The sequence below is a fragment of the Phocaeicola vulgatus ATCC 8482 genome, assembly GCF_000012825.1.
Lineage (GTDB): Bacteria > Bacteroidota > Bacteroidia > Bacteroidales > Bacteroidaceae > Phocaeicola > Phocaeicola vulgatus.
The window spans coordinates 1211098-1268768 of sequence record NC_009614.1; the positions used below are offsets into that span (position 1 = coordinate 1211098).

General features: G+C 46.4%; 52 protein-coding genes and 2 pseudogenes (2 of these 54 only partly in view). 45 read left to right on the top strand and 9 right to left on the bottom strand.

Translation table 11 applies throughout. The annotated features are described in order from the left end of the window. A protein-coding gene (locus BVU_RS04580; RefSeq protein ID WP_011964728.1) for an IS66-like element ISBvu4 family transposase crosses the window boundary here: on the top strand, positions 1-618 show its 3' end. Its footprint begins 996 nt before the window's first position; 618 of the gene's 1614 nt are visible here — the last part of the coding sequence; its start codon lies off the left edge, out of view; the stop codon is at positions 616-618. 58 nt (positions 619-676) lie between these two features. On the opposite strand, the gene BVU_RS04585 is transcribed toward BVU_RS04580, so the two are convergent. The 3 genes from BVU_RS04585 to BVU_RS04600 form a co-directional block, all read right to left on the bottom strand. Continuing rightward, positions 677-1747 carry an Mfa1 family fimbria major subunit gene (locus tag BVU_RS04585; protein WP_011964932.1) on the bottom strand — a complete coding sequence of 357 codons (1071 nt, stop codon included), beginning with the start codon at positions 1745-1747 and terminating at the stop codon, positions 677-679. Between the two features lie 824 nt (positions 1748-2571). After that, a complete protein-coding gene (locus BVU_RS04595) occupies positions 2572-4032 on the bottom strand; it encodes a DUF3868 domain-containing protein (RefSeq protein ID WP_005844424.1) in 1461 nt (486 codons plus the stop codon). A 12-nt stretch (positions 4033-4044) separates the two neighbouring features. Further along, positions 4045-4614, bottom strand: a complete 570-nt coding sequence (locus BVU_RS04600) for a DUF3575 domain-containing protein (RefSeq protein ID WP_005844422.1) — start codon at positions 4612-4614, stop codon at positions 4045-4047. A gap of 439 nt (positions 4615-5053) precedes the next feature. Here BVU_RS04600 and BVU_RS04605 point away from each other — a divergent pair, with 439 nt between their 5' ends. After that, on the top strand, positions 5054-5659 hold the full coding sequence (locus tag BVU_RS04605) for a DUF5033 domain-containing protein (RefSeq protein WP_008666681.1): 606 nt from the start codon (positions 5054-5056) through the stop codon (positions 5657-5659). 471 nt (positions 5660-6130) lie between these two features. Beyond that, a pseudogene (locus BVU_RS23085) lies at positions 6131-6250 on the top strand (hypothetical protein); the annotation flags it as partial. 15 nt (positions 6251-6265) lie between these two features. On the opposite strand, the gene BVU_RS22665 reads toward BVU_RS23085, so the two are convergent. Further along, on the bottom strand, positions 6266-6400 hold the full coding sequence (locus BVU_RS22665; RefSeq protein WP_256156147.1) for a hypothetical protein: 135 nt from the start codon (positions 6398-6400) through the stop codon (positions 6266-6268). Positions 6401-6574: 174 nt separating this feature from the next. Between BVU_RS22665 and BVU_RS04615 the strand changes: the two genes are divergently transcribed. The 31 genes from BVU_RS04615 to BVU_RS04790 all read left to right on the top strand — a co-directional run bounded on the left by BVU_RS04615 (position 6575) and on the right by BVU_RS04790 (position 31648). Further along, positions 6575-7027, top strand: a complete 453-nt coding sequence (locus BVU_RS04615; protein WP_008670158.1) for a DUF4373 domain-containing protein — start codon at positions 6575-6577, stop codon at positions 7025-7027. 28 nt (positions 7028-7055) lie between these two features. Continuing rightward, positions 7056-8150: a DUF4373 domain-containing protein gene (locus BVU_RS04620; protein ID WP_011964935.1), complete on the top strand. Its 1095-nt coding sequence runs from the start codon at positions 7056-7058 to the stop codon at positions 8148-8150. Positions 8151-8306: 156 nt separating this feature from the next. Beyond that, entirely contained in the window at positions 8307-9224 is a 918-nt protein-coding gene (locus BVU_RS04625; protein WP_011964936.1) for a toprim domain-containing protein, read from the top strand. Positions 9225-9243: 19 nt separating this feature from the next. Then, positions 9244-9681 (top strand): hypothetical protein, encoded by a 438-nt coding sequence (locus BVU_RS04630; RefSeq protein ID WP_011964937.1) that lies wholly within the window; start codon positions 9244-9246, stop codon positions 9679-9681. Between the two features lie 10 nt (positions 9682-9691). Continuing rightward, positions 9692-9967, top strand: a complete 276-nt coding sequence (locus BVU_RS04635) for a DUF2786 domain-containing protein (protein ID WP_011964938.1) — start codon at positions 9692-9694, stop codon at positions 9965-9967. Between the two features lie 133 nt (positions 9968-10100). Beyond that, positions 10101-10445 carry a hypothetical protein gene (locus tag BVU_RS04640; RefSeq protein WP_011964939.1) on the top strand — a complete coding sequence of 115 codons (345 nt, stop codon included), beginning with the start codon at positions 10101-10103 and terminating at the stop codon, positions 10443-10445. 79 nt (positions 10446-10524) lie between these two features. Then, the gene (locus BVU_RS04645; RefSeq protein ID WP_158303733.1) at positions 10525-10797 is read left to right on the top strand and encodes a hypothetical protein; all 273 of its coding nucleotides are present in this window, start codon (positions 10525-10527) and stop codon (positions 10795-10797) included. A 5-nt stretch (positions 10798-10802) separates the two neighbouring features. Then, positions 10803-11246 carry a hypothetical protein gene (locus BVU_RS04650; RefSeq protein WP_011964941.1) on the top strand — a complete coding sequence of 148 codons (444 nt, stop codon included), beginning with the start codon at positions 10803-10805 and terminating at the stop codon, positions 11244-11246. A 38-nt stretch (positions 11247-11284) separates the two neighbouring features. Continuing rightward, entirely contained in the window at positions 11285-11503 is a 219-nt protein-coding gene (locus tag BVU_RS04655; protein WP_011964942.1) for a hypothetical protein, read from the top strand. 13 nt (positions 11504-11516) lie between these two features. Next, positions 11517-11762 (top strand): hypothetical protein, encoded by a 246-nt coding sequence (locus BVU_RS04660; protein ID WP_041174515.1) that lies wholly within the window; start codon positions 11517-11519, stop codon positions 11760-11762. Between the two features lie 2 nt (positions 11763-11764). After that, the gene (locus BVU_RS04665) at positions 11765-12049 is read left to right on the top strand and encodes a DUF3127 domain-containing protein (RefSeq protein ID WP_008670593.1); all 285 of its coding nucleotides are present in this window, start codon (positions 11765-11767) and stop codon (positions 12047-12049) included. Continuing rightward, positions 12046-12600, top strand: a complete 555-nt coding sequence (locus tag BVU_RS04670) for a DUF3575 domain-containing protein (RefSeq protein ID WP_008670592.1) — start codon at positions 12046-12048, stop codon at positions 12598-12600. The genes BVU_RS04665 and BVU_RS04670 overlap by 4 nt, the downstream gene beginning before the upstream one ends. A gap of 9 nt (positions 12601-12609) precedes the next feature. Then, positions 12610-14673, top strand: a complete 2064-nt coding sequence (locus BVU_RS04675; RefSeq protein ID WP_011964944.1) for a tetratricopeptide repeat protein — start codon at positions 12610-12612, stop codon at positions 14671-14673. After that, the gene (locus BVU_RS04680) at positions 14663-15529 is read left to right on the top strand and encodes a hypothetical protein (RefSeq protein WP_011964945.1); all 867 of its coding nucleotides are present in this window, start codon (positions 14663-14665) and stop codon (positions 15527-15529) included. The genes BVU_RS04675 and BVU_RS04680 overlap by 11 nt, the downstream gene beginning before the upstream one ends. Before the next feature lie 36 nt (positions 15530-15565). Beyond that, positions 15566-16513 carry a fimbrillin family protein gene (locus tag BVU_RS04685; RefSeq protein WP_011964946.1) on the top strand — a complete coding sequence of 316 codons (948 nt, stop codon included), beginning with the start codon at positions 15566-15568 and terminating at the stop codon, positions 16511-16513. A gap of 47 nt (positions 16514-16560) precedes the next feature. After that, positions 16561-18150 (top strand): fimbrillin family protein, encoded by a 1590-nt coding sequence (locus tag BVU_RS04690; RefSeq protein ID WP_011964947.1) that lies wholly within the window; start codon positions 16561-16563, stop codon positions 18148-18150. 23 nt (positions 18151-18173) lie between these two features. Beyond that, positions 18174-18971, top strand: coding sequence for a fimbrillin family protein (locus BVU_RS04695; protein ID WP_011964948.1), 798 nt, complete (start codon positions 18174-18176; stop codon positions 18969-18971). Between the two features lie 7 nt (positions 18972-18978). Then, the gene (locus BVU_RS22500) at positions 18979-19299 is read left to right on the top strand and encodes a hypothetical protein (protein ID WP_041174407.1); all 321 of its coding nucleotides are present in this window, start codon (positions 18979-18981) and stop codon (positions 19297-19299) included. After that, positions 19296-19637 carry a hypothetical protein gene (locus BVU_RS04705; protein WP_032949216.1) on the top strand — a complete coding sequence of 114 codons (342 nt, stop codon included), beginning with the start codon at positions 19296-19298 and terminating at the stop codon, positions 19635-19637. The genes BVU_RS22500 and BVU_RS04705 overlap by 4 nt, the downstream gene beginning before the upstream one ends. Next, the gene (locus BVU_RS04710) at positions 19606-22026 is read left to right on the top strand and encodes a conjugal transfer protein (RefSeq protein ID WP_011964950.1); all 2421 of its coding nucleotides are present in this window, start codon (positions 19606-19608) and stop codon (positions 22024-22026) included. Before BVU_RS04705 ends, BVU_RS04710 begins: the two co-directional genes overlap by 32 nt. 29 nt (positions 22027-22055) lie before the next feature. Next, positions 22056-22577 (top strand): conjugal transfer protein TraI, encoded by a 522-nt coding sequence (locus tag BVU_RS04715; RefSeq protein WP_011964951.1) that lies wholly within the window; start codon positions 22056-22058, stop codon positions 22575-22577. Position 22578: 1 nt separating this feature from the next. Then, entirely contained in the window at positions 22579-23352 is a 774-nt protein-coding gene (locus BVU_RS04720) for a hypothetical protein (protein ID WP_011964952.1), read from the top strand. Next, on the top strand, positions 23343-23981 hold the full coding sequence (locus BVU_RS04725) for a hypothetical protein (protein ID WP_228680734.1): 639 nt from the start codon (positions 23343-23345) through the stop codon (positions 23979-23981). Before BVU_RS04720 ends, BVU_RS04725 begins: the two co-directional genes overlap by 10 nt. Then, entirely contained in the window at positions 23978-24949 is a 972-nt protein-coding gene (gene traM / locus BVU_RS04730; RefSeq protein ID WP_011964953.1) for a conjugative transposon protein TraM, read from the top strand. Before BVU_RS04725 ends, traM begins: the two co-directional genes overlap by 4 nt. A gap of 32 nt (positions 24950-24981) precedes the next feature. Continuing rightward, positions 24982-25437 carry a hypothetical protein gene (locus BVU_RS04735; RefSeq protein WP_011964954.1) on the top strand — a complete coding sequence of 152 codons (456 nt, stop codon included), beginning with the start codon at positions 24982-24984 and terminating at the stop codon, positions 25435-25437. A 1983-nt stretch (positions 25438-27420) separates the two neighbouring features. Beyond that, positions 27421-27654 carry a hypothetical protein gene (locus BVU_RS04760; RefSeq protein ID WP_008670649.1) on the top strand — a complete coding sequence of 78 codons (234 nt, stop codon included), beginning with the start codon at positions 27421-27423 and terminating at the stop codon, positions 27652-27654. 593 nt (positions 27655-28247) lie between these two features. After that, positions 28248-29402 (top strand): conjugative transposon protein TraN, encoded by a 1155-nt coding sequence (traN, locus tag BVU_RS04770; RefSeq protein WP_011964960.1) that lies wholly within the window; start codon positions 28248-28250, stop codon positions 29400-29402. After that, positions 29399-29959 (top strand): M23 family metallopeptidase, encoded by a 561-nt coding sequence (locus BVU_RS04775; protein ID WP_011964961.1) that lies wholly within the window; start codon positions 29399-29401, stop codon positions 29957-29959. Before traN ends, BVU_RS04775 begins: the two co-directional genes overlap by 4 nt. Continuing rightward, complete coding sequence (locus BVU_RS04780) at positions 29931-30272, top strand: hypothetical protein (RefSeq protein ID WP_008670646.1); 342 nt, start codon at positions 29931-29933, stop codon at positions 30270-30272. Before BVU_RS04775 ends, BVU_RS04780 begins: the two co-directional genes overlap by 29 nt. Beyond that, positions 30269-30547 carry an HTH domain-containing protein gene (locus tag BVU_RS21025; protein WP_224205299.1) on the top strand — a complete coding sequence of 93 codons (279 nt, stop codon included), beginning with the start codon at positions 30269-30271 and terminating at the stop codon, positions 30545-30547. Before BVU_RS04780 ends, BVU_RS21025 begins: the two co-directional genes overlap by 4 nt. Positions 30548-30586: 39 nt before the next feature. Beyond that, positions 30587-31648: an InlB B-repeat-containing protein gene (locus tag BVU_RS04790; RefSeq protein ID WP_011964963.1), complete on the top strand. Its 1062-nt coding sequence runs from the start codon at positions 30587-30589 to the stop codon at positions 31646-31648. A gap of 873 nt (positions 31649-32521) precedes the next feature. Here BVU_RS04790 and BVU_RS04795 read toward each other — a convergent pair. Beyond that, positions 32522-33070 (bottom strand): RNA polymerase sigma-70 factor, encoded by a 549-nt coding sequence (locus tag BVU_RS04795; RefSeq protein WP_011964964.1) that lies wholly within the window; start codon positions 33068-33070, stop codon positions 32522-32524. A 284-nt stretch (positions 33071-33354) separates the two neighbouring features. Between BVU_RS04795 and BVU_RS21030 the strand changes: the two genes are divergently transcribed. From BVU_RS21030 to BVU_RS04825, 6 genes are all read left to right on the top strand, one after another. After that, entirely contained in the window at positions 33355-34308 is a 954-nt protein-coding gene (locus BVU_RS21030) for a FecR family protein (protein ID WP_011964965.1), read from the top strand. A 38-nt stretch (positions 34309-34346) separates the two neighbouring features. Next, a complete protein-coding gene (locus BVU_RS04805; RefSeq protein ID WP_011964966.1) occupies positions 34347-37748 on the top strand; it encodes a SusC/RagA family TonB-linked outer membrane protein in 3402 nt (1133 codons plus the stop codon). A 12-nt stretch (positions 37749-37760) separates the two neighbouring features. Next, complete coding sequence (locus tag BVU_RS04810; RefSeq protein ID WP_011964967.1) at positions 37761-39674, top strand: RagB/SusD family nutrient uptake outer membrane protein; 1914 nt, start codon at positions 37761-37763, stop codon at positions 39672-39674. A gap of 36 nt (positions 39675-39710) precedes the next feature. Next, positions 39711-41063 (top strand): BT_3987 domain-containing protein, encoded by a 1353-nt coding sequence (locus tag BVU_RS04815; RefSeq protein WP_011964968.1) that lies wholly within the window; start codon positions 39711-39713, stop codon positions 41061-41063. 99 nt (positions 41064-41162) lie between these two features. Further along, the gene (locus tag BVU_RS04820) at positions 41163-44072 is read left to right on the top strand and encodes a M60 family metallopeptidase (RefSeq protein ID WP_011964969.1); all 2910 of its coding nucleotides are present in this window, start codon (positions 41163-41165) and stop codon (positions 44070-44072) included. A 131-nt stretch (positions 44073-44203) separates the two neighbouring features. Beyond that, entirely contained in the window at positions 44204-45850 is a 1647-nt protein-coding gene (locus tag BVU_RS04825; RefSeq protein WP_011964970.1) for a Gfo/Idh/MocA family protein, read from the top strand. A 286-nt stretch (positions 45851-46136) separates the two neighbouring features. Here the strand turns inward: BVU_RS04825 and BVU_RS04830 are convergent, their stop codons facing one another. The 3 genes from BVU_RS04830 to BVU_RS04840 all read right to left on the bottom strand — a co-directional run bounded on the left by BVU_RS04830 (position 46137) and on the right by BVU_RS04840 (position 49050). Next, positions 46137-47951 carry a fimbrillin family protein gene (locus BVU_RS04830; protein WP_011964971.1) on the bottom strand — a complete coding sequence of 605 codons (1815 nt, stop codon included), beginning with the start codon at positions 47949-47951 and terminating at the stop codon, positions 46137-46139. A gap of 70 nt (positions 47952-48021) precedes the next feature. Further along, positions 48022-48300, bottom strand: coding sequence for a hypothetical protein (locus BVU_RS04835; protein WP_011964972.1), 279 nt, complete (start codon positions 48298-48300; stop codon positions 48022-48024). 15 nt (positions 48301-48315) lie between these two features. Next, on the bottom strand, positions 48316-49050 hold the full coding sequence (locus BVU_RS04840) for a ParA family protein (RefSeq protein ID WP_011964973.1): 735 nt from the start codon (positions 49048-49050) through the stop codon (positions 48316-48318). A 495-nt stretch (positions 49051-49545) separates the two neighbouring features. Between BVU_RS04840 and BVU_RS04845 the strand changes: the two genes are divergently transcribed. Next, entirely contained in the window at positions 49546-49788 is a 243-nt protein-coding gene (locus tag BVU_RS04845) for a hypothetical protein (RefSeq protein WP_008671547.1), read from the top strand. Continuing rightward, positions 49778-50717, top strand: a pseudogene (locus BVU_RS04850) (DNA adenine methylase). Before BVU_RS04845 ends, BVU_RS04850 begins: the two are co-directional and overlap by 11 nt. An 893-nt stretch (positions 50718-51610) precedes the next feature. Here BVU_RS04850 and BVU_RS04860 read toward each other — a convergent pair. Further along, positions 51611-51922 carry a hypothetical protein gene (locus BVU_RS04860; RefSeq protein WP_041174410.1) on the bottom strand — a complete coding sequence of 104 codons (312 nt, stop codon included), beginning with the start codon at positions 51920-51922 and terminating at the stop codon, positions 51611-51613. Between the two features lie 892 nt (positions 51923-52814). Here BVU_RS04860 and BVU_RS04865 point away from each other — a divergent pair. From BVU_RS04865 to BVU_RS04875, 3 genes are all read left to right on the top strand, one after another. After that, entirely contained in the window at positions 52815-53006 is a 192-nt protein-coding gene (locus BVU_RS04865; protein WP_011964977.1) for a hypothetical protein, read from the top strand. 232 nt (positions 53007-53238) lie between these two features. Then, positions 53239-56334 (top strand): SusC/RagA family TonB-linked outer membrane protein, encoded by a 3096-nt coding sequence (locus BVU_RS04870; protein ID WP_011964978.1) that lies wholly within the window; start codon positions 53239-53241, stop codon positions 56332-56334. Positions 56335-56362: 28 nt separating this feature from the next. After that, positions 56363-57671, top strand: the 5' portion of a protein-coding gene (locus BVU_RS04875; protein WP_011964979.1) for a RagB/SusD family nutrient uptake outer membrane protein. The gene runs 329 nt beyond the window's last position; only the first 1309 of its 1638 coding nucleotides appear in the window; the start codon lies at positions 56363-56365; its stop codon lies beyond the right edge, outside the window.

Consider the following 57671-nt stretch of genomic DNA (forward strand, 5'->3'; position numbering starts at 1 on the left):
CAGAGTGACGGCTTTGCAGTATATGACAAGTTCGACACGCTACCCGGAAAGTTGCATCTGTGCTGCTGGGCGCACGTCAGGCGCAACTTTGTGGAAGCGGAAGGAAATGACCCTCCCAGAGCAAGGCATGCACTTGGAAAAATAGGCGGACTGTATGCCGTGGAGGAGAAAATCAGAATGGAACATCTGGAAGGGGAGGCGGTGGTAAAGCTTCGCCGGGAAAAATCGTACCCTATTATCAAAGAACTGGAAAAATGGTGCAAGGAGGAATATGGACATACGGTCGATAAATCGCCTATTGCCAAGGCCATGTTCTATATGTACACACGCTTTGAACAACTGTCCGGATATGTCAATGACGCACAGTTCTGCATTGACAATAATCCGGTGGAGCGTTCTATAAGGCCGTTGACTTTAAACAGAAAAAATACGCTCTTCTCCGGATCACATGAGGCAGCACATGCAGCGGCAATTTTCTTTTCACTGATGGGATGCTGTAGGGAAAATAAGGTGAACCCAAAACTATGGATGCAGGACGTGCTGATTAGGGTACAGGAGAAAGAAAGAGAAGAGAAAAACGATTACACCGATTTACTGCCATTTAATTGGAAAGGATAAACAGGAAAGCTATAATAAAGTCAAAAGCCAGACATGCTTCGTCTGGCTTTTGACTTTATTATAACTTGGAGAGAAACACGCACGAGGCCGAATGCTTACAGTTTTCCCAGCTCGCATCCGTCAAATGTCTTGCCGTATACACAGAATTTGAAAGATTCACCAACGCGTATTTATCCAGTTTCACTGTCCAGTCAAGCTCACCATCAGTAGATGTAGTATAATATTCAAATTTGGGGAACGGCTCAAGAAGAGTAAAAATATGTTCACCTGTCTGACCATAAGTTTTTTCTGTCTTTATAAAAGCTCTTCTATCAGTTCCATCTGTTCCCTCATGTATCCAAACATCAGAATTATCATTATCCAAATTCTTTGCCTTATGCAAACCTGTCAAACGAACGGCTTTATTATCGGGATATATATAGTAACCACTTGTAGTTTCCGCAATGGCATAATCAGTAGTTTGTACTGTAAGAGGATATAAGTTATTTGGTTTAGCAATTACATAATTTATCTTTGAAACAACACGTTCCACCTCTACCTCTTTTATTGTTGGATCTTCATAGTTGTTGGATAAAACGTCTACCTTTATCTCTTTTTTGTTCACCATCATAAATTGACCGGCAGCAGCTATTGTTATATCACCAGTTGTTGTATAAGAACTTTCTGCAATTTGTTCATACTTAGACTTATCAGTCGATTGTTGGCTGTTGGCAATAGCTTCTATTGACTCAGTCGGATTTAACACAACAAGCACTTTATACCATCCAGAATTTGCCAATGTAAAGAAAGGATTATAAATGGTCTCTCCACTAGCCGTAGTTTCATTCAATTGTGCCTTTGTTAAATAACCACCGAATTCTTCTTTAGTAAGATTTCCATTTTCATCTAGTCTATTTAAAATTATAACGGCATCTGTTACAGTTGATTCACCTTCGATACCTGGATCCGTTACACCGCTTTCTTCATTATCAGCTGCGCGTGATGAGTTTGATGTAGAACTTATCACTAATGAAAGGTTACCCTTCACTTTCTCTGGTTGATTCACATTGTTTTTCACAATGTCCTCATTCGTACATGCTACCATGGCAGCATATGCCAACATTCCTAATAATAATCCCTTAATCTTCATAATCCTAAGTTTTTAAATTATAAACTATTTTTGTAATTTCCATTCTTGTTTGTCAACACAGCAAAGGTAAGTGGTTAATCGTATAAACCTTAATCGGTATTTTCGACAAAATAGATTGGTATCTTTGACAAAATGACTTTATATCGTCTTTTACAGGGCATTTCCATCATACGTGAATAAAATACCCTACACGTTGAAAGAATCACCTCTTACATTTTTCCATTAAAAAAGAAGAGAAAAAAAACAAGGATAACATGTACTTTTTTTTCACTACATCAAACAGATCGGACAGTGTGGCATTTCAGCAAAATATCCCTCCATAAAAGCCGCCCTCATCAACATATGCGGAAGCCAAATCTAAAGTGGGAATCACCCGTAAAAACATAAAAATGTAGTGAGCAAGTGTTTCTCTCATCAAGAAGTACACATTCCTTCACATACGTACATATCCATAGACCTATACAATTATATAGGCTTATGCGTACGTATATAAATACTACATGTTCAAAGACAAGGGTATTTCTTAAAAAGATCAAGTCGTTTTCAAAAAAGACGGCGAGCTTTTTTAAAAAGATGGCGAGCTTTTTAAAAAACGTCTTGATCTTTTTTGCCACTGCCGGAACTTCGACTTCCGACATATTCCATAAAGCCCCCAACCGACAGATTATGTAAAATTCAACTTAAAAACACTGTGAGGACACTAATGCGCTGAACTTTAATTCAAAATCCGGGAATAGACTCCACTACCCCGGATTTTACCTTGCGCTTTTCGCAAAGAACAAGTTTCTTCTAACATCTTTTATTGTACTGTTTGTCTATATGTCTTATTTTACAAAGATTGCTTCATCCTTACGTTTATTGGTCACTTCTTCCAAATTGGCTCCGGCTTCGACGGAATCCTTGGCCTGTGCCTGTTTGAAATAATTCTCAGCAGAGTCGAGGTCCCCTTGCAACAGTTTCAGTACGCCTCTGTTGTTCAGCGTCGCACTCGCCTGTGCATCGGCCTTGTCCAAATAACGTACCGCCTGTTGCAAGTCACCCCGTTGGAGTTCGATAGCGGCAGCGTTTATATTCGCTGTTGGGTCATCAGGAAACATGCGCACTGCCACATCGAACACTTCGTTAAACTCGTCACTCCCCTTTTCGTATGTTTGGGCAACCAGAAACATTTCCTGCAAGCTCAACTGCTGGGGACGGAGCTTTATAATCTGTTTTGCCTCTTCCACATCAAATCCGCGAACTACATAACGTACAGTGTAATCAGAGTGACGCAAAGCCGGATAACAATCCTGTAGTAATGCGGCATATACCTTTCCACCATCCAAGGCCTTAATGCGTTCCTCCTTCACGTCAAAATCGCTCTCATTCTTATCTATTATGGACAAAATCTCTTCTTTCAGCGGTAAATCATTCTTAGCCACATACGCACGCAGTCCGGCCCAGTCCTCGGGTACAGAATTCACCTTGAACAAATCCGCTTTAAAGCCATACTCATTCATTACATAACTCTTCAATGCCTCAGCACGCCCCTGAGCCAAACGCGCATTGGCCGCATATCTGCCCTCAGGAGAAGCATAACCCACAATAGCTATTTCAGTAATGGTAGTATTGACATCATTTTTCACTACATCCACCGTATGTTTGATAGCAGCCAGTTCGGATGGATTACGACGATAATCAGGATAAATATTCATCTGATTTACCGGAAAATCCAAATAAGCACGTCCTTCCTCGGCACGATTCTTCACAGCCTCGACAGCAGGAGAAACGAATGCCACGACAGGTTTTACCACATAGCGTTCCAAATTGGCACGAGTTATAAAGGCACTGTTTTCTTCTTTCTGACAATCGGCACAGCCACGTATAGCAGCCTGCAGTTCCAGTTCTGCACCATTCATCCATTTCTCGTATGGAATACGGGCTGAATAATTTACAGTCTGTTCCGTTCCATTCTTACGACGAAGAATGGTATATGCATCCGACGGAATACTGCGTTCACGCTGTTGCACGATGGAACGGATACGCCCATATACCCAAATAGCAGGCAAAATCCTGTTATAACTGTTATCCTGTGTCTTCAAAACCGGAGTCAGAGTTGCCACACAGTTGGAAGAAAGCTCCATTGCAGCCGGCAACGTGATATCCATTCCTATCATCACCTGTCCATTATCACTAATCAGGATTGACTGATTGCTGACTTGTACCTGACCACCTGATAATGTCTGTGCACCTACCGGAATAGCCGGTATCAATAATATAAGAAGTATATAACATATAAGTTTCATAATCCGTAATTTTTAGAATATATAAATAAGATTCAGAGCAGCCTTAGTAGGACCCCAATAATTCTTGTTGGATTTCTCCAACATATCTCCACATTCTTCACACTCATATTTCTTATAACGCACATAAGCATAACCCAAACCGATGGTGGCGCCCAGATTCCAATGGCGTCCCAGCACAAACTGATAACCGTAACTGACACCGCCGCCATAAAAATGTCCCTTATAACGGAAGTCTTTCAAATCATCGAAAGGAGAAAACGGCAAATCAATACCGGTAGTATTGTATGCTCCTCCCATTAAATGGAAACCGAAAAAATGACCATTGAACTTATCACAAAGCCAATAACGCAACTCGGGCTGTACCATCACCAGTTTCAACATTTTATTATCGCTGTATTTCCAAGGATTATAATAAAACGGAATATCCACTGTAAGCTTCTTGCTCAACCCTACTTCCACTCCTAAGTTTGGTATGGCGACGGCATCTATCGCCACATTAGTCTTAACAGCCACCTGTCCATACATAAATAAGGAAGAAGCCAGCAGACACACCCATGAAAATAAAAATCTTCGTATTACCATATTCAATTCTCTCTAGCTAAGTTATTTTTTACATCACAAAGGTAGAGGCTATTCTTTTAACAGGATATTGGCAAATTAATCTTTATTAAGAGGTGGTTTCGGCAAAATACAGAATGAACAAAAAACAATCTTAGTTCCTATTTCCGTCAAAAACAGAACATCCATTCAATGAGAAACATTTCAACTATCAAATGGAACACCAACGGAGTTTTCTCCATCCATAAATGAAAATCCTTTCATCATGATAAAAACGCCCCCTTATATAGCCAAACAACTCCTTCTTTCCAACATAGCAGGTATTTTCATCAAAAAGAGGGTGTTTTCATCAAAAAAGCTTGAAAATAATTTGGATACATGAAAAGAATACCTACTTTTGTATCGGATGATAATGGGTCAATCATTCACATAATCAAAAAAAACAATAAAAAATTATAGTTCTATGAAGGCAATGCATTTAATAATTGCCATGCTCGTCATGATGAGTTTGGCATCCTGCTCTGCAGATGGTAATGACCCCGTTGAAAACTCAGTTTCAACGTATCTCCTGGAAAAAACGTATGGAGCCAGAAGCGTTACATACGAGGAAAACAATTCTGACAAGTTAAAATTAAGTGAGTTACCGGCTATCAGCCTTTCTGAAGCCGACCATATTCTATCTGTCCTACGAAAACATACTGATGCTCAAGAAGAACTTGATATTCAAACTGCCACCAAAGGAGAACAAACATGGCTTAGAATTGTAATGAAGCAAACAATAGATCATAAATATGCTTTCACTATCCAGTTAAATATGAACTGTTACAATGACGGAAGCCTCTACTATGGCGGATATCAGGCGGAATGTTCTTCTTCTTTGATTAAATGGTATCTTAAAGGTTTCAGCCTGGCTACCGATAATGCCACAAAAAATTATAAATTCGAATCCCAAAGCTATATTTATATGAAAGTAATAGATAATGGAATCAAATATATGCAGATTCCTGTCACTATAAATGGCAACTATAATCCCCAAAACCATGATGCTGCATTTTCCTACAATTTATGATATATAATACAATAATCACTTTATAATATATACCATCATTCCCCCCTTGTTTCTAGCTTGGTATACATACCTTAATAAAATAGCAAGAGACAAGGGGTGTATTTCATTCAAATACAATCGTCTAATAATCAAGACAAGACAAAACTGTGTGAACGGAATACCTACTATCCTTTCTTTTCACCGAACCTGTTGATACTAAAAACAGAATATATTCCTATGACTTTTAGTTGGTTATGAAAATATAGTTTGCTATATTTGTAGGAATTCCTAAAATAGATTAAGGAATAATATCAAGCAGATTGTACGTGACCAATCTGATTACAGGGGAATAAAAGTGAAACAATTTATTATGATGAAATCTTTAATAATCACCTTATTATGTAGTTTTTGTCTATCATGAGGGCGGTAATTTAGCTGCATCAAAGATTCGTAATCTGGAATGTCCCAGTTACGAAATCTGTCTAATAGATTATGGATGCGGCAAATTTAACAGAAAAATACATATTATGGAGCAATATCCTTGATCTTCGTTCACGGGGAATCAACATTGCGCGGACAGCCCGTCGTCTTGGTGTGTCCCGTAATACGGTACGACATCTTCAATCCCTAAGCTTGGAGGAAGTCCTCCAGCACAAAGAACGGCATTACAAACTCCATGCCTACGAGCAGGCCGTCGCATCCCTCCTTACCAGTTTTCCCTCCATTTCCAGCAGCCGCATTGGCGACTACTTGCGGGAACATTATCCGGACTTTCCGCACGTCTGCGAGAAGACCGTCCACAATTATGTCCAGTTCGTCCGGAAGAAGCACCATATTCCTCCGGCCAGATAATCACCGGTCCCATTCTCCCAAGGAGTGGGAGCCCGGTCCGTCATATACATAATTCTTAACAGTAAACATTATACATTATCATATATGAATACCCAAAGCTTTACAAACGGAACAAGCCGCCGCCTGTCACGGGCTGTACGGCGCCAGGAATGCGGAACACATCCTTGCTATGAGCTCAGCACTTCCCAATTTTCTGACATGAAAGTCAGAAGACTCACCCGCCAATACGGTTTTTCCGGTTACAGCATTTACCGGTATCTCGTAAACGAGACACTCCACAACGGGAGCTACCTCCTGCTGTGGTGCGAGGAAACGGCGCAGGCGGTGGCCTCTTACTGGAATGCCTCTTTGGAAGATGTCACAAGAATTGTCAACGGCTGCATACAAGTCGGACTTTTCAACGGTGAGCTATACGAAAAACACCGCATCCTGACTTCCGCTGACATACAGCGGAACTATATGGATCATGTCAGATCCTGCGGTCTGCTCTCCCGATATCCCGACATTCCCAAGGAGTTCGAGCTTTCGGCCAGCTGATGTATTATCCACTTTAAATATAAAGCTTATGCCAAAAACAGCTAAAAAGGGTTTCACCTATTTCAGGTTCGAAACCGATCATTTCTATGATCCGAAAGTAAAGAGACTAAAAAATAAATTTGGAATGGAAGGCTGGGGTGTGTTCCATTTCATTGTAAACGAGATCTACCGTGTCGAGGGATGCTATATGGTTATGGATGCCGACGGTCTGTTCGACATCTCGGACTATTCCCGTATGGATGAGAAAAAGGTTTCGGACATCATCGACTACTGCGCCGAACTGGGCCTTTTCAACAAAGAACTGTGGCAGGACAAACAGATTCTGACCAGTGAGGAGATACAGGAACTGTATGTAGGCATCTGCAAGGCCATCCACCGCAAGCCCGGCATTCCGGAAAGCATCCTTCTGCTGGAAACGGAACCGTCACCGGAGTCCGCCACCATACCGCATGCCACTTGTGAACAGCAGGACACCCCGGCACATGAATGCGGATCTCCGGCTTCCCTTCCGGAGGATGGGAAGGAAATCCGGCAGGCTGTGACTCGCATACGCACATTGTTCGCCGCTGAAAAGGAACTTCGCGAAGAAGCGGACAAAACTCGCGAAAATAAACCGTATAAAATAAAAGAAAATAAAATATCCTCCCCAACCCCTCCGGCACAAGCCTCCGGTGAAGGGGAGAAGGATGAGGACAGGGATTCTCTTCCGGGAAAGCTCAAGTATCTGGGAGTGGACGAGTATTATACCGGCTGGATATACCGGCTTTCGGCCTGTTATCCCGAATTCCCGGTCGGAAAGGCGATCGAGGATATCCTGCAGAGTGATTTCCACCTGACCAAGGGGAACTACCTGTATCCTCTCGTTGAAAACTATATCGCCAAATACAACGCCGAGTACGGAGAGGCCGACCGGCAGAGGAGGCAGGAGGAAACCATGCGCAACCGCCGCAAGACGCTCGAGCTTCTGGGGGTCGCGGTGAGGGACCAGCAGGAGATCCTGCAGCTCGCCTCCGTGGCGCCCATGGTGCTGGACACCGCCCTGAAGGAAACCTGGGGGAACAAGAGGATCAAGAGCCCCACCAGGTTTATCCTGAGCCGTATGAGGCAGGCAGTTTCCGCATAGAAGCCGGAAACGCCGTGTTGACAATATGATGGAATTACCCTGAAAAGCTGTCCGCGAGGATGGCGGGAATAAATTTATAAATTTAAAGAACTCATCCTGCCCATCCGTGAGGACCGGCAGGAATCAAACGGAAAATACCATTAAAGCGACATAACCATGACATCACAGGAAGCCAATTCAATCCCGTTGGGAGACATCCTCTCCCATTACGGTTACGAGCCGTCCAGACGGTATGGCGGCTATGACATGTACCGTTCCCCCTTCCGTTCCGATACTTCCCCGAGCTTCAAGGTTTTCAGGGAGGAGAACCGCTGGTATGATTTTGGGGACGGTACGTATGGCAGGGCGGTGGATCTGGTCATGCGTGTGGAAAACTGCTCCTTTCCGCAGGCCATGAAGGAACTCGGAAGGATGAGGACCTCCCCGCAGCTTTCCATGCCTTCGATACGGAAACCGGAAACGGTGTCAGGAAGGCTTCCGGCAGCCGCCCCGATGACCGTCCTGAAGGTCATTCCCGTTCAGAACAGGCATCTGCTTGACTACGCCGCCTCACGTGGCATTGACGGGGAGATTGTCCGTAAATACTGTGTAGAGGTCCACTACTGTTTCGAGAGGAATCCGCGTGAGAAATACGCGCTCGGATTCGCCAACGACCACCGGGGTTTCGAATTGCGGAACAGCATGTTCAAGGGGTGCGCCTACGCCAAGGATATTACCTGCATCAGTGAAGGCAACAGGTCCTGCGCCGTTTTCGAGGGCTTTTTTGACCTTCTCAGTTTCAAGCAGTACGCAAGGGAGCATCCGGAGATGCCCGCACTTGGAAAGCTGGACGTGTGCGTATTGAACTCCACGGCCATTGTGGACCGTTCAAAGGATTTCCTTTCAAAGTATGAGAAGGTGCACGCCTTTCTCGACAACGACGCCCCGGGACGCGGGGCACTGGGAAAGATACGGAGCTTCCTTCCTGAAGACGTGATACTGGTGAACGAGTCGGAACGCCTGTACCCCAGGTGCAATGATTTTAACGAATTCCTGCAGAAGACCGGGTGTCCGGCAGCGGGACATGAAATATGAAGAGCAAAAAAACAGAACGATGAAAACATTTGAGGAAATATACCGGGATGCGGCAGTCCGGAACGGCTGCAATGCCGGGAAAACGTTTGCGAGGGTCATGTTCGAGGAGGGCATGAGCCAGAACCTTGAGCGTTGCATGGACAGGGCCGCCGGTTCCCATACGGACCTCATGGCCTTTGCCGGATGGTTCGGAAAGCGTCTGGCCAGGGAATCTGTCAGGTGCAATGCCGCCCGCGTGAACTTCTCCCAGGACATAACTATAGAAGGCAGGAAATACGCCACCCGGTTCGGTACGGTCACTTTCTGCACGGAGGAAAAGAAAAGCCTTGAGGAACGTGCGGAAGAGATTGCCGGAAGACTGCTGTCATCCGGCCTGTCAGATGACCTGAAAACGTTGTTGAAAGAAGCCGTACTGACCGGCTACGATTTACAGAAGGATGATTTTGATGAGGATTAAACGATCAAGCATGAAACAGAACAATGACATACCGGATAAAACCATGGAACGTATCCGCAAGCTGATGCGTCTGAAGGAGTCCACCACTTCCGAAGGTGAGGCACGGGAAACCGCCCTAACATGCTGCCATGACGCGCTTATTGACAAGTACCTGGAAAAAATAGGAGCCGGCACTTCAAAGGCACATCCGAGAAAGACCGGAACCGACCGCTCCGCGTATTACTCAGGCATGGGTGACGGCAGGAACATCAGTCTGAACCGGCAGATAAAAGGAGGTGGTATATGACAGTATTGTGGATATCATTTGCGGCCCTGTATGCACTGGGCATGCTGTGGCTTGCGTATCAGATCAGGACCGCCCCCAGTGATCTGGATTTATGGGGCGAGGAAATAGAATAAACCGTTAAAATCATAATAGTATGTACTTTATACATTATATACAGACTTATGCGTCGGTCAATAGGAAAGGCAGCGAGCTCCAGAGCCATATCCTGAAGTTTAAGGACTGCCTGCTCAAGGACCGGAACGCACTGGATGATCTGAAAGAGGAGATTCATTGCCGGATAGAAGAACTGGATGCCAGGTATCCGCGTACCCAACCCCTGCATTTCGATGCGGGAAACGATTCCGGAAGGTGGTACATCCATGTGAAAGGAAAGCCGGACAATCTTGTATGCATCATCTCCATTGCAAAAGTGAGGAACCTGCTGGGAAAAGGCACAGTTTCCTTTCCCGGGAAAGACAAGGACGGAGAGAAAGGATGAGGAACACATACTGGTTTGCCGTGGACTATAACGGTACGGGACATCTTTTCACCTGTCCTCCCGAAAGGGACACGGGGATGTGGACCGGCGAGGAAGCCCTTTACATCCCCAAAGGACAGTTCGGAGAGATGTTTCCGCGAATCACCTGGCAGGACGCGCCGGTGGTGGTGACCCTGGAGGTGCTTCCCTGCGTGGAGACCCGGCGGCTGCGTCTTGTCAAGCGCTGCCTCCATCTTCTGCGGAGGCATACCGGCAGGAATCAGTCAAAGGATATGGAGGATTCACAATAACTCCCCCTGATGGTAGATGTATTAAGAAAGTTGAAGCTATTAAATTGGATTTAATACAATAAGACCTATGGAAGCATTAACGGCATTACAATGGGCAAAAGAGGGTTATGTACCTAACGCTGATGCGGTAGGTGAAGAACGTTGGACTAATTGTTTTCACGGGCAGAAAGCAACATACTACAAAGACAACGAAGTTCACAAAGACTCTGAAACTGCAAAGGACATGCTTAGAGCTAAACGAAAAGAGCACAAAAAAGCATCAGATAAAAGGGACGAGAAGCGAAAAAAAAACATGGCTTATCGAGAGAACATGAAAACAGAATGGCAGTGGCTCCAGGAAGGTAGGATACCGAATCCGAATGCACGGTGGGAATATGGCGAGATTCTGAACAATACATTCAACGTGTGCAGTTACGGCAGCAAATATTGCTATTGTCATATTGATGAAACACATATATCCAAAGATAGTGAAGAGCTACAGAAAGCCATTTTTGATTTTCAACGGAAATAGCTGGATATGACTATAAACGATATAGAAAGGAATGAATTATGAATAAAAGAACAATTCAAATAGATGTTATCGGTACGATAGAAGAAACTGAATTAATGAAATGTAAATTGTATGTTGATGGTCGTGTGTGTGTAATCGGAATGTCACGATATGACTATGAAGAGTTAATGCGAGAAAAAGTGTTTATCCGGGATGGTAAGAGCGTTGATTCTGCTGGTGTGATAAACACGACTAACACTTTCGTTGAAGATGATTAATATTAAATTAAGAATGAGTATAGAACAAATTATATTCAACCTTCTCAATAAGAACGCTCATACATGGGTTAGATATTGGCAACAAAAGGAGATGTCAGGTTTAACAATGCCCGGAGAATATATTGAGATAAGGACTTTTTTCTTATCAGGCATCGAACTTTCTGATTTTTTAGAAGCCAGATTCAAAATCAATAAAATACAATCTCAAAAAATAGATGCAGATGCCTATTGTGACATTCTGCTAAATAAAACCGATTAAAAATGGAAATACAAGGAAAAGTTATCGCCGTACTTCCCATAAAGGATGGGGTCGGCAAAACTTCCGGCAACGAGTGGAAGAGCCGGGAGTTTGTCCTCGAGACGGAGGAAAGCAGACCGCAGAGCCTGTGCCTGCAGCTGATGAACGCCAACATCGACCGGTATGCGGTTGAAGCCGGCCAGACTGTGCATGTGAAATTTGACTGTTCCGCCCGCCAGTGGGAGAACCGGTGGTTCAATACCCTGACGGCCTGGGAGGTGACCGTCATCAAAGCAAAGGAGGCATGAGAATGAATACGGGAAAAAAGCTGTTTCTGTGTGCGGGACTGCTGGCATTCTTCCTGTCGGTATCGGCACAGTCCTACTCATTGCGTACCAATGTGATCGGTCTGGCAACGACCAACCTGAATCTGGAGGCTTCCATGACGCTGAACCGTAAATGGTCACTGCACCTGCCCGTGCAGTACAACCCGTTCAAGTTCGGCCGCAACCGGCAGTTCCGCAATTTCTATGCGGCCCCCGGAGTACGCTACTGGCTGCTGGAAAGCTACATGGGCGGATTCATCGGCATGTACGGTACGGCCGGCACCTACAGCGTGGGGAACCTGTTCGGCAACAAGTACCGCTACGAGGGGGAAGGCTACGGAGTAGGTTTAAGTATCGGGAAGGCCTACCAGATAGGCAGGCGCTGGAACCTTGAATGGGAAGCCGGTGCGGGTGCCGTATGGCTGGCTTATGACAAATATCTGTGCAAACGCTGCGGGGACCTTGTCGGACAGGAGTACGGCTGGCATTTTCTTCCGACCCGTGCAGCTCTCAATGTCGTGTATCTTTTTTAAGCGGGAAGGATGAGGACTACAAAACGTATCATACCGTTTGCACTGCTCTCGGGCCTGCTCCTTTCCTGCGGATCGGAGCACCGTCTGGCACGCGTGCGCATTTCGCAGCCCGGGGTGAGGGAGGCGACAACGGATACGGCCTGCAAGGTGCCGGAACAGATAGCATGGACAGACGACAAGGGTGAGCGGCATATCGTCACGCGGGCCGAGAAAGACAGCGTGACCGGTGAGGAGATCACTTCCGTGGAACTGTCCGAAATTACCGTTATGGCCAGAAGCAAGCAGGTGGCTGAACGCAACGGGAAGATAAACCTGGATTTTGTCGTAACGGTTCCGGGAGAATTGGTCAGCAACAAGTGGCAACTCCAGCTGGCCCCGGTGGCCTACAAGCCTTCGGATACGTTATACCTGGACAGGATCTTCCTTTCAGGGGCTGACTTTGCCAAGATGCAGAAAAGAGGCTATATGCGCTACCAGGCGTTCATCAACTCCATTATACCCGACAGCCTGTACCTGCAGAAACTGTTCGATGGGAAAGGCTACAGGAAGGCGCTGGCCGAACTGGAAGAGGAATACTTCCAGGCCTGGAAGCACGAGGTGCTGCAGAAAGAACGCTGGATTGACTGGTCGGACAAGGCCAATGCCCGGTTTGCCCTGTTCAACTGGCGTGTCGAGCAGAACCGGAGAGCCATCGCCGGCTACAATTCAATCCTGGAGCATCTTCCCGCCTACTGGATGACCAGGGAGCTTGAAGGGAAATATATCCCTTCCAGATGGAGGATGTTTGCCGAAGGCGGATATAAGATCCGTACCCGGAGCATCTCCCCTGAAGATTCCGCCGTCATCACGAGGCGTTTCACCGATTACGGCAAGATGGCGGAGAACCAGAAGAGAAAGGAACAGGCCGGTGCCATGTATGACAAATATGTGCGTTTTCCGTATGAGCCGGCCCGTCTGGATACGGTCATCCGGGAAGGGAACAAGTTCGTCTATTACTACAAGCAGGAGCTCCCGGCCACGGAAAACACGAAAAGGATAGATCTGACGCTTGACGGACTGATCCTTTCCAAGGACGAGACACGTACCCCGCTTCCGCCGTCGGACACGATCACCTATTTCATATCGAGCATGGTGCAGTTCCTTGACCGGACTCCCCGCTATAAAAAGAAGATTGTCACCCGCAAGGACGAGGTAAGCCTGCGCGCATACGTGGCCTATAAGACAGGCAGTACCGAGTTCCGGGAGGAAACCGGAAACAACAGGTCGGAAATCGACAAGGTGTTCAAGGCGATACGGAGCATAAACTATACAGGAGAGTTCCTCATAGACAGCGTGCTGATGACCGCGACCTCATCTCCGGAGGGTGATGCGGGGATGAATCTGTTCCTGTCCAGGGGACGTGCGACGGAACTGAAGAAGTACCTTGCAAGACGTACGGAGGATACGGAAGGCGTTGACACCATCTTCCGCCCTGCATGGCGGGGGGAAGACTGGGAAAGGCTGCGCGGACTTGTCGCAAAAGACGACACCCTGAGACACCGGCCGGAACTGCTCCGGATCATGGAGGAAACAAGGAATCCGGACATCCGTGAGCACGCCCTGAGAAAATATCCGGAGGATTACAGGAGAATCCGGGAAAAGCATTATCCTCTCCTGCGCGGAGTGGAATTCCTGTTCCATCTCCACCGGCGGGACATGATTCAGGACACGGTTGTGATGCCGGTCATCGACAGCACCTATATGGCTGCCGTGCGGATGATAGAGGACAGGAGGTACAAACAGGCTCTTGCCCTGCTGGACGAGCACTACCCGGCAGACTATAATACCGCTGTCTGCCTCATGTCGCTCGGCTATGACGCCCGTGCGCTTGAGATCATGCGGGAACAGCGGGACACATCAGACCGGAACTACCTGCTCGCCATCCTGTACAGCCGCCTGGGGCGCAAGGAGGATGCCGTCAAGTCATATGTCAGGTCATGCGACCAGGATGCCGGCAAGATATGGCGCGGACGGCTGGACCCCGAAATAAACACGCTTATTGAAACTTATAATTTATACAAAGATGAATATTGACAGAAAAGTACTGGTACTTGCGTCATTCCCCGCAATAATGCTCGGCGGCTGCAATTTCAATGAGGACTTCTGCATCCGGGAAGGAGAACTTGTAGCCTGGTGCGATTTCAGCGGAATAAAGGAAAAGCCGCCTGTCCCCCAGGAAAGACACGTCATCCCTTTCGGAACGGATGTGCCGTATTCCGAAGGAACAACGTTCACACAGGATACACTCCGCTGGAGCCTGCCCCAGGGGGCATACAGGTTCCTGTTCTATACGGGGAACTATGAACTGCTGGACAGGAATGACTATCATGAGACGCGTCTGTCCGTCCGGACTGACACCATTGACGGGGAGGCGCACATTTCAGAGGTACAGAAATTCTGCTGTTCCTCGGCCTTCAGTGAAAGGCTTGAATACCGGAATCCCAAACGGGTAAGGATACAGCCTGCGGCTTTTGTCCAGAAACTGAACATAAAGATTAACGTGTCCGGCAACACCGTACCGTTGTCCGGCTTGAACTGTACCCTTTCGGGAATCTCTACGGCCAGGTATCTGGCCTCCCGTGAAAGGACCGGAACCGCAAGTGCGACCGCCTCCTTCGCAAAGAAGGCCGACAATGTATGGACGGCGGGCCTTTATGTGTTCGGATTCAGTCCGGCGGCAGAGAACATTCTTGCCGTAGAGGTTCTGATGAAGGAGGAGGACTCCGTATTCAATGAACGGCAGTCAGTTGACCTGACCCCGTATCTGCGGGGATTCGACGGTGACGAGATCTCGCTGGAGCTGGACCTGCACATCGGCAGGGAACTGGAGATTGGCGGGCCGGTCATCATCCCGGACTGGGAGGACACCCCCGAAACGGAATTTCCATAAGACTATAATTATAACAAAACCAAATCAACAAGAAAAATGAAAACAAGAATTATGATTTCGGCAGCGGTAATTGCCGCCGGGATGCTGGCTTCATGCAGCAACAAGGAAATAGTGGACGAACAACCGGAAATAGACGGGGTTTCAGCCTCCGTACTGAATATTGTGCCGACAGTCGGCACGGACACGAGGGCCGGCTTCGTGCCGAAAACCGAATGGGCGGTAAATGACGCCATGGGGCTGTTCATGTACAAGGCCACCGGATGGGGGGACGTCTATCCGCGTTATGACGCGCAGAACAACAAGTCCACAAAAACAGCGGCCGGATGGAGCCAGGCAAAACCCGTCTATCTTCTTTCGGACAAGGCGACGATATGGGCGTATTACCCATACAACCAGGCCGTCGCTGACGGTACCAAAGTCCCCGTTCCCATCAATGCGGGAACCTCTGTCGACTACATGTGGGGAAAGAGCACAAACCAGGTGTCGGTCATTGAAACGGATGCCGTCATTCCCATGAAACATGCATTGTCCCAGCTCGTCATCCGTCTGAAAGTTTCTCCGGAATATCATAATGACGGCAACCTGACATCCGCGAAACTGAAATCCAAGGCGGCCAAGTTCGGAACCTCGGGGACAATGAACCTGAACGACAACGGAAGGATCATCTTCTCCCCGACATCCACGGAACTCTCATGGACTCCCAACACGACCATTCCGGCACAGGGGAACCCGTCGGTAGACTTCGCCGCCGCAATCTATCCCATGAGCCTGGCATCCGGAGAAGTCAGCATGGAGGTCGTCATCGACGGGGCAACCTATACCTATTCCATTCCCCAGATAAGCTGGGAAGCCGGAAAGAGATATATCTATTCGATAACGATGCGCTCCAATGACGCGGAAATCGGAGGCGAGAACGGACAGTCCGTAACCATCGAGCCATGGGGTTCAAGCGAATCCGACGTAACGCTTGTACCGGTCAAATAAATTACAGAACAACAGGGGACTCCGGTCCCCGTCCTAAAAAAACAATCATGGTAAAATCAATAACAACGATAATCTGCGGCTTCCTTGTCCTGCTGTCCGTATCCTCCTGCCGGAAGGAACAGGAGGAGCCATGCCCGGAAAACGGCCGTGTCACCTTTACCGTCGCCCAAACGCGTGCCACCCAGGAAGGCACGTTCGAAAAGGGAAACTCCATAGGCGTATTTGCCATCGAGCCCAAGACCGGCGTGTACTGGGCCACAAATAACAAATACACCTATGACGGCCGGGCATTCAAACCCGCAACGGAAGAGGACAACATCATTGTGACGGTGGGGACCGATCTTGACTTCTATGTATATTATCCTTTCAAGGAGGGGCAGACAGACATCACCGCCATATCCCATGCCATAGGAGACCAGCAGGAAAAGTCCGGATGGCTTTCAGCCGATTTCCTGACAGCGTCCTATACGGACGTAATACAGGACTATACGATACCGCTGCATTTCGAGCACCGGCTGTCGACCGTGGAGGTCCGGGTGGAAGGAAGCGACCGCGTGGACGGCGCCCGTATGGAAAATGTGAAATACGGCAGCCGGTTCAACCTGCTTACCGGAAAAACCGTTACGGACGAGACCAGGGGAAGCTATGCTATGTACAGGTACAGTTCCGGGAACCTCACCACGGTATTCCGGATGACCATACCCGCCCAGACCCTTACGACAACCTCCAATTACATAACCCTCACAGGAACCCCGGACATGAAGCTGCGCGGCACTTCCGACATGACCACCGAACCCGGCAGAATCCACAACTACCGGATAGATTACAAGATACGGATAACCGTCCTTGACTATCCGCAGGGTGGAAGCACCACAGGTGCGGGCCTGTACGACATGGGAAGCACCTGCACGGTCACCGCGTCCGTGAACGGCGGTTATGAGTTCGCAGGATGGTACGAGGACGGCAGGATCGTGTCGAATGACACACGGTACAGTTTCGAGGTACTGTCGGACCGTACACTCGAGCCCAGGTACCGTAATTATGGCGGCTGGTCGGTCACCCTGACGGCAAATCCCTCCGTCATCGGCTGGCAGGGCGGCAGATCTTCCCTTGTGGCGGGAGCCTCACGCGGAGTGTTCGTCAACGGAGTGGCAGAAAACACACAGACGGCTGTCCCCTCCCTCAGCGGAGGAGCAGAAGGATTCCTCCTTTCAGGGAATACGGTGACAGTGTCGGAAAACCCGTCAGGCTCATCCCGGAGCTGTGTGTTTACGGCAAGTCACGGAGGAAGCTCGGCCACGGCCACAATCACCCAGGAGGGATCTCCGGTAAGCTATTATTTCAGCTATGCGGATGGCGGAACCAGCCATACCGAATATCCGGACGACTCATCGGCCGGCTCATTCATTTTGGACATAACAAGTTACAAGAAGACGGGCAACTCTACAAAAGCCCTTTCCTGGAACGCATCCGGTGACAGCTGGATTCATGTGAACGGCTCATCGGTAAGCTATGACGAGAATCCGGCAAAGGAAAGGAGGACCGGTCTTGTGACCCTCAAACAGGATGAAAGCGGCAAAACGCTGTCATTGAAAATTGTACAGCCGGGAAAGACTTCCATTGACATCGAACAATAACAAAAAATCAATTGAATGCGGTTATGAAAATAGACATATACAAACCGGTTGTCCTGTTCCTGCTACCGGCAGTCCTTGCGGGCTGCTCGGGTGAACGGGAGCCCTTCCCGCAGGGCGGGAAGGCCGGACTGAGGATAGAGAGCTGCTCCAGCCGTGGCGGAACTGACGGAAGTCCCACCCTTGTGAAAGATTTCGGAATGGTGCTGCTTGACGATACGGGCGGCGGTTATGCCGGAGCCGTAAACCCGCTGCATGTAACATACGGGGAAGGCTGGATCTTTCCGGAGGTCACACTCACGGAGACCCCCTGCAGGCTGTTCGCATTCTCCCCTTTCGCCGCCATCCCGGGAAAGGAGCTGCCCCTGAGCCTGGTCCCCCAGACCGACTACCTGGCATCCGGGGAGATACGCCTGGACTGGCAGAACCGGTCAGCGGACATAGGGATGGAACACCTGCTCTGCCTGCTGGAATTCACCATAGAGGGCAGCAGCGCGTGCACTCTGAGTGTGGAGGGGGTTCCTACAGGCGGCACTTATGACCTTGCCGGCGGCAAACTCTCGGCAGGGGAAAAAGGAACGGTCCCCTCGGATGGGAACACCGTCCTTCTGCTGCCGGGCAAGGCGGGAAACAACAGGGTCGTGATCCGTTTTCAGGAGAACACATACGGCTGGCTGCTGCCGGCCGTCACCCTGGAGGCCGGAAAAAGATACGGATATGCATTGTCCCTGGGCAAAGAAGGGGGACTCATTCTCTCCGGTGTAAGTGTCCGTCCCTGGCAGGAAGGAGAAGACTATAACGGAACTATCAAACCTAACAAATAATAACAAAATGAGAAATTTTACAGAAAAAAAATTGTTTCTGACTGTCATGTCTGCATCATATACACTCCGGGGATTCGCCCAGGATGCCCGGGGAGCGATCAATGATGTCCTGGACAGTTTTACACTGCCCGTGTTCGGCGGTTTTATGCTTGGAGGTATCATTCTGGGCCTTATCCAGCAATGGGACAATATCATCGACAAGGAGAACAGGGGCACGCGAAAGGAAGGATTCGTCGCACTGGGCTGGTATGTCGGCTTTGCATTGCTGGCCGCAGTCGTGGTGTCCGCCGTAAAGAGTGCCATTTCCGGTATCAGCCTGTCGATATGAGATACAGGATCAGAAAAGGACTGGAGAGCCCCTGCATGATACGGGGGCTTCTTTCCGGGGACTACTGGATATTCGTCGGCTGTTGTTCCGCCGCTTTCGTCCTGTTCTTCCTCGGCATCCGTGCGGGGATATCCGCAGGCAACTGGAACCTGCCGGTCCTGGTGCTCGTCATCTCGCTGCCCACCCTGCCGCTGCTTCTATACAAGCTGAAAAGAAAGGCACGGCCCCAAAAGTTCAAGGAGACGGGAAAAGAGATAAACATCAGTAATCTGGACATAAACAGGGTATTAACAAAAAAGGAGCATAATGAAATCAGAAGAGGCATACAGCATACTTGACATTGTCAGTGAATCGGAGGGACAGGGCGTCGTCCTGACCCGCAGCGGCAGCATATGCGTTTCTTTCGAACTCCGGGAACCGGAATGCTATTCCCTGACTCCGGAGGATATCGACAGGAGGGACGGCATGTTCCGGGAAGCCTTCAAGTTTCTCCCGGACGGCACATATGTGCACAAACAGGATGTGTTCCTCAAGGAAAGGTACTGTCCGGACATTGCCGGCGGTTCTTTCCTTGACCGGGCCGATGCGCGGCATTTCCGGGGACGACTGTATGTCAGCCATACCTGCGTCATGCACTTTGTACTTTCCGGACTCAAAAGTCTTGAGAAGGCCTACATATCCTCGCCCCTGTCCTATAAGGAGAACCTCCATAAGGAGGACCTCGCCAGGCTCGATGAATTCCTCGAGGGAGTTGACAACGCCGTCGGCATCATCCGGAGCATGCGTGATACGGAGATAGCCCCGATGTCAGGGCAGGAAATGCGGGACTTCACGGCCGGATACACCACCCTGTTCGACGCCCCGGGGGCGGTTGTGGACATACATGCCGACACGGAACTCCGCACAGGAAAGAAACGGGCACGCTGTTTCGCCGTCTGCGATGAGATCTTTCTCCCTGACGGCAGCCTGGATTCCTGTGTACGGGACGACTCCCTTCCTCCCGCCGGCTCCCTGCTGTACCATCCGATGCTGGAGCGGCTTGGGATGTACCTGCCGTACAACCACATCGTGAACCAGGTGGTTTTCTTTGAGGGGAACGGACGGCTGCGCGAGCGGATCGCCCGCAATATCGACATTTATGGAAGCAATTCCGGCATGAGCAGGTCCATCAAGGTACAGTACCAGAAACTGGACGAGCTCCAGCAGGAAATCCTTGAGGAGAACGAGACACTGGTACGCAGCTTCTTCTCGGTCTGTGTGTTCGACGAGTCGGAGGCCGAACTGGAGAAGGCCGACAAAAAGATCAGGGAGACGCTCAACCTGGCCCGTCTCGGGTATTATATTCCCGGATATGAGAACCTGGCTGCGGTGCATTTCGCCTGCGTCCCCGGCCAGATCCACCTGATGCCGCGGAAATACCTGTTCCTGACCACCCTGCCCATAGCATTGTGCTTCTTTCTCCAGTGCGGCAGTTTCAGGAATGACAGCGAGGGCATCTATGTGCATGACAGGATGTACCAGGTCCCTCTGAGAAAGGACATCTGGGATGCGGGCAAGAAGAGGGTCAACGCCCGTAACGGGATGGTCATAGCCGGAACCGGCGGCGGCAAGTCCGCCTTTACCCTGAACCTTACCCAGCAGCTCATCGAGCAGGACTATACGGTCGTGGTGGTCGAGTTCGGAAAGAGCTTCAGCCAGCTCTGCAGGCTCTATCCGGACATCTCCCTGCACGTGGACTACGACGGCAGGACGGCGCTGGGCATCAACCCCTTCGACCTGCAGGGGGAGGAACTGGACAACGGAAGCATCGAGATGCTCTCGGGGGTCGTGCAGAAATACTGGAGGCACATGTTCACAAAGGACGAGTCGGAGAAGGAGGTGGCCCTCACCCGTTTCATCCAGGACTATTACGAGAATGTCCGTGAAGGGCACAATTTCGAGAGTTTCTACAACCACGTGACGGAACATTACCCCGAGATTCTGGCAAGGAAGCACATCCCCAAAGATTATTTCTCCCTGGAGTCCTTCAGCCTGAACTGCGGCGAGTTCCTGCCCGGCAGACGCTACGAGAACGTATGCAAGGATACGGGAACGGACTTCTCGGGAAAGAGGTTCATCGTGTTCGAACTGACGCAGATCAAGCAGGACAGGTTTCTGAGCAACCTCGTGATGGGCATGATATTCACCGTCATACAGAAGAAGCTGCTCAGTGACCGGAGGAAACGGGGCGTCCTGATCTTTGACGAGTACGGCGAGACCGCGCAGATGGTCGATACGGCCACGGGAACCGGGATACACAGCTCCGTGGCCTTCTGCTATCAGAAGATCAGGAAGGAGAACGGGGCGGTGTACACCATCATCCAGAATCCCGACCAGCTGCCGGAGAACGAGCACACAAAGAACATCATAGCCAATACGGACATGCTGTTCGTGCTCCCCACCAAGGAGGTCATCTACCAGTCCGTCATAGACAGGTTCAGGCTGACCCATCCCGGACAGATAGCCCTGATGAAGTCCATGAGGAACAATTTTTCGGGACAACGGCCCTATTCGGAGTGTTTCATGCGGCTGGGGGAACATTACGCCACCGTCACCCGCCTGGAGTTCTCAAGGGAGAAATTCCTTGCGTTCCAGACGGAGGGGGAGATATGGTCGGACCTTGAGGAGAAGAACCGGAGGATGTCCATGGAGGACGCCATAGAGGAATATATAAGGGAACATCAATAAGAAATAAGAAACAACAAAAACAAGAACAAATGAAGAAACTACTTTTATCCATGCTCGTGCTGATGACAGCGGCAACCGCATCCGCACAATGGGCGGTGGCGGACGCGCCCAACCTTGCACAGAACGTCAAGAACTTCTCGGAACTGCAGAAACAGGTGGGCTACCTGAAGGAGCAGAAAGACCGGCTGGACGAGACACTGGACATGATGCGCAAGGTCAACTCCGTCATCTCCAGCTGTGAGACCGCCAAATCAATCATAGAGAGACAGGGAAGACTGTCAGAGAAGTGCATAGACCTGGTGACGAACAAAAAACTGGGCACGTCAACCCTGCAGACGCTCACATCCAGCCTTGACCTGGTCATGCTCAACAACACACGGCTCATCAGCCTGTCAAGGACCATACTTTCCACAAGCGTGAAGATGAACGACTCCGAGCGGCTGGCCGTCCTGCAGGAGATAGAGAGACAGACCATCGAGCAGGAAAGGAAGGTCTCGAAGGTATCCCGGATCATATCCCAGTATGAAAGACTGAAAAGAGCCCTGAGATAATATGGAAGAGGCATACAGCAATCTGAACAACGCATACCTGCAGATCAAGGGGATGATAGTGGTGGAGGGATTCTATGCCCTTGTTGCCGGATTTGTGATTACCACCTTTGTATTCAAGCTTGCGGGTATCATCAAGGAGATGGTTCACGAAGGCAAGGGATTCAATGCAAAACAGTTTTATGAGCTGGGCAGGGAGTACATCCTCTGCATAGCCCTCATCTGCATCATGCCCGTGTTGCTGGACACGCTTGAGACCGTACTTGCATACGCCGCGGACAGGCTGATGGAGTCGCTCGCCGCCGGAGGGGTCTACAATCCGGACAATATCTGGAAGAAGCCGATCGAGCAGCTCTTCGACGACCTGATGAACAGTGACATCATCGACATAGCGGTCAACGGGCTGGACACGGCCTTCGACTCCCTGCTGGCGGGAGCGGTGGGCAGTTTCGGGGGAGTCGCATACGACTACCTCATGCTGGTGTTCCTGTGCACGCGCTACCTTATCCTGATACTGCTCGAGGTCATATCGCCCCTGGCGATAGCCTGCCTGTACAACAGCGACACCCGCAGTTCCTTCTACACATGGGCCAGACAGATGGTCGGGTGCTACATGCTGTATCCGGGATTCATCATCGCCAGCGTGTTTTCTGATCTGATTGTAGTGAACTATGTACAGCAGCGCCCCTGGTCAGTAACGCTCATGGTGATATTTTCCTTCCTGCTGAAACTGGCGATGCTCGCCACGGTGAAAGCAACGGTTAACAAATGGTTATAGCTGATATGATGGACATAAAGAACATACTTAAAGATTTCTCCCGCCTGGCGGAAGCCAGAAAGAACCATACGTTCCGCACCAGGCTGGTATTCATATTCTGCGCCGCCACAATAGCGATGGTGCTGTTTTTCAGCTACAGGGTGGTGAACAGCGCGATGGACAAGATCCTGGTCGTCAATGAAGGCGGGGAACTGCTCCGCTTCAAGGCCATGCAGCAGGATCTGCTGTATGAATCCCTTTTAAAGAACCACTGCTACCATACGGCCTATTATCTGAACAGTTTCGACAGGCTCTCCCTGCAGGAGAACCGGGCACGCGCCCTGTTCCTGGTCAACAAGCCGGACGCGAACACCATATTCGCCAAATACCAGGCTGACAGGGGGTATGGCGACGCCCTGGAACTCGGAGTGGTCTACAGGACGGAGTTCGAGAAGATGCTCTCGGTATCCGTCAGCGGGGAGGAGTATCACGTCACCTTCTCGTCAGTCCTGAGCATCATCAACGGAAATGATGTCAGAAAGATACGGATTCTCAGCGAGGGCACCGTCATACGTACCACGCCACGTTTTCCGGAGAACACTTCCGGATTTTTCTTCCGGACATACAACCAGCAATACGAGATGCCATGACAAAAACTGAAAGGAGCAGAATAGTGGCGCTGGGGGGTATAGGAGCCGTGATCATCCTGCTGGTATGGGGGATCATCGCCACATTACCGAAAAAAGAGGACGGCAGGGAGGGAGAAGTGAGGCTGCGCTCTGAAATCAAGGACAATTTCACGCTCAAGGACATGCTCGGGAGTGTGGAAAAGGAAATGGAGAACCGGAGAGAAACCCCCATGCCCGGTGGAGGAAATTACGGAATGGATGAACCGGAGGACACCGTTTCCCCGGAAAGCGAGATACAGCGCATCCGGGAACTGATCAGACGCAACGAGCAGACCCTCGGAAGCGCTCCGCTTTCCGGGACGGAACAGCCCGCCCCCTCCCCCTTCAGGGAGAAGGAGGAGACGGACGGTGAGGAGGAGAAACCGGGGAAGACGGAACCGGAGGACACGGTCCCCGAAGAGACTCCCCGGAGAGGATTCAACAGCGTGCGCCTTGTCCGGCAGGACGAGAGGAACGTCATACGGGCATTCGTACATTCCACACAGACGGTCATGGTCGGAGCGACGCTGAAGATGCAGCTGGCGGAGAACTGCCTTACGGACGACGGACAGCGCATCCGCAAGGGGACACCGGTGTTCGGGGAGGTGACCGGAATCGACGGGGAACGGGTGCTGGTCAAAATCACCTCGGTGAATCTGGCAGGGAACATACTTCCCTTTGAAAAGGAGGTGTATTCCGAGGATGCCATGGAAGGCATATACGTTCCGGGAAATGCCAAGGCGGAAACCATCAAGGAGGCGGAAGCCGCGGGTGTCAGCGGGACGAACACAAGCATTTCCGGGGGACTTGACATGGGAAGCCAGATAGTGGCGGGCGCGGCGAACAGCGTCATCAACGCGACCAAGTCGGCCGCAAGCAAGAATATCCGAAAGATAAAGGTGACCATCAAGACGAACTACCGGATACTGCTGAAGGATGCGAAAAAATAGAAATACAGATTAAATAGGAAAGGATAAGGACAATGGCGAAAGTATATGTGGCAAGCAGCTGGAGCAACGAATACCAGCCACGGATCGTGGCTTTTTTAAGAGAACGGGGGCATGAGGTGTACGACTTCAGGAACCCTGAAAGAAAAACAGACTTCCGCTGGTCGCAGATCAGCGGGAACTGGGAGAAGATGGAGACAGACGAGTACCTGGACGCGCTGGAGCATCCGCTGGCAGAAGCGGGATTCAGGTCGGACTTCGATGCCATGCGGCAGGCCGACGTATGTGTGCTTGTGCTCCCCTGCGGGGCTTCAGCACATTCCGAAGCGGGATGGATGAAGGGGGCCGGAAAGAAAGTGATAGTATATCGGAACCGGCCGCAGAGACCGGAACTGATGTACAAGCTCTTTGACGGGATATTCCCAACGGCTGCGGATGTGGCACGCTTCCTGAAGGAGTTTGATGAAATGAATAATCATGCAGTTGTATGACATGGAAAAATTCTGGTACTATGCACTTTCTGCCCTTCTGGTTATCTGCCTGAATGGATATATCCTACTCCTGTTCTCAGGGAAACTGGAAAATTTCATTCTCAGTATCGGGACTTTTGTAAAGAAGGCCATGCGAAAAATTAAAAAGTATTTAAAGGGGAAAAGGCATCCGCTAATCAGGAAGTGAAGTGCCTGTAAACTATTATAAACGGACTCTGAAAGCGACAATAACGAATGATGAAAAAAAATATATGAAATGAAAGAATTTTGGAACAAACCAGAAGGGTGGGAATATATTCTCCCCATTCTTTTCGGAATCTGCTTAAACGTATTCATTATGCTCTTTTTTACAGGAAGGCTGGAAGACATCCTAATAAAATGTTTGGAATATCTAGAAGCACTTAAATGGAAAATAAAAAGAAAAATGAAAAGACATTAGTAATAGATTTCATTTTTAGAAATCTTTTTCTCTTTGAAAGCGGCTATTGCCCCTGTGATAATGAGAAACAGATATTCTAAAAACAGTACTATGCATAATGATGCTAGCGGAGAAAAAAAATCCACCGATAAATATATAAAAATACATATCACAATGGCACAGGTTAACAATATCATGGGAGTATAAAAACAGGCAGGATATCTGACAGGTCCCATAATGGAGAATGGAAGTCCAAGACCCAGGTATAGGGCAGAACTGCCTAATGTGAAAAAGATCTGTTCATATACGGAGAGCTCCCGAAAAAAATGGGTGAAATAACACAAAAATGGATACAACATGAAAGTACATCCCAAAAAGCAAATAAGGATCTTGACATAAACGGAACCTATTTCAAGATCTTTCAGTAACTGGTTGTAATTTGTAGACATGACGGTTGCTTTTAATTAATAACTGAATTGCAAAAGTAATAAAATCCCGGCAAACTGCTTTTATAGGCTATTTGACTGGGGATAATATTTAGTAAGAATGAGACAAAACCAAGTTTACATCACAGGGATACTTCTCCTGATTCTTCTTTCAGGGAAAGCCCAGAGGATCAAGGAGCTTCCGGCAGTGCTTCTGCCGATTGGATGCGGAGAGTCCTCATGTCCATGTGACGGGACATGCCCTGATAATTAGCTACTCCGGTAAAAGACAAGGACTTGGCAAGCCTTGTGTACCTGTAAGCCATTATAAACGGACTCTGAAAGTGACAATAACGAATGATGAAAAAAATGTATGATATGGAAGAATTCTTATCGAAAAACGGCTCTGTGACCATCTTACTTTTCTGCTTTCTTCTCACCCTTAATATTGTTTCCCACATTTTGGGCTTTTGGAAGAGTTACTATGAATATTCAAGGAAAAAAGAAGAAGGCGTCAGGAAGGGACCGGACAGATGCAAAGAAGCGTCCATGAAATAGATTTGCATGATATCAGGGAGAGGAAAGCCCGGTTGACGGCGTGACACGCTTCCTGAAAGAGTTTGACAGATTGAATAACTTAAAAACTGTATGACATGGAAGAACTTTGGAACAAGCTTGGGGCTTGGGGATATGCTGTCCCTATCCTTATGTTACTCTGTTTAAATATACTCTTGTTTACTGACATCTTTGAAAAGATTATAATAAGATGTTGGGTATATCTGGAGAATATCATAAGGAAAAGAAAAATGAAACATCCATGAAATAAATTGCATGATATCAGGGAGAGGAAAGACCAGCCGTCGATGTGGCACGGTTCCTGAAAGAGTCTGATCAAATAAAGAATTAAAAAAACGATGTGATATGGGAATTATTTGGGAAAAAGCAGATTACCTGATCCGACTATTATTCATCATAGTATTAGGAATTGCATGTATACTTATAGTGATAGCCCCTCTTTATGGGGCACGGAACAATCAGCCGGAATCTGGGTAGGAAGGCGGAACCGGAGGACTGCCTGAAGAGGACAAGGGAAAAATGAGAAAGAAAAAGAATGAAAATGAAAATAAAAACTAAAGCAAAATGGAAAACCTGTTGAGCCATGCCGGCATTTTCTTCACAATGGCTGCCGTACTGACATTTGAGGCAATCCTTCTCCGTCTGGCTTCAGAACCGGAAGGCGGGCGGGAAGTGAAGGCACGGAAAGGGGAAAGCCACCTGGGGGCATTCATACGTGAGAACTGGTACTGGCTGCTGTTGCTGTTTTGTGCGCTAGGAGCGCTTTGCTGTGCAATACTGAGATCCTGCATGATATGAATCAACAGGATACCTTCATTGCTTTTTGGTGGCTGACTGTGTGCTTATGGGCTTCTCCGCTTTCTTGCAAACAGTATATGAATACGCGGATTTTATAAGGGAGTCAGTAATGTGCATTGTCTTTCTCTCCTTTCTTTTCCTTGAGTATGGAAATGCCACCCGCAATGAACTGCAGCAGATACATTACCGACAGAACGGTTGAGAATAGCTTGAAACGGTTGCACTCCTCATTCAGAAAAAATAAACAAATGAAAAGACTTATCATTACTGAAGAGGAAAGCATCGCCAAAGGGGTATAGAGTATCCTTGGATACCTTACCGGACTTATCGCTGAAAGAAGAATTCCGACCCCCGTATACAAAGCGGAACTGCCCGATGTGAAAAGTACCTGTTCGTATACAGGAAGTTCCCGGAAAAAACAGGTGAAGTGAAAAAAGGTCGGGTACAGCATAAAAGTACACCCCAAGAGGCAAATAAGGATCTTGACATAAGCGGGACCTATTTCAAGATCCTTGAGCAACTGATTGAGATTTGTATTCATAAGCAAACAACTTTAAAATTAGCATACAAAGATATAGAATTGAAAGAAAACCATGAAACCGAACAGAATTTACATAACAGGACTGTTCCTGTCCGTTTTCCTTTCAGGGAAAGCCCAGAGGATCGAGGAGCTTCCGGCAGTGCCCCTTCAGATCGGGTACGAGAAGACCCTGCACCTGATATTCCCTACCGAGGTGAAGTATTACAGTATCGGCGGTGACTATGTCATCGGTGAGAAAGTCGGGAACTGCCCGGAGATCATACGCCTGAAAGCGGCCGAGGAGAATTTCCCGGGTGAGACTACCCTGTCGGTGGTGACAGCCGACACGAAGTTCTACTCCTATGCCATCAGCTATAACGCCCACCCGGTGGAGAGCTATGTGCGTGTGGACGGCCAGGCACCCGCGCCCCATACACTGCCGGTGGGAAAGGACAGGCAGATGTTCCTCATTTTCCCGGCCGGAATCACCTATGTGGACTATGGCAGTACAAATGTGGAGGTTGAAAAGGCCGAGGGAGTGGACAACATCCTGGCAGTGAAAGCCACCGGAGAGTTTACGGAAGACACGAACATCTCGGCAGTGGTCGAAGGGGGGAAATTCTACACTTTCAATCTCCATTATGCCCCTTTCCCGGAACGTTTCAGCTTTGTCATTGACAAGGAAAAGACGCAAAGGGTGGCCATCCTTGACGAGAGGGAACGGTCAAGCGAACAGAAGGAAAGGATCAGGCAGGCAATCTCGAAGAGGATTCCCCTGGACCTGGGACTGAAGGACAAGAACGCCGGCATGGAGTTCGAGGTCGGAAACATCTTCATCGACGGGGACATCCTGCTGCTGCGAATGACGCTGACAAACCGCACACAGATAGGCTATACGACGGATTTCATGCGGTTCTATATCCAGGATGCAAAGATTCACAAGAAGACGGCGGTGCAGCAGATCGAGCAGAACATCCTGTTCGCTTTCGACTACCCGGAGGAGATACCTGCACATGAGAGCCGGACGTTCACGGTGGCCATGAACAAGTTTACCATTCCTGACAAGAAAAGGCTCATCATCGAGATCCAGGAGAGAAACGGCGGCCGGCACTTTCTGTACAAACTTAAAAACAAGTCACTTCTGGGAGCGGAGGAAGTGTTCAGAAGCCTGCAGGAGCAGAAAACGGAAGATGAAGCGGACAGGATATTAAGGAGGATATCCAGATGAAACTGCTGATGCTCATATTGTTCTTCCCCTTTTCTTTCGAGGGGGAAAACGGAAGGGAACTGCTCGATACGGCACTGGAAAAATGCAGCCGTCTGGAAAGCCTGGAAGCTTGCCGGGACATACTTTACCGGTACGGGGTGGCAGACAGGCTCCCTCTGTCATGTCCCCTGAAAGACAAGTTCAGGATAAGCAGCCCGTATGGAGGCAGGATTCATCCCATAACGGGAAAACATAGTTTTCATTCGGGAGTCGATATGGCGGTGGAGCTGGCCGCACCGGTCCATGCCACCGCTTCCGGTACGGTCGTTTTCGCAGGAAGGAAGGGAGGCTATGGAAGATGCGTCATCATACGGCATTCCTACGGCTTTGAAACGCTTTACGCACATCTGGCAGCTTACTATACGACGGAGGGCAAAAAGCTCGGGAAAGGGGCTGTTATCGGCTTTGCCGGGAGCACGGGCAGAAGCACAGGCTATCATCTGCATTATGAGATAAGAAAGAACGGTAGAACTATAAAACCATACTGGTATGGATATGACAATTCAGGAAGAGATTGAACAGCTTGTATTAAGATGCATCGCCGCCGACGGGCTGAAGGCATGCCCGAAGGATATTTCCTTTCTTGAGAAATACAGGCTGAAGAACCTGTACTTCCTCTCCGTGAGGTATCGGATGGAAGGAACTGACTGCCCGGAACTTGACCGGAGGGCGGAGGGGCTGATCAGATGGAACATTTATTCCACGGATTTCCCGCTCCTTCGCCGGGTGTATGCCAGGGAGGGAAAGGAGGCGTTGATGAGATGCCTGTACCTGGAGGAGGGGTATTTCCGCAGATTCCTGGAACAGACCGGACTGGAGGAGAGGATATGACGAGCCTTTCCGTTGTCAGCTACATAGAACGGATCAACCGGATGTACAGGCTGATCCGAAAGGAAAGTACCGGCAGCCGTGCGGAACTGGCCGGCAGGATGCGGGTGAGTGAACGGACCGTCAGCAACTACCTGGAGGAACTCCGGCTGATGGGGGCTGACATAAGGTTCAGCAAGACACGCAATACTTATTATTTTTTCAACCGGTTCGTGCTTTATGCGACGTTCGAAGCCCGCATCGATGCCGACGTGCTGGACGATAAGAAAAAGAAATGATACATACAATTATAATAAACCTTTAAAAAAGAATGAAGTATGAAACAAGTTAAATTTTTACTGTTGGCGGCGTTCGTGGCCATGTTCACAGGCTGCCAGAATGAGGAGATAATGGAACAGGATTCTGAAAAGGACGAACCGGTCCCTACCGGTGATACACGTATCATCATCGAAGGCGAGGGGATGCTGGAAACCTCAGCCCGCTCTTCAGACGGAAGGGTTGATTTTACCGGGGGGTATGCCACTGGAGCAGGACTGTATGACGGACGCAAAAATGTTCCTGTTGAAGCCCATCCTGATGCAGGATATGAGGTGAACTATTTTTATGGAGGGCCGGCTAATCAACCTAAGAAATACGATTATGCACAATCCGGGACTTCAGAGTTCGATGTTGACTTAGGAGGTCAGGACCATACTTTCCATTGTGGATTCAAGGAAAAAAAACGCACACTGACGATCAATGCAGGTGAAGGCGGAACAACTAATCCGAAAGGAACAATGGAATATCAGGTGGAAAAGCCGATCAGTATTACGGCTACTCCGGAGAGTGAGTATGAATTTACAGGCTGGACAATTATAGGTGGTGATGTAACTATCGAAAATCCAGGCAGTTCAACCACTACCGCCACCCTGCATGGTTCCAACAGTACTATTACAGCCAATTTCAAGCAATCCATAAGAAGTATCACAATTAATTTGGATAGATTTTACAGCTCAACTTCAAGTACGAACAGTGGTAAAAGTTATGAATATTTGACCGTGTCATCCACAGATTGTTCCGGTATAGTATGCAGGATATATGGACAGACCAAAAATGACATGGACAATATGGATGAAGTAAGCTATCCTGTGCAAATAGAGCAGAACCAAAAGGTTATGTATGCATATTCAGAATGGGAAACGATTAACCAGGATGGAGATACACGAGAGAAGAGTGCCACTCCGCAGTCTTTTGATATTATAATAGACAATGCTGTGGTTCTTTCAAACGTCAAATCACCATCAGGCAAGCAAACTCTTGATTTCAGTGAGTTTGATGGTAAGGAAATATCAGGTATTGGATATAAGATAACTTTCCAATTCACTCCCCATTGGGAATAGAAACAATAAAGAGAATGGAACAAAACCGAATATCCGAGAAAGTGAAGGATTATAATAGATAAATATGAAATAGCCCTGTCATTACTCTAAATGAGAGTGTGGCAAGGCTATTCTCATTGCAGACGAAAAGGAGTAAAAATCGGATTGGAAGAACTTTTAGAGATTTTATTGATAAAAACATCTTTAAACTCCTTATGCAAATAAATAACAGAATCTTTTTCTACCAGGCGAGGCACATTATTATAAGATGTTATAATAATACATTTTGATAGTATAACTTTTCTATACTATCATTAATAATCACATATCTTAGCCGATCTGCCATTTCTTTTGGTACAACTGGGCAGTTATGAGCTTTCTACAGAGTCTGCTGATTATTCTCCATAGACTTTCCTGTGCGAAGCTTAGGCGGCAACACTGGCCATAAATCGTACGGTCCTAGCGGTAATTACCGACTTTTCGTTACACTAAGCCATGTCGTAGCAAAAAGCCTTTGATAAGGGATTTCGTCTTGCACAGGTTATCTTGAAGCAGATATACGGAGGAAGTGCTTGCTGGAATCGCCTGTTTACGTGAAGCATATCATCGGAGGAAATACTATTCGGATTCGTTGTAGGGAAATAGGAAAGAGATTCGCTTCAAATGAGAATCGGAGCGGTTTTTTGTAGCAGACAGTGACCGGATATTTTATCCAACTACTGCCACAGTCCGTAAAAAAGAAGTATGGGTGCAATCTTCTGAGGTACTCCATCCCGTAGCTATGCACTATAATTGGGCAGGTACTACTCACAATAACCTTTTTCCTAGGTTCGGTCTGCTAGTGACTCCTTTTCGCACCGACCATTGGCAGAAACAGGGAACAGAAGACTCAGATTAAAAGCGCATGAAGAGCACAAAGAACGGAAGATTATCTCGGATAAATTTCAAGGCTAAGGTAATCTGACGTTCCACGGCTTTTTCTGTTATGGCACACTGTTCTGCTATCTGCTTATTGCTTAGGTGCAGTTCGCGGCTCATGCGGAAAATACGTTGCCGATTAGCAGGTAGTTGGACTACTAGCTTATCAATATACCTCTTTAAATCCCGTGCATCCAGTTCTTCTTCTATACTATAACCTTCTTCCATGCTTTGCAATACAGTCATTTTAAAATTGAGTTCATTAAAATAACGCCTTGAATAATTAAATATGATGTTGCGGGTAATAATAAAGAGATAACCGTCAAAATTCTTGCTGTTGTCAAAGGTTTCTCTTGCCTCCCAAACATGCAGAAAAACGTCTTGCACAGCTTCTGAGATTTCGGAAGAAGAGGTCAAATAGAGCCGAGCAAAATGATAAACCTTTTGCCAATAATGGTTATACAGCCAGGCAAATGCTTCTTCATCACCTGCCTTCATTCTATTTAGTATCACTTTCTCTTTCATTTATTTAGGAATACAACCACAAAGTTATAAAAATTAATTAATTAAAAAATGATTAATTAAAAAAAACTTAAGCCTTTTATTTGACTAAACGGTAAAAAGGCACGTTTACGTTCTTTTTTTCAAGTGGTGTTAAAAACAACTACTTTTTTTGATTTTATAAGCGCAATGACATATAGATATTTATAAAATTCTAATCAGAAAAATATTTTTTTCAAATCCGATGTGGGGGGAAAAGGGTTTCAGGTGTATTTATTATAGATGCACGTAAAAAGATATTTATAGGTATGAAAATTGATAATAGAAAAACGTTCATAAAAAGATTGCTCTCAGGGACGATGTCCAAAGAGCAACGCAAGATATTTATCCAATTGGATGAGATAGATTTTCAGCTTAGAAAACAATGGGACGAAGCGGGCAATGAGTCCATTGATTGGCAAATGAAAGAGCAAATTTGGAGAAACATCAAAAATAAACAAGATAATAAAAACCGAAGATTCTTTCAAATGTTTCCCAAATGGCAAATGATAGCTGCAACGGTGACCCTCTTGTTGATCACGTCTGCTGGATTGTGGTTTGCCAAACAACAAGCCGGTTGTGTGAATGACTTTATTGAAGTGACTGCACAGGAATCCCAACTGTACACATTGCCAGACAGTTCGAAAGTATGGATGCAGAAAGGAAGTAGTCTGCGATATGCCAAGGCATTTCTCAAGGACCGAAAAGTCTGGCTGAAGGGGAATTCATTCTTTGAGGTAATGCGTCAGAATGGGGTTCCATTTCAAGTCTACATTAATCAGGGCATGATAGAAGTAAAAGGAACCAGCTTTGATATTCACCAGAATCAAAACCAGCAGACAAATGAAATTATTTTGTTTTGTGGAAAGGTGGATTTTACAGCGGAAAATCATGAAACCATTGAAATGCAACCATTTCAAAAATTAACATATTATATTAAGAAGGATAATATAACAAAGGAATGGTTGAGAAATATTAAATACAAAAATGGCAGTCTTCAGTTTACGAATCTTCCCTTGAAACAATTGATTGAGACAATCAACAGCAGGTATAACAGTAACATCAAGTTGGAAGGAATCAACCTTAAACAACAGTCTGCCTTTACAGGAAAAATCCGCTTAGAAGAATCACTGAAAGATGTCTTACAGAAAATTTGTTATAGTCTTAGTCTCGAAATGAAAGCAAATGGTAATGAGATAATTATTTATAAAAACAATCATTAAAACAAGTAAACCTAATGTTAAACTTTAAAAAAAACAGAATGAAGAAACACACTTTTTGTCGTTTTTCGATACTGTTAAGTATCATCCTTGTTTTTCTTCTTTATCCCATGTCCAGTATGGGAGCACAGAAATATATTTCTGTAAAAGGAGAAGACATGACCATTAAACAGGCTATTCAGCTGATTGAAAAAAACAGTGAATACACGTTCTTTTATAATGCGTCAGATTTGGAAAACAACACGAAACGCGATTATAACAGCACGGGAAATATTGAAAAAGTTCTAAAAGATGTATTTGAGGGCAGCAACGTAAGCTACGTTATTAAAGGAAAAGAAGTTATTCTAAAAGTGACTAAGACTGAAAATACGCAGCAAGTTAAAAAACGTACCATAATCGGTGTTGTAACTGCCAGCGACATCAAAGAACCGATCATCGGAGCCAGTATCTGGCTTAAGAACAGTTCTATCGGGGTTATTACCGATGTGGATGGTAAATATTCCATCGTTATTGAAGGAGTTGGGGGGGTATTAGAGTTTTCGTACATCGGTTACAAAAAACAGGAAATTGCCCTTGCTAATCAGGAAGTAATCAATGTGGTGTTGGAACCTGACACCGAAGTGCTTGATGAAGTGGTAGTTGTAGGGTACGGTAGTCAGAAGAAAGAAAGTGTGGTAGGAGCAATTTCTACACTTGACATGCGTAAACTCAATGTACCGGGTGCTTCCATTTCTAATGTATTAGCAGGTCAACTTTCTGGTGTAGTAGCCATGAGCCGTTCAGGTGAACCGGGTAAAAACAGCTCGGCCGATTTCTATATCCGAGGTGTTTCATCATTCAAGGGTACTTCTACGCCGCTGGTGTTAGTTGATGGTATTGAGCGTGATCTGGATTTGGTGGATACAGATGACATTGCTACCTTTTCTATTTTGAAAGATGCCTCTGCTTCAGCCGTATATGGTGTTAGGGGCGCAAATGGTGTTATTTTGATTACTACCAAGAAAGGGCAGGAAGGAAAACCGGCTATCAATGTCCGCACAGAATTCGGCTTTACTGCTCCCACCAAACGACCGGAAATGATTAACTCGGCGCAATGGGCAGAACTTTACAATGAAGCCAGTGGTACCAACTACTACTCTCCGGAAGTGATTCAGAAATATCGCGACCACAGCGATCCAGATCTTTATCCGGATGTGGATTGGTTTGATGCCCTGTTTGATGACATGGCAGAGAACCAGCGTGTGAACTTGAGTGTGACTGGTGGTGGTGACAACATTAAGTATTATGTGTCCGGTTCGTTCTACAATGAAAGTTCTATCTATAAAAACGCTGGTAATATCTATGGTTACAACTCAGCCATCCGTTATAACAAGTTCAATTTCCGTGCCAATGTCGATTTGAATGTGACTAAGAGTACCACGTTGAATGTCAACCTAGCCAATATCTATGAAAAGTCGTTCGGTCCTGGCTTCGGCGATAATGATAACGATATTTGGAGCTATACCTTTAATGCTTCTCCGAATGCATTTCCGGTACAGTATTCCGATGGTACTTTGTCCGGTCCGTCTACCGACTCCGGCCACAATCCGTGGAATATGCTGGTACACTCAGGTTATCGTGAACAATTTTGGAATTCGGCTCAATCTTTGATTGGCTTGACTCAAGACTTCGGTAAGATTTGGGAACCGCTGGAAGGTCTAACTGCTAATATCAAATTCTCTTGGGATGCTTGGAATACCACGCTGCAACGTCGCTCCAAATCACCCAGCTTCTACCATGCACGCGGACGTGATGCGGAAGGTCGACTGATGTACGATGACAACAACAATGATGGAGAATGGGACCCTGTACACACTGGCAGTGAATCATTAGGTTATGAAATTGGACGCCAAGGTACTATGACCCGTTATCTGGAAGGTTCGTTGAACTATAATCGCTTATTTGGTAACCATCGCGTGGGAGCTCTTTTCCTTTATAATCAGAAAATCCATACCAACACCCAGGCTGCCGACGGCAATGCAGCATTACCTTATAAGAACCAAGGCTTGGCTGGTCGCGTGACGTATGCTTTTCGAGATACTTATTTTGCCGAAGTGAACATGGGATACAACGGATCTGAAAACTTTGCCCGCGGACATCGCTTCGGTTTCTTCCCGGCTTTTGCTTTGGGATGGATGGTATCGAACGAAAAATGGTTTGAACCGCTCACCAAGACCATTGATATGTTGAAACTGAAAGGTTCTTATGGTAAAGTAGGTAACGATGATATCGGCGGACAAAGACGTTGGGTTTATGAATCTACAATTGTGGGCACTGGCGATCAAGGCTGGTGGTTCGGCCAAAGCGGTAATCAAGGGGGAGCAGGTATCCGCGTAGGGGAAATAGAAAATTTGTATGCTTCCTGGGAAGAGGCTACCAAACTCAATTTGGGTGTGGAATTCTCTCTGTTCAATAAGGTAAAGGTGCAGGCTGACTACTTCCGTGAAGAGCGTCAAGGCATTTTCCTGCAACGCGCCGGTTTGCCAGCCATTGTCGGTTTATCCACCATTCCGTATGTTAATATAGGTAGAACACTCAACAAGGGATTTGATGCCAATGTAGAGTACAATCACCAGATTGGAAAAGTATTTCTAACTGCCCGCGGTAACTTTACTTTCAGCCGCAACAAGCTGCTTGATAACGACGAACCCGATTGGGAATACAAATACCAAAATCGCATAGGCAAGCCGTTCGGATCTGACGGTCAGATGCAGCCTTTCGGTCTTGTAGCCCTAGGTCTATTCCAAAGTCAGGAAGAAATTGACAACAGCCCGCGTCAGACTTTCGGTGAATACCGTGTAGGAGATATCAAATATCAGGATATCAATGGCGACGGCATCATCGATACACAAGATGAGGTGGCGATCGGTTATACCAACCTGCCGGAAATCATGTACGGTTTCGGTTTGGGTGCACAATGGAAAAACTGGGATATCAACGCCTTCTTCCAAGGTTCTGCTCATACTTCTTTCTTTCTAGATGGTGTATCGGTAAAGAGTCCGTTCTCCAGTGGTAACATGGAACGTGCGGCTATCAATAAAGACCTGTGGGGCAAAGTGTGGATGTCTACTAATTCGCCTGAACAGAATGCTCATGTCACCTATCCGCGCCTAAGCAATGGTAGCGGGGGTGCCGGCGCTTCCAACAACAACAAGAATTCCACCTGGTGGTTGCGCAATGGCTCCTTTTTACGTCTGAAAAACATTGAAATCGGATATACTTTACCTAAAGAATTTGTCACTAAAACATTTATTAAATCGTTGAGATTTTATGTATCCGGAAACAATTTACTTACATTCAGCTCTTTCAAATTATGGGATCCTGAAAAAGCCAAAGGCTCATCAGATGGCTCAGGCTATCCGCTGAATCGTGTTGTTACTGTCGGATTCAATGCTAACTTTTAAATTATACCAAATATGAAATATAAAAATTACTTCAAATCCATAATATACTTAGCACTTGGAGCTTTTACCTTGGGCTCATGCGAAGATTTTCTTGATAGACAAGAAGACGAAAAACTGACTTTTGATAAAATCTGGGAATCCAGAAACACTACCCAGCAATATTGGCTAAATGCCATGTCTTTCTTGCCCAATGAAAATGGAAGCTTGCAGGGTGATACTGAACCGTATTTAGGAGCATCGGACGAATGTACCATTGCGTATGACCGTCAGTACCGTTGGATAAACTTTGGTACCTGGAACCCCTCACAGGTTCCTTATTATAAGATGGATCACTATTATAAAGGTATCCGCGAATGTAATATTTTCCTGCAAAATGTGTACAAATGCAGCGACCCGTTAGTCACTAAAGATCAGTTGGACGAATGGTACTGGCAGACTCGTTTTGCCCGTGCTTACTATTATTTTCTGATGATGCGTGACTATGGTCCGGTATTTCTGTTAGGCGATGATTTGCTGGATTTCACCGCCAGCACAGAAGAACTGTATCGCCCGCGCAATACCTGGGATCAATGTGTTAACTACGTGGTCAGCGAAATGACGCAGTGTGCTGAAAGTGGCGTTGTTCTTCAACAGTCCGATTTGCCGGCGGCGAAGTGGGGATTGGCTACGGTAGGTACTTGCCATGCCGTGATCTCCCGACTACTGCTATATTCGGCCCGCCCGCTGTTCAATGGTAATAAACTCTATAGCACGGTGAAGAATCCCGATGCACCCGACTTCCCTGAACTGTCAGGTGTTAAGCTCTTCCCTGAGCTTGATAATACCAAATGGCAGAAAGCTGCTGAAGCAGCCAAGAAACTGATTGATAATCCCTGCTACGAACTTTACCGAGCTGGTAACGATAACCCGTATGAAGATTATTATGGAGTGACACACGAAACTTGGAATAAAGAGCTGATTTGGACTGACCGTTATAACGGACTGTTTTCTTGGGGAGTAGGTACTGTGCCCACCGGCGTGGCTGGTACGGCTTATGGGGCAGTAGGCCCTACTCAAGCTTTGGTGGATGCGTATGCCATGAATACCGGTTGGTATCCTATCACAGGATATGAAGCAGATGGAACACCTATCGTAGAGCCCTTATCTGGCTATGAACTGGCTTCCGAACTGGAGAAATCATCTTGGATATATCCGTCTGGTGGTTGGAGCAACAAGGCTGATTTTGAAATCGAAGCTCCCAATATGTATAAGGATCGGGAACCCCGCTTCTATGTCACCGTATTCTTTGGCGGAAACCAGTGGTTGCACGGCAATAGCGCTACTTCCATCTCTTTTGCGAAAGGCGGTAACGGTAATAAGAGTCACGACTATCCAAAGAGTGGCTACCTCTGCAACCGTTTCTATGACCATAAACTCAATTCGTCCGAAGGACAGTGGGGTAATATAACTTTCCCGGTATTTCGTTTGGGAGAAATCTACCTAAATTTCATTGAAGCCGTGCTCGAGTGCAAGAAGAATGGGGTGGCACTAGATCCCAGCTATGAAGCCCTAGCCATGGAAAAATGGGCCGACCTACGGAAACGCGCGGGATTGGACCCCATCACAAGTATCTACGGACAAGTTTCTACAGAAGAGTTGATTCAGCTCTGCAGAAAAGAACGTCAGATAGAATTGGCTTTCGAACGCCATCGCTATTTCGATACCCGTACATGGATGATTGCTACTCAAACTGACAACGGCAAGATGTATGGTATGAACACTTCCTGTCCGCTTGATGCTGGTATGAAGGGAACTGAAACCCCCGACGGTTTCTGGGAGAGAACGGCTTTTGAAACCCGTGTCTTCCAAAACAAGCATTATCTCTATCCTTTCTCTCAGCGAGAACTGGATCGCAACAAGTTGTTGACACAAAATTATGGTTGGTAATGCCCCCGGTATGTATAATTTAACAAAATCAGTTGTATGAAAAACAAATTATTAACTATAGCCCTGACAGCAGCCTGCTGCCTAACCTATATTGCTTGCGATGATAATAAGGATGAGTTTTTGGATGAATTCAGCACCATTCTATCCTTCCGAAACTGTGATGAGATTGAAGTGGAAGTATATAATACAGGTGAAAACGGAGAATACCAGTTGATTGTCAACAAATCAGGCGCTCAACTGGGTACAGTCACCCGAGCTTCCATTGATGTTATGGATAAAGCGTTGCTGGAAATCTACAATGAACAAAACGGAAAAGACTATCAATTATACCCGGAAGATTGTTACGTATTTAATGGAGATAAACAGATAGAATTCGGTCCTAACGATACTTACCAGACCAGATCCGTTACATTGATTACGGATAAGATCCTAGAAAGCAACCAGCAAGAGGGGAATTTTGTGATTCCATTTATCTTGCAAAATAGTGCGGATTCCATCAATGCCGAGCGTAAATATGTGTTTCTGAAGCCCGCTGTAATTGTACCTAATGTTGCATTTGAGAAAACAGGATATAATCTGAATATCATTTCAGATGCTATGGATGCAAATGAAATCGAGCTGAATCTGCCTGCGGTCTTTTCGGTAGACAATAAGTGGAATTTTAGCTGTACACTGGAGCCAGACGAGAGTCTGTTGACCGAGTATAATGAAAAGAACGGGGTGGATTACACCATGCTGTCGGAAGAAGCTTATACGCTGAGCAACGAAGGAAAGATTTTGTTTACAGCTGGCAGTAAATCAGCTAGCTTAACCGTAACCGTGAAACGAAATAAATTGAGTTATGGTAACTATGTGCTACCTTTGAAAATGACACAATGTAGCTCGCCTTACTTTGAAATCAATCCTAATAAACAGTCGTGTCTCTTCGGCATCTCCTATGTGCCTGATGAATCGAAACTGCATCCGGTCACTCTGTCACGTGGTATGACAGCCATCCATCCTAACCGTGAAGTGGAAGGAAAAATTGACTATATGTTCGACGGTAATCCAGATACCTACTACCATTCCGATTATTTGGAAGAACCGGGGTTGCCGCACTGGATACAGTTGAATTTAGATGAACCACACACGGCTTTGATGTTTGAATACCAAGTACGTCACAATAACAACAACGGGGCACCGCAGCGTATCAGTGTGCTAGGCAGTATGGACGGTATCACATTTAGTAAAATAATGACGATTATGGAAGGATTCCCCACTGCTACAAAAGGCACCTATAAATCACCGGTTCTGGTGGGCAAAGAGTTCAAGCACATCCGCCTGGTGGTAGAATCTACTCCAGCAGGTAACAGTTTCGCGCTGGCCGAATTGAAGTTGCATGTAAATTAATCAGTCAGCTTAATATATCTTATATTAGGAAGAGATAATATCTAAGAAAATACCCTACATATTATCTCTTCTTTTAACTTACTTCTATAACACTAATTTATGAAAATATTACCAACCCTTTTATTGATGCTTTTGCCCTTCTATGTATTTGGCGTCTATGGATGCAGCGATGATAATTCCGGGGATGAACAGATCCAAAAATTCACTCTTGCAGAAGTAGATTTACAACAGAATTTTACCAAGGAAAAGGGAGAGCTATCTATACCGGTCAGCACTACCCTCGATGCAAGTCGGTGGGATGTGGCTTCTAACCAAGATTGGTGTATTGCGGCTAAAGATTTGTCTACTTCGAAGCCGAGCATTAAGATTTTGGTGAAGGCGAGTGAGGAGCCTGAGATACGTGAAGCCGTGGTGACGGTAAAGTCACTGGTGAAGAATTATGAAATTCATGTCAAACAATTGGGTTACGGTCCGGCTCTGCTCGTCAAGAGTTCGGTTTCTACGCTCGAGGCCGAGGGCGGCGAGGTAATTGTTACAGTCACTTCCAACATAGAATATGCGGTGGAGAAGTCGGCCGAAGGCGACTGGTTGCAGGCAGTGGAAGCGCCGGCTACCCGTGCCCTAGTATCGAAGAATTATCCTTATCATGCCGCCGCCAATCCCTTGTACGAAGCTCGTACCGTAACCTTGACCTTTACTGCGTATAAAGATAGTCTGCTGCAGGAAACCTTGACCTTGACACAGAAAAAGAAAGCGTCGGAATCATCGGATGTAGAAGTGGAAGGTGATGTGAAGTTGACCCCTATTTCGGCTGTAGCCAGTGAATTGCAGCCAGGTTATGGCATTGAACATACCTACGACGGGAAATTCGATGAGAAACATTATCACTCGCCCTGGGGACAGGAAGCCCACTTCCCAGTGACACTGGAGTATGAGTTCGATGGCACCCGGGATTTAGATTACATCCTCTACCATTCGCGTAGCGGCAACGGTAACTTCGGCAAGCTGAAGATTTACACTGCTTCAGTCGAAATGCCCGAGTATCAGTTGCAAGGCAATTATGATTTTCAAATGCAGAACAACGCCAGCCGCGTGGTATTCAGCCAGAGAGTGAAAAAAGTCACCAAAGTGAAGTTCGCTGTAGAATCGGGAGCAGGTAATTTTGTGAGCTGTTCGGAGATGGAGTTTTTTCAAAAGAATCCGGACAACAAGCTCGAACAACAACTGCTGGCGGTGTTTACAGACATTACCTGTAGTGAACTGAAGCCAGAAGCCACCTTAGAACAGATCAATCAGTTGCCGGGCTACTTTGTCAACCTTGCCACGCAGTTGAAAAACGGTACCTACGATGCCTGGGAGAAAGAATTCCGTATCCAGGATTATCAGGCTTATAGCGACATCAACGTGTGGGCCGATAGGCTGATGACCAAACACTACAGTTGTCTGGATAATCTTACCGGTATCGCGGTCGAGGCGAACGATGAAATTATTGTCCTAGTGGGCAATACTCACGGCTACCCTGTCGCGCTGCAGTGTATCGGGGAGGAAACCACAAGCTTCGGCGAAGAGAAGAATTATGTGCAGACAGCAGCTTCAGGCGATATTTATTTTCTCAAAGAAGGAGTGAATAAAATCACCATCCGCAACCGCGGCCAGCTGTTTGTGATGTATACGGCTGACCTCCAGTCGAATCCTACCTCCATCCGTATTCATATTCCGCTAGGTAGCGGACAGGTGACCGGCTATTTCGATCTGCAGCGTCATCAGACCAATGAGAAGTACGCTGAACTGCTTTCCAAAGCTACCGATAAATACTTCGGAGTGAAAGGTGAAAAGATGATTTTCTACTTCCATCGCTCGGAGATGCTGAAACATGTGCGCACCGAGATTCTTTCGGCCATCCACCTTTGGGATAATATCGTGGAGTGGGAACAAAGCCTGATGGGTATTGACAAAATGCATGCTAACCAGTTCAATAACCACCTCTTTGCTATCTCGCCGGAGGGAGCGTATATGTGGGCATCCGATTACCGAATAGCTTTTGTCTATACCTATTTGGACAACATCCTCTTATATGATAAGGTGATGTTAGCTGAGGACAATGCTTGGGGACCGGCTCACGAAATAGGTCATGTGCATCAGCTGGCTATTGACTGGATGGGATCTACGGAGTCGAGCAACAATCTCTTCTCTAACTACATCATCTACCAGTTGGGCAAATACAAATCACGTGGCCGGGGCTTGGATTACCTGGCGGAATGTGTCTATGGACAGAATCAGGCTTGGTATAACATGGGTAGTGCTACGCACCAAGGCGAAGATACGGAGATCCACATGCGCATGAATTGGCAGTTGTGGCTTTACTACGAACTATGTAAAGGACACGACAAGAAACCCATGGTATGGCCGAAGATTTTCGAGCTGATGCGCACCACGTATCAGCATGTGCCTACCCATCAGCCGGGACAGAGGCAGATGGCCTTTGTCAAAGCAGTGTGTGATGCCACACAGGAGGACCTTACCGAGTTCTTTGAAACCTGGGGATTCTTCAAGGCGGTTGATGCCCCCATTGAGCAGTATGGCCAAGCACAATATACAGTGACCGAACAAATGATATGTGAAACCAAGGCATACATTCAAAACAAGAAGTATCCGAAGGCGGCACCCATTCAGTACATCGAAGACCGGAAGCGTGATTTCTTCCCGTCGAGCGATCCTCGTGCGCAAGAGTCAGGTGATGTAGGTTACTACGAGGTGTTTAAGAATCATACCAAGATTTCGAAGGTGCCCACCTACACTCTCAGTTCTTCACATCAAGGTGCTACTATCCGTGTGAGTGACGGTGAAGAAGCGGTGGCTTTTGAGGTGCGTGAAAACGAAGCAAACAGCCGCCTGCTGTATTTCTCCAACTCTTTCACCTTTACAGTGCCATCTAAGGTATATCAAAGCAGTGCCAAGGTGTATGCTGTACAGGCTGATGGACAGCGCATCCTGTTGACAGCCCGCTAAGCGTTTGTCTGCAGTTCATTATACGACCTTCCTGTCGCTTCTGAAAAGAGGCTCAGGCGGCAGGGAGGTCAAACGAATCAATCACAGAGCCTCGCCCGCTCAACCGTTTATTTGGTAAAAAAAATAGTAGTATGAAACTGAAAAAGCTTTTGTTATCTGTCTTGATGTTGCTGTCTATTAGCGGCCTTCAGGCGCAATCACTGTCCCCCTCTACCCAAATCCATTGGGATAAGGGAACCCTTGTAATAGAAACCCCTGAGCGGCCGACCGACCAACAGCATGTGCTCGGTCTTACCGCTCCGAAGATGGAAACCGTGCGTGTGGCTTTTGTGGGCTTGGGTATGCGCGGCCCTTGGGCGGTGTGGCGCTTCTGCAACATCCCAGGTGTAGAAGTCGTGGCACTATGCGACTACGAAGAAGACCGTGCAGAGGCATCCCAGAAATACCTACGTGATGCCAGCTTGATTCCGGCCGATATCTATTCAGGTGAGAAAGGGTATGAAACCCTTTGTCAACGTCCAGACATCGATCTGGTGTATATTGCCACTGACTGGAATCACCACTTCCCTGTGGCTAAGTATGCCATGAAACATGGCAAGCACGTGGCTATAGAAGTGCCATCGGCCATGAACCTAGAGCAATGCTGGAGCTTGATTGATCTCTCTGAACAGACACGCCTGCACTGCTTCATCCTAGAGAACTGCTGCTATGACTATTATGAGATGAATGCCTTGGCCATGGCTAAGGATGGAGTATTCGGCGAAATCATTCGGGCTGAAGGCGCTTACATCCACGAACTGTCGGCTTTTTGGAAGTCGTACTGGCAAGATCCTAACGACAACGATACCGACAACTTGCATTGGCGCATGAAGTATAATATGGAGAACCGCGGTGATGTGTATGCCACCCATGGTCTGGGTCCAGTGGCTCAATGTATGGACATTCACCGCGGAGACCGCTTCACTACCTTGGTAGCTATGGATACCGAAAGTTTTGTGGGTAAGCAATATGTCGAGAACCTCACCGGCAAGGAACCAAAGGAATTCCGCAACGGTGACCACACTACTACGCTGATGCGCACAGCTCGTGGCAAGGTAGTGGAAATTCAACACAACGTCATGACACCGCAGCCATACAACCGCCTGTTTAAGCTGACCGGAACTAAAGGCTACGCCACCAAGTACCCCACACCCGAATATGCCTTGTCGGGCGATGTCATGAAAGATACTGCGCCCAACATGGACGATATCAATGCCCACAGTTTTCTGAATGACGCTCAGAAGGAGGCCCTTGAAAAGAAATATTATCACCCTATCCTCACCAAGTTTGGCGAAAAGGGGCGTGCCATGGGGCATGGTGGCATGGATTACATCATGGATGCTCGCCTGGTGTACTGCTTGCAAAACGGTTTGCCGCTTGATATGGATGTCTATGATCTAGCCGAATGGTGCTGTCTCTCGGAATTGGGCGCTCTGTCGATGGATAACAACTGTGCAGCTGTGACTTTCCCCGATTTTACCCGCGGTCATTGGGATGAAATGAAGGGGTATAAGCACGCCTATGCTTCGGCAGAAGAAGAAGAAGCTACCGAAGCCAAGGCCGAAGCATATACCATCGCCCAGAAAGAGGTAGCTGCTGCTGCCAATCTCTGGACACTCTATGATAACGTAAAAAATGCAGCCGATGAGAAAGCCCAGGACAAAGCTCTGAAAATCTACCAACGCGCCAAAGCCAAAGCTCATCAGCAGCTGGCTAAAAAGCTGAAAGTAAAAAAGTAAGTCTCGCAGAAGGATTTAAGAAACTGAATATTTTTTTTCTGAAGCGGATTTAAAACAGTTCCTAAGTCAAAATATGAGAAAATAGGGGCACAGGATATTATTCAATGAATAAATTGGGAAATAGTTGAATCAAAGTGCAACAGATGGAGTTTTAATTTATGATATCGTAATAAGAAAACAAATCCCCGGTGCATCACTGCAGCGGGGATTTTCCACCTTAAATTCATCTTATGTCATTTCAATGAATTATATTTCAATTTCTTTATTTGGGTTATTTGCCTAAATTTTAATGCCAACTTTGTGGCATGACTTTCACATAATTCGTCGTTTCATCCCATATATAATCTCCTGTATAATTGCAGTTGAACAGATAATCCGCATCACAACGAAGTAATATCCACTCATTGGAATTTTCAGCTCTCCAATATAAATGTAAGACTGGAATGGCATATTTTACTCCATCATGTCGGGGAGCAAGTCTTTTAACTGGGAATTTACAACTCATAATACCCTTCCAGAAACGTGTTCCTGTCGGAATGTCCACAGAATCCTTACCGATTTCATCTTTCCATTCCTCATCGTTTACTGCTCCTTTCTTTTTGGTACTTGGACTATATGAATTGGACTTCAGCTTGAACTCACGTTCCCAGACCGCTTTTATTTCGCCCCTTAGCGCCTTTTCCCCCCGGTTGGATAAAGTATATACCAGATTCCACGGATCATCATCAGGGACCGGATATGCAAGAATAGAGGTATATCCCTGTCCTTCCACTTCCATCATGCGCAATGCCGGCAGGTCATCCGATGCAGGTGCTTTCACCTCATACAGCCATTCCTCGTCTGTACTGCCATAGGAATATCCCACTGCCCTGCACCACATCGTTTCTCCTTTCTTGCGGAATAACGGCACAAGCTGGTATGTACCGGGAGCGGAAGTCACATAGCACTGGATACGTTTTCCATCCCATGCCCCATTCGTCTTGATGTCTATCGGCTGGAACTGCTCCACAATCTCATTCGTACCCGGCCTCATAAATACAAACCGTAACTCTCCCTCGCCGTTATCGCAATAGGGATTGTAAAAGGTTCCGAACACCTTGCCTTCATTCTGATAGCAGTCATAGCCGTATTCGGTATAATTGGGCCATACCTTGAAAGGATAGTCGTCCGGATTCGGGTTGAGTATAATCTGGTCCGTCTTGCCATACCGGCTCCAGTACTCCACATCGATGTCCACCTGCTCCATGTTGACCGGGGAGTTGTAGTTTCCCGTCATTTTCAGTGTATAGGTGTATTTCATTCCCGCCTCCCATTCATGGTCCCTGTGGAACTCATAGGGATATTCCTTTCCGTCAATGGTAAAACAGACTGTCGCTTTCTGGTCATAACCGTAGACAGGGGGAAGAATTGTCTCCACTACCACCGGATCTGCATCGTTCAGATGATAGTTGCCGCCAGCTTGCAGGCTCCCCCTGCTTGAGAAATCGAATATCAGGGGGGAGTTGGTTTCCCGCCTGATGTCAAGCGTCATCCTTGTGATCACATTGTCAAACCTTATATTTGAAACAATGCCTTCTCCCATATATTCATTTTTCAGAATTTTGATGCGCACCAGGCTCATGGCATGTTTCATCTCAATATCCGCTGTCGGAATGTCCCTGGTGACCGTTGTCCTTCCATACAGGATGTCGTGCTGGTCCGCCAGTTCAAAAGGGATGAGCCTGTCCCCTGATGCCTGTCCGTTGTACGGCAGATAAGCGGCCACCTCCGAATCACCCTCTACCGGAGCGTCCCCGCCGGCATTCCATTTTTTACCGTCAAAGGCATAAGGCACATTATATACATATGGAGAGCCGGTGTCAGTAGTACAGATAAACACCCCCATCTCATGTCCCGGCAGGAATGCCTCTATGATTCCTTTTGTCTGCATCGCCTGCAACGATGCGGTTATTCCGAGCCGTATCTTTTCTTCCTCATCCTTTCCCGGATCATCCCCCGGGGTGACAACCGGCGGTTCAGGTTCCGGCAGGATCTCATCCTTTTCACATGCGGATAATGCACATGTGAGTGAGCCCAACAATATATACCTTAAAATTTTCATTGTATTACTTCTTTCAGTTTATAAGTATCTTACTTTGAAATATTATTTACTTCAAAAGTAATATAAAACTTTACTTCTTTACGTATTCTTTCCAGAACTGCTCCAACCTGTCGCGGTCCAATGTCCCGTCCTCCCTGAGAAAGCAGCCTATCATCGCTTCTATGACAGTCTTTACCCCTCTGTAACGGTGGTCCGCGGCAAATGTCCTCAGTTCCCATACCAGATCCTCGGTCAGGACAATGGTCTGGTTATACGCCTTTCCCGGTGTCCTCGCCATTTTTTTTTCTTTCATGGGGTCTGCTCCCACCATATTTTCCAAGGAAATCCCTTTCGACTTGAATTCTTTCATATTCCTTCTCCTTTATTATTTGTTCATTTTCCTGATCCTTTTAAGGAATTCCTCAGTCAGACTCCGGTAATCCCTTGCCCCGTTGTTCCGTATGGTTGTCTCGAACACGCTCTCCCCCAATGTTTCTATCAGACTCTCCCTGATGTCCACGTCCAGCTTTCTTCCCGCATTGTATTTTGTCATGAAGTAACCGAGAATCCTGACCTCCGCGCCGAGTTTCCTTCTGAGCAGGCCGATGATATAATGTATCTTCTCGATTCCTTTCATGGCGAAATAGTTCCCGTCCGTGGGTATGATCACAAAATCACTCGCCATAAGCGCGTTCTGTGTGATGATGCCCAATGAGGGAGGACAGTCTATCAGAATATGGTCATATTTCTTTTCCAGGCCTCTTATTATTTCCCTGAAAAGAAATTCCCTCCCGGGGGTGGTATTCATGATCACTTCCGTGGCCGCCAGGTCCAAGGACGCCGGCAGCACATCCACCCTGTCCAACCACGTGAGAGGCTTCAGCTCCAGGGGTCTGTCCTGCATGATTTCCTGCAGCACACTCTCGAGCATGACATCCTGGGGAAGACTTGCCATTTCCTCCCCGAACGCCGCCATCGTCGTGTTCGCCTGCGGGTCCGCATCTATGATACATACCTTCTTTCCGTGCAGCCGTGCGATTCCGGCCGCCAGATTCAGCAGCGAAGTGGTCTTTGCCACACCGCCCTTGTGGTTTACACATGCTGTCGTAATTGTTTTCATGATTTGTCTATCTCCTTGATTATTACGATGTAAAGATACGCATTTTTGAAATGTTTACCAAATATTTTTCTACATATTTACTTTATTAGTATTATACTTTAAATATATTTCACATTACATACTTAAATATGAAAATATACATAATCATGTATATTACTTATTTACTTTAATATATAAATAAGTACACTTTCCATAGAAACAAACGTGTTTTTCTGAAAATAAAAGTCATGCTGCAACGAAATTGCAGCCTTGTAGTATATCTTGCAGCCTTAAAGACGCAAAGCCTGTCACATATACGCATAATAAAAAAAGATCTGCGGGGATTTTTATATGGGAAGTAAAGTAAAAAAGCCCCCGGCCTGTTAAAAAGTAACGCCAATCACTTATTAACTACACGAGCGAAGCCACGCGACCGGGGGCAAATACCCTCTGTCGTGGCTTCGTTTTTTGTGTTTAATAAATGATTGGCTCTGCAAAGATAGAAAAATATTTGCTATGACACTGTTTGAGATCCTAAATTTTAATAGGGAGCTTCTGGAGCGTCTGGCCGGGACAGGTTACAAGCCGGACGACTACAAATATATCGACCTGTACAAGGAGTACGAACAAATGCGCCGCAAAGGTGAAAAGGTGACGTATTGTGTGGCCTTTCTCTCGGCCAGACATGGCGTTTCCGAAAGAAAGGTGTATGAGATTCTCGGGCGGTTCAAAAAAGAATGTACGTTCCATGCAGTATGAAAAGAGTGGAATTTTTGCTTTCATGGGGAGAAGAAATGAACTTTGTATCCGAAACATAAACACTCTTACACGACAGAATGATTACAGCAATGAAAAAGTACCACTACAGTCAGGCCCCGCTTCCTTTTGTGGGACAGAAACGCATGTTCGCATCGGAATTCAGAAAAGTCTTGAAGCGTTTCAGTGACAGGACAGTGTTCGTCGATCTGTTCGGCGGTTCCGGACTGCTCTCGCACATCACCAAGCGGGAAAGACCCGATGCAACCGTAATCTACAATGACCACGACAACTACCGCGAGCGTCTGGAGAACATCAGCCGGACGAACGCCCTGCTTTCCGACCTCCGCCGCCTCTCAGAAGGAATCCCCCGCCACAGGATGCTCTCCAAGAAGATGCACGGTATGTTCCTGGAACGTATCCGCCGGGAGGAAAGCACCGGCTTTGTGGACTATCTCACCATCTCTTCCTCCCTGCTGTTCTCCGGCAAATATGCCAGGAACATCGGGGAGCTCGGAAAACTGAATTTCTACAACAATATGCGCCTGAGCGACTACTGCTGCGAGGGCTATCTTGACGGACTCGAGGTGGTATACTGTGACTACAGGGAGCTGGTGGACAGGTACAGGGACTCCCCGGATGTGGTCTTTCTGATAGATCCCCCCTACATGGCGACGGACATCAGCACATACAGGATGGACTGGAAACTTACGGACTATCTGGATGTCCTGCTGGTACTGGAAGGACACCCTTTCATCTATTTCACTTCCGGCAAATCCCCCATACTGGATTTCTGCCGGTGGATGGAGGAACATCCTGAAACCGGCAATCCTTTCAAGGGGGCCGGCATATCCACCCTCACGGCCAGAATGAACTACAGTTCGTCCTATACGGACATCATGCTGTACAAGGAAATGACTGAAGCGGCCTGAAACGGCCACACCACCTTAAATTCCACTTGAAGGTGTGCAAAATGCACACCTTCTTTCATTTGGCAGATGCATTCATTGCAAGCGTCCTTTCATTAAATATCATAATTGAAACCAAAGCGGCCTGATCATAATATTTGCGACCAAAGTACATGTTACCTTTTTTATCGGTATTTATTGACAGAATTTAAATAAAGAAAAAAACGAACCATATAGTTTATTCGTTAATATCCGTTCTTTTTATTTATTAAAAAAATATTAAAGCCAAATTTAGATTGAACTTTCTATCAGAAAATATGTTTATATAAAAATAACAAGCTGTGTTAACTCGCTTCCACCAAATTATTTTTGTCTTTCCCGCTTGTGATAAGCCGGAAGTTCGGAAGTTTTATTTATAGATGTTAGATCAGCATGCCGCGAGGCACATGTGCCGGTATTGCAAGAGAGCTTACCTGTACCGTGATATGGAAAGGGATTGTCTGGACTATATGTTTCAGACAGTTTCCCTTTCTTGTATCAAAGACTGGTGTATAAATTATAATTTGGATATGGTATCTGGCCGTTATGTGACTGAAAAAACATATGATGAACAATACGGGCATGAACTCGTTATCCAATAGAGGATACGGTACGGAAACAATTTATACCTAATGTTATCAGTCTCAAATATCATGCGTATATAGCCGTATCCTATTCCTATAATGAGAATATGCCTTTTCTGGTCCGTGACGGTCCGGAAAGGCATTTTTTCATATAATATTATACCTGCCATACGGAATGCTCATTCTTCGGTAATAATTTTATAAACCTGTGCAATTTCTGTGATTTTATTATATATTTATATGTATATAAAAACGTGCGGATGAAATGTTGCTATTATTCGGACAGGGATGCGGTCAACCTATGCAGCAAATGCGGGAAGGGCTTATGCATGGAGTGTGTATGTGGATCCCCTCCCGGTTTGCCGGGAGGGTTATCAGAGTCAGCCGGGGAGGATACTTTGGAGAAAACTTACCTGTCTGTTTGTATTCATCTGCCTGTTCTTTGCAGGTGTCGTTTTCGGGCTGTCGTCCGTATACGTTCAAGGCGGTAATAGGATTTCTACAATGTTTTCCGCCCTTACTGTTAGAAACATAATGCCAGGCGTTCCTTCCGGCTGTTTCACCGGTTCTTTTTGGTATGGTGGAATACAGTGCACGGTATTCCATTTTTTACAGACATTCTTATTGTCGGGGCACACGCTGCCTTATCTTCCTGAGTGAACTTATGGGCCCGGCTTTGTCAGACCTTTCACTACTCCTTTCCAGGCGGTTGCGAACCTTCGGATTATATGGATATGTTGCCGCTTCCTTCTGCCGTGAAGGAAGCTCCCGTATTGCAGGAAGAATATATTCCATTATCTTCTTGTTAAAATATATAAAACATCCCGTGTTTCAAAACAATTCGATCCTTTATTTTGTTTTTTTTGTTAAACTGTACTTTTGATGTGTCTGTATGTTTCTGTTGAAGTGACCGCAGTATTTCATTTTCCCTTTCAGGCCTGTGAAGGTCCGATTGATGTTATTCAAAGATGTCATATGAACATGCCGTGAGGCACATGTACAGGTTCAAGGGCTGACCCCTTCCTGCACTATTGCAACGTAAAGGACTGCAGAATACAGAAACGGGACTGAATACATCTTTTCTGTCTTTTTTCATATGTGAAGAAACAGGAGAAAAGTGCATCCCATGTCGTCCTGACAGTGTATGATAGGGTTTCATCATGTTGTTACCATTAGGAATAAGGGCGTATGGGGATTTTCCCTTATGACTCCCTGGCTTGTGATAAGCTGGGGAGTTTTTGTGTTTTCCTACTGTGCATTTCTTTTCGGATAAGCTGTTGTGAACAAATCCACCATTGTTTTGTTCTTGAGAAATAAAGTAGATTGTCAAAACGTAACTAATCTGAACCGTTCCGGCTTGTGACAAGTAGGAGCGGTTTTTTAGTTTGATGTTTTTAGAATAAAGATCTCACATGAATTATGTGCTTCTTCATCTTTGTATGCTGTTGACATCAACTTTGAATGGTCCAATATTCACTCCAATGGGCTTCCAGAAGAAATGTATATAAACAAGTACTGCCCAGAAATTATCAATGGAGTGACAGTTCCTGCATCGTTCTCGCCCCCTGACTCGCTCAATATCCATGCAATGTTTTTGGATGGCGAGCTACAATACCGGAAGAGTCCCCAAACAGTCCCCGTCCAGTTTAATCCTGAAGCAATGACCCTGACAGGTGGTCAAGAATATTAGTACAAACTTCAATAAGACATGTTATCAAATTTGTTATAATCCATAATGGGGACCAACTTTCCGGATACTTATATAATTGTATAATTTCCATTTCAACTCAAACTTTTTCATCTGTTATTGCGTCTCTTTAAAAATTATTATATATTTGCGACGTTAATTTAAATCAAATTGAAATTATAGTTATTAAAATTTTAAATATCTATAGTTTTAATAAACCTCAAAACTCAATATTATGTTAAAAAGACTGCAATCTGTTAGTATGGTATTATTCCTTGGAACTTTATTCTCCGGAACAATTTCTACAGCTACGGCCTCTGGAGCAAATTCTTTCGCGACCACACAGCAAGCGGGAATATGCAAAGGACTTGTGAAAGATGCTACCGGAGAGTCTGTTATTGGAGCCTCTGTTGTAGTAAAAGGTACCACTAACGGAACAATTACCGATTTTGATGGTAATTTTAGCCTCGATGGGATTAAGAAAGGAGATGTGATTGTAATCTCTTATGTGGGATATCAGACACAAGAGATTAAATGGAACGGCAGCCCGCTGAATGTTATCTTGAAAGAAGATTCAAAGACTCTAAGTGAGGTTGTGGTAGTAGGTTATGGCACACAGAAAAAGGCGAATCTTTCAGGTTCTGTTGCTATGGTAGACAGCAAAGAGTTGGAGAATCGTCCTATTCAGAATGTATCCAGTGGTTTGCAAGGTTTGATGCCGGGTGTTGCTATTACAGGAACCAACGGGGCACCGGGGCAGGATGCCGGCAAAATCCGTGTTCGTGGGATCGGCACATTGAATGAAGCGGGACCTTATATTTTAGTGGATGGCATTGAAACCGGTACATTGAGTGCGGTCGACCCTAATGACATAGAAAGCATTTCTGTATTGAAGGATGCTGCTTCGGCAGCAATTTATGGTTCTAAAGCTGCCAACGGTGTTGTTTTGATAACTACCAAACGCGGCAAGACCGGACAGACTAAAATTTCCTACAGTGGTTATCTAAGTTTCCAGAATGCAACGAATATGATTGAGCGTATGGGGTCATACGAATACGCATCCCTGCTGAATCAGGCATTGGAGGCTGAAGGTATGTCGAAGCGTTTCAATGATACCGAGCTGCAAAAGTTTAAAGACGGGAATGACCCGCTCTATCCGGATACCGACTGGTATGACCTGGCATATAAGACGGGTGTTCAACATCGCCATAATGTCAATATCAACGGTGGTTCTGAAAATGTAAAATATATGGCCTCGCTGGGATATTTGAACCAAACAGGTATTTTGCCTAACGCAGGGCGTGAACAGTTTAATGCGCGTACCAATCTGGACATGAAGATTAATAAACGTTTGAGTGCGCGCATGAACCTGTCTTTCATTAAAAATGATTACAGTGACGCCAGTTCCGCCTACTACGGGGGTAGCTCGGATCAGATCATCAGGCAGTTGAATTTGATCGCTCCTTGGATTGTAGCCCGCTATGATGACGGCACTTGGGGCACAATTTCAGACGGCAGTCCCATTGCCTGGTTAGATTCGGGCATGAAGGTGAACCGTGACAATTATAATTTTTCGGGGATGGCCGCTGTAGACTATGAAATATTTGATGGCTTAAAATTAACCTTGCAAGGTGCTTACGTCAACAATTTACAAAATTACAATTATTTCCAAAAATATATAAAGTATAATGAGAATAAAGAATCTGATCCCAGTCAGTTGGACGAGCGTTTTTATAAATGGGACCGCACAAACTATGACGCCTTATTGAACTACAATAAAAATTTCGGCAAGCATAATATTAAGGGTCTGTTGGGATGGCATACGGAAAAATATAATTATAAATATCAGAAAGCCGTCCGCAAGAAATTCCCTAATAATGAATTGACGGATATGAATGCCGGTGATGCTTCTACCCAAAGCAATGAAGGGTATACAGCTGAATTGGCAATGATTTCATGGTTTGCCCGTATTAACTATGATTTTGCAGGTAAATATCTCTTGGAAGCCAACATTCGTGCGGACGCCTCTTCCCGTTTTGCGGAAGGTCACCGTTGGGGATATTTTCCTTCTTTCTCGGGTGCATGGCGCATCAGCGAGGAAGCATTTATGGAAAGTGCAAAAGACAGCTGGTTGTCCGGACTGAAAATTCGAGCTTCTTGGGGGCAGCTGGGTAATCAGGATGCATTGAGTGGCAGTAATAATGACTATTATCCTGCCTTGAACACGTATAATCTCGATTCCAAATATGCATTTGGAGGCTCTTTGAATTCTGGTTATTATCAACGGAAATATCGTCTGGAAACCATTTCATGGGAAAAAGCCTCTACTTGGGGAGTCGGCGTTGACTTTACTTTATTCAATAAACTGAATGGTTCTCTGGATTATTATAATCGGAAGACTACTGGTATAATTATGGATGTGACAGTCCCTAAAGAATTTGCTTTGGATGCCTATAAGGATAATGTAGGCTCTATGAGAAACAGTGGTATAGAAATAAATTTAAGCTACAATACAAAAATAGGTCAGGTTGATTTCGGAATTGCGGGCAATTTCTCTTACAATAAGAATGAAATTCTGGATCTGGGAGGCGGCGACCCTAACAAGTACCTGGATGCTACTGATGGTTACAGCCAGCGTAATAAGGTAGGTGAAGCAATGAATTCCTATTATATTTATAGGGCGGATGGATTTTTTAATTCTCAAGAAGAAGCTGATGCATATACGGCCAAATACGGTAATCCTTTCGGTAAAACTTTCAAGGCAGGCGATTTGCGTTATGTGGATACAAATAAAGATGGTAAACTGACAGCTGATGACCGTGAATATTGTGGAAGTTCCGATCCTAAAATTATTTACGGATTCAATATAAATGCGGGCTGGAAAGGAATTGACTTATCATTGATGTTCAATGGTGCGGCGGGTGTGAAACGCCTGTTTGACGGATACGAGGTGTATGGTAATTTCTCGGGTGACGCTGCTCATCCGGCTACTATTTGGAGAGATGCCTGGACACCCGATAACCATGATGCCTCCATGCCACGTATTTTTTACGATACAAACTCGGCCAGTAGCAGCCGTTCGGTACAATCGGATTTTTGGTTACAAGATACAAGTTATTTGCGTCTGAAAAATTTGCAGTTGGGATATACTTTGCCGAAAGGCTGGTTGAATTCGGTTGGTGTTGAGAATATCCGTATTTACTATTCTGTAGAGAATCTATTGACTTTTGATAAGATGAAGATCAATATAGACCCTGAATCCACAAGCCAACGGCTGTCTTCCTATCCTCTATTACGTACTCATGCATTCGGCGTTAATGTTACATTCTAAATTGTTATAGACTAAAAAAAATGGAATTATGAAATACTTGAAACAATATATGATCATAGGAGCGGTGACAATGATTACATCTTGCTCTGATTTTCTAGATACAGCTCCATTGGATGCCCTGTCTCCTGCCACTACGTGGAAAACCGAGGATGATGCCCAAAAATTTGCTATCGGGTGTTATGGCGGTAATAACTACGATACTTCCAGCTGGGAAGATGGTGGCAATATCTTATATCTCGACTGCGGGTCGGATTTTGGATATAACAACTTTGAATGGGAAAACTATAAGACCATTGGCAACGGTACAATGACTCCGTCAGGGGCTGTTGCAAGCTTTTATGATTTCTCAGTCATCCGCCGTTGTAACACATTCCTGGAAAAGGTAAAGGAGATCCCATTTTCCAATGAGCAGACCAAAAACGATTTGATCGGTCAGGTCCGTACTATTCGCGCTTATCGCTATTTTGTTATGAACTGGTGGTATGGAGGAGTGCCTGTGATTGACAACTATAACTCAGCAGATGAAGCTAAAGTTCCCCGCAAGTCGGAGGAGGAAGTGAAAAATTACGTCAATACAGAATTGGACACAGCCATCGGTGAACTGAATGCATCTCCCTCTGAAAGGGGACGGATCGCAAAGGGCGCTGCTATGGCAATCCGAATGCGCAGCGCACTGTATTATGGTGATTATGTGAAAGCAAAAGAAATGGCCGAGGCCATCATGAATTTGAAACAGTACGATCTGGAACCGGACTACAGTAATTTGTTCAAAGTTGCCGGTCAGGACTCAAAAGAGATTATTTTGGCTGTTCAATATGTGAATTCCACTTTGGAATTGGGCACAATAGGCCAGATGTATAATAATGGTGACGGTGGCTGGTCCTCCATTGTTCCGACTCAGAACCTGGTGGATACTTATGAAATGGCTGACGGCTTGACCAAAGAGGAATCCGGCTCTTATGACCCAAACCATCCGTTTGCCGGTCGCGATCCACGTATGGCCATGACCATTATATACCCAGGAATGGACTGGAATGGCACTGTAGTCAATACACTGGACAAGACAATCAATGGTAAGGATAATGCAAACTATCCTCCTTCTGCGAACAATGCTTCAAAGACCGCCTTAACCTGGAGAAAATATTTGGATGAACAATATGCTAATGGTATTTGGAACACGAATGCCTGCCCTATTGTAATCCGCTATGCAGAAGTGTTGCTTACTTATGCGGAAGCAGTCAATGAACTTTCTGGTCCGTCTGCAGATGTTTATGACAAACTGGATCTGATTCGTGGACGTGTAGGAATGCCGAAAGTGGATCGTGAGAAGTATGCTT

Excerpts from the sequence above, each read along its gene's own strand:
- BVU_RS04830 (WP_011964971.1), bottom strand. The coding sequence starts at position 47,951 with ATGAAAATTTTAAGGTATATATTGTTGGGCTCACTCACATGTGCATTA.
- BVU_RS04655 (WP_011964942.1), top strand. The coding sequence starts at position 11,285 with ATGAATAAAAGAACAATTCAAATAGATGTTATCGGTACGATAGAAGAA.
- BVU_RS04585 (WP_011964932.1), bottom strand. The coding sequence starts at position 1,747 with ATGAAGATTAAGGGATTATTATTAGGAATGTTGGCATATGCTGCCATG.
- BVU_RS04775 (WP_011964961.1), top strand. The coding sequence starts at position 29,399 with ATGAAACTGCTGATGCTCATATTGTTCTTCCCCTTTTCTTTCGAGGGG.
- BVU_RS04595 (WP_005844424.1), bottom strand. The coding sequence starts at position 4,032 with ATGAAACTTATATGTTATATACTTCTTATATTATTGATACCGGCTATT.
- BVU_RS04705 (WP_032949216.1), top strand. The coding sequence starts at position 19,296 with ATGAGATACAGGATCAGAAAAGGACTGGAGAGCCCCTGCATGATACGG.
- BVU_RS04605 (WP_008666681.1), top strand. The coding sequence starts at position 5,054 with ATGAAGGCAATGCATTTAATAATTGCCATGCTCGTCATGATGAGTTTG.
- BVU_RS04760 (WP_008670649.1), top strand. The coding sequence starts at position 27,421 with ATGGAAAACCTGTTGAGCCATGCCGGCATTTTCTTCACAATGGCTGCC.
- BVU_RS04780 (WP_008670646.1), top strand. The coding sequence starts at position 29,931 with ATGGATATGACAATTCAGGAAGAGATTGAACAGCTTGTATTAAGATGC.
- BVU_RS04635 (WP_011964938.1), top strand. The coding sequence starts at position 9,692 with ATGAAACAGAACAATGACATACCGGATAAAACCATGGAACGTATCCGC.
- BVU_RS04690 (WP_011964947.1), top strand. The coding sequence starts at position 16,561 with ATGGTAAAATCAATAACAACGATAATCTGCGGCTTCCTTGTCCTGCTG.
- BVU_RS04685 (WP_011964946.1), top strand. The coding sequence starts at position 15,566 with ATGAAAACAAGAATTATGATTTCGGCAGCGGTAATTGCCGCCGGGATG.
- traN (WP_011964960.1), top strand. The coding sequence starts at position 28,248 with ATGAAACCGAACAGAATTTACATAACAGGACTGTTCCTGTCCGTTTTC.
- BVU_RS04865 (WP_011964977.1), top strand. The coding sequence starts at position 52,815 with ATGTATATAAACAAGTACTGCCCAGAAATTATCAATGGAGTGACAGTT.
- BVU_RS04860 (WP_041174410.1), bottom strand. The coding sequence starts at position 51,922 with ATGGAATACCGTGCACTGTATTCCACCATACCAAAAAGAACCGGTGAA.
- BVU_RS04820 (WP_011964969.1), top strand. The coding sequence starts at position 41,163 with ATGAAAATATTACCAACCCTTTTATTGATGCTTTTGCCCTTCTATGTA.
- BVU_RS04640 (WP_011964939.1), top strand. The coding sequence starts at position 10,101 with ATGTACTTTATACATTATATACAGACTTATGCGTCGGTCAATAGGAAA.
- BVU_RS04870 (WP_011964978.1), top strand. The coding sequence starts at position 53,239 with ATGTTAAAAAGACTGCAATCTGTTAGTATGGTATTATTCCTTGGAACT.
- BVU_RS04810 (WP_011964967.1), top strand. The coding sequence starts at position 37,761 with ATGAAATATAAAAATTACTTCAAATCCATAATATACTTAGCACTTGGA.
- BVU_RS04625 (WP_011964936.1), top strand. The coding sequence starts at position 8,307 with ATGACATCACAGGAAGCCAATTCAATCCCGTTGGGAGACATCCTCTCC.
- BVU_RS04790 (WP_011964963.1), top strand. The coding sequence starts at position 30,587 with ATGAAACAAGTTAAATTTTTACTGTTGGCGGCGTTCGTGGCCATGTTC.
- BVU_RS22500 (WP_041174407.1), top strand. The coding sequence starts at position 18,979 with ATGAGAAATTTTACAGAAAAAAAATTGTTTCTGACTGTCATGTCTGCA.
- BVU_RS04650 (WP_011964941.1), top strand. The coding sequence starts at position 10,803 with ATGGAAGCATTAACGGCATTACAATGGGCAAAAGAGGGTTATGTACCT.
- BVU_RS04600 (WP_005844422.1), bottom strand. The coding sequence starts at position 4,614 with ATGGTAATACGAAGATTTTTATTTTCATGGGTGTGTCTGCTGGCTTCT.
- BVU_RS21030 (WP_011964965.1), top strand. The coding sequence starts at position 33,355 with ATGAAAATTGATAATAGAAAAACGTTCATAAAAAGATTGCTCTCAGGG.
- BVU_RS04710 (WP_011964950.1), top strand. The coding sequence starts at position 19,606 with ATGAAATCAGAAGAGGCATACAGCATACTTGACATTGTCAGTGAATCG.
- BVU_RS04725 (WP_228680734.1), top strand. The coding sequence starts at position 23,343 with ATGGTTATAGCTGATATGATGGACATAAAGAACATACTTAAAGATTTC.
- BVU_RS04795 (WP_011964964.1), bottom strand. The coding sequence starts at position 33,070 with ATGAAAGAGAAAGTGATACTAAATAGAATGAAGGCAGGTGATGAAGAA.
- BVU_RS04735 (WP_011964954.1), top strand. The coding sequence starts at position 24,982 with ATGGCGAAAGTATATGTGGCAAGCAGCTGGAGCAACGAATACCAGCCA.
- BVU_RS04715 (WP_011964951.1), top strand. The coding sequence starts at position 22,056 with ATGAAGAAACTACTTTTATCCATGCTCGTGCTGATGACAGCGGCAACC.
- BVU_RS04840 (WP_011964973.1), bottom strand. The coding sequence starts at position 49,050 with ATGAAAACAATTACGACAGCATGTGTAAACCACAAGGGCGGTGTGGCA.
- BVU_RS04680 (WP_011964945.1), top strand. The coding sequence starts at position 14,663 with ATGAATATTGACAGAAAAGTACTGGTACTTGCGTCATTCCCCGCAATA.
- BVU_RS04720 (WP_011964952.1), top strand. The coding sequence starts at position 22,579 with ATGGAAGAGGCATACAGCAATCTGAACAACGCATACCTGCAGATCAAG.
- BVU_RS04835 (WP_011964972.1), bottom strand. The coding sequence starts at position 48,300 with ATGAAAGAATTCAAGTCGAAAGGGATTTCCTTGGAAAATATGGTGGGA.
- BVU_RS04630 (WP_011964937.1), top strand. The coding sequence starts at position 9,244 with ATGAAAACATTTGAGGAAATATACCGGGATGCGGCAGTCCGGAACGGC.
- BVU_RS04845 (WP_008671547.1), top strand. The coding sequence starts at position 49,546 with ATGACACTGTTTGAGATCCTAAATTTTAATAGGGAGCTTCTGGAGCGT.
- BVU_RS22665 (WP_256156147.1), bottom strand. The coding sequence starts at position 6,400 with ATGTTCCCGCAAGTAGTCGCCAATGCGGCTGCTGGAAATGGAGGGAAA.
- BVU_RS04620 (WP_011964935.1), top strand. The coding sequence starts at position 7,056 with ATGCCAAAAACAGCTAAAAAGGGTTTCACCTATTTCAGGTTCGAAACC.
- BVU_RS21025 (WP_224205299.1), top strand. The coding sequence starts at position 30,269 with ATGACGAGCCTTTCCGTTGTCAGCTACATAGAACGGATCAACCGGATG.
- BVU_RS04695 (WP_011964948.1), top strand. The coding sequence starts at position 18,174 with ATGAAAATAGACATATACAAACCGGTTGTCCTGTTCCTGCTACCGGCA.
- BVU_RS04825 (WP_011964970.1), top strand. The coding sequence starts at position 44,204 with ATGAAACTGAAAAAGCTTTTGTTATCTGTCTTGATGTTGCTGTCTATT.
- BVU_RS04660 (WP_041174515.1), top strand. The coding sequence starts at position 11,517 with ATGAGTATAGAACAAATTATATTCAACCTTCTCAATAAGAACGCTCAT.
- BVU_RS04805 (WP_011964966.1), top strand. The coding sequence starts at position 34,347 with ATGAAGAAACACACTTTTTGTCGTTTTTCGATACTGTTAAGTATCATC.
- BVU_RS04675 (WP_011964944.1), top strand. The coding sequence starts at position 12,610 with ATGAGGACTACAAAACGTATCATACCGTTTGCACTGCTCTCGGGCCTG.
- traM (WP_011964953.1), top strand. The coding sequence starts at position 23,978 with ATGACAAAAACTGAAAGGAGCAGAATAGTGGCGCTGGGGGGTATAGGA.
- BVU_RS04670 (WP_008670592.1), top strand. The coding sequence starts at position 12,046 with ATGAGAATGAATACGGGAAAAAAGCTGTTTCTGTGTGCGGGACTGCTG.
- BVU_RS04665 (WP_008670593.1), top strand. The coding sequence starts at position 11,765 with ATGGAAATACAAGGAAAAGTTATCGCCGTACTTCCCATAAAGGATGGG.
- BVU_RS04815 (WP_011964968.1), top strand. The coding sequence starts at position 39,711 with ATGAAAAACAAATTATTAACTATAGCCCTGACAGCAGCCTGCTGCCTA.
- BVU_RS04615 (WP_008670158.1), top strand. The coding sequence starts at position 6,575 with ATGAATACCCAAAGCTTTACAAACGGAACAAGCCGCCGCCTGTCACGG.